Below are 57,671 nucleotides of genomic sequence, written 5' to 3'. Positions count from 1 at the left end.
GCCGCCGAAGGACCAAAGGATCTTGAGGTTCGGGTGCTTCTGCTTCAGCTTGCGCAGCTGGTTGAAGGTGCCGCGCAGCGACTGGTCCCAGGTGTCGGCCTTGCCGTCGACGGACTCGGCGGCGGTGTACGCCCGGTCGGTCGCGGCGTAGGCGTCGCCCATCGCGCACTTGCCGCCGGTGACGTTGCCGAAGGCGTAGTTGATGTGGGTGAGCCTGGCCGCCGAGCCCGACGTCTCGATGTTCTTGACGTAGTACTTGCGGTCGTAGGTGCCCCATTCGGTGAAGTAGCCGATGACCTTGGAGCCGGCCTTGGTGCCGGGAGCGGCCTTCGCCTCGGCGGCGACGTCCTGAGCCGAGGTCGCCGCGGTGGCGGAGGTGCCCGCGCCGGCCAGCAGACCGGCGCCGAGGACAGCGCAACAGGCCGCGGACACGATGGCCCGGAAGCGGGAGCGGTGGGGGGTGTGCATCCGGTGTCTCCTCGTGGGGGAGAAGGAACGCGCGACGCGCGCCGATTGGCATGAACGCGCTGATTCGGTGGAGCGAAACAGTAGGAGGACTAGACCAGTTGGGTCAATGGTGCGGACCAATTTCGCCCTCTCGGGCCCACTCGGGTATTTCTTGAAGTAAGCGGTCGTTAACTGGTGACGGGATGCCTCCGATCGGGCATACTCACAGCGCAGAGCCGCTGGTCAGCAGCTTCCGAGACCCGGGACTGCAAGCATCGGCCAGGCACCAGAACGACCCGGCGGCGCCGCCCTCACCCACGGGCCCGTCCGCCAGCGCCCGACAGGGAGGAGAGCGTCGCCATGCCCGACCGCGCCCCGCAGCCGGTGGACCGACAACTGCCCACGGAGGAGTCCCGGGACCTGATCGCGCTCGTCCGCGACATCGCGCAGCAGGAGATCGTCCCGAGCGCCGCCGAGGAGGAGGACGCCGGCCGCTTCCCGCGCGAGCTGTTCACCCTGCTCTCGCGTTCCGGCCTGCTCGGTCTGCCGTACGACTCGGAGTACGGCGGGGGAGACCAGCCCTACGAGGTCTACCTCCAGGTCCTCGAAGAGCTCGCCGCGGCCCGCCTCACCGTCGGCCTCGGCGTCAGCGTGCACACCCTGGCCTCGTACGCGCTCGCCGCCTACGGAACCAAGGAGCAGCAGGTCGAACACCTGCCCGCGATGCTCGGCGGCGGCCTGCTCGGCGCCTACTGCCTCTCCGAGCCGCACTCCGGCTCGGACGCGGCCGCCCTGCGCACCAAGGCGGTGCGCGACGGCGACGACTGGGTGATCAGCGGCACCAAGGCCTGGATCACCCACGGAGGGGTCGCCGACTTCTACACGGTCATGGCGCGCACCGGCGAGGACGGCCCGCGCGGCATCACCGCGTTCCTGGTGCCGGGCGACGCGCCGGGGGTCGGCGCCGCGGCGCCCGAGAAGAAGATGGGCATGAAGGGATCACCCACGGCCCAGGTCCACTTCGACGGCGTCCGTGTCTCTGACGACCGGCGCATCGGCGAAGAGGGGCAGGGCTTCGCGATCGCCCTGTCCGCGCTCGACTCGGGGCGGCTCGGTATCGCGGCGTGCGCCGTCGGCGTGGCGCAGGCGGCGCTCGACGAGGCGCTGGTGTACGCGACGGAAAGGCGCCAGTTCGGAAAGCCGATCGCCGACTTCCAGGGCCTGCGCTTCATGCTCGCCGACATGGCGACGCAGATCGAGGCCGGGCGTGCGCTCTACCTGGCGGCGGCGCGCCTGCGGGACGCGGGCCGGCCGTTCGCCCGGCAGGCGGCCATGGCCAAGCTGTACTGCACCGACACGGCGATGCGGGTCACCACCGACGCCGTGCAGATCCTCGGCGGCTACGGCTACACCGCCGACTTCCCGGCCGAGCGCTACATGCGCGAGGCCAAGGTGCTCCAGATCGTCGAGGGCACCAACCAGATCCAGCGGATGGTCATCGCCCGCCATCTCGTGGGTCCAGAGGAACGCTGAACTGGTCGAGTCCCCGCCAGGGGGCCGCGAGCCGCATCCACTCCGGGTCGTGACGGCCCGGCAGGGTGCGGCCGCGCTCGGCCCAGGCCCGCATCAGGTCGCGGTAGATCGGCGGGTCCTGATAGCGCGGCGCGGTCGGCCGAACCGATTCTGCGGGCGGTGGGACGTACAGGAGGCGCTGACGCCCGGTCGCTGAGGAGATGGGGGTCATGCCAGGGCAACGCGGCTGAGGCCGGCCAGGTCACCGGCAGCCGGAATCGGGCGTGCGTTCACGGACGCCCGATTCCGTGTGTCCTCCCGGGCCGGCCGCGGCGCGCCGCTGTCACTTCGTCAGGGCACACCGAACCGCACCACGGCGGACTGCGGGCCGTGGTGCGGCGCAGCTACTGGAGTGGAGCGAACGGGCCGGGAAGACCCGCGCTCAGGCCGCCTGGCGGCGCATGACGGGGATCCTGATGGGGCGTGAGCCCGGCCCGCCGACGTGCGAGAAGGGCTGGGTCCGCCAGTCGAGCCCCTGCGGAAGCGTCAACAGCAGGGCGGTGTCCTGCTCCTGAGGCTCGACGGACTCGTCCGCGGCGCGGGCGTCCGCGGCCCGGCGGCCCGTCCCGGCGCAGACCGTAAGCCCGAACGGGTTCCACGGCGATGCACACAGCGCGTGCTCCGGCAGTACCTCCTCGTCCGCCAGGAGGGCGATGGGCTGCGCGCAGTCCGGGCAGACGACCCGGAACATCTCGAAGGTGTCGTAGCCGTCGAGCTCGTCGTCGAAGGTGTCGGGTTCGACGCCCTCCGGCTCGGGCTCGACGACGAGCTGCTGCCGCTTGGGTGCGGTGCGACCAGGGCGCTTAAGACTCTGCATTGGGTTCTCCCCCTCGGGCTGGGCCGTTCAGGCACTGCGGCCTCGACCACAGCAAGCACTTCCCGTCCCCCCTGGGCGGTAACCACGAGAACATCACGGAGACTGTTCGAGCCCTGTGGCGTTCGTCACATGCCGCGCGCAGGTGCTCACGGCGGCGGTTTTGTCCCCCGGACGACCGACCGTCTTCTTCCGGCCACATCACGAACCGGGCATGACCAGGGCTCCTCAGGTATCCGAGGAGATCAGCCGCCCTGTAGGTTCTTGCGCCATGGAGGAGCTGGACCGACAGATCGTGCAGCTGCTCGTCAAGGACGGGCGGATGAGCTACACAGACCTGGGCAAGGCCACGGGTCTGTCCACGTCGGCCGTGCACCAGCGGGTGCGGCGGCTGGAGCAGCGTGGCGTCATCCGCGGCTATGCCGCGGTCGTCGACCCGGAGGCGGTCGGGCTGCCCATGACGGCGTTCATCTCGGTGAAACCGTTCGATCCCAGTGCGCCGGACGACATAGCGGACCGGCTGGCCGGCGTGCCGGAGATCGAGGCGTGTCACAGCGTCGCGGGCGATGAGAACTACATCCTCAAGGTGCGGGTCGCCACCCCGCACGAGCTGGAAGAACTGCTGGCGCGTGTGCGGTCGTTGGCGGGGGTCTCGACCCGGACGACGGTGGTGCTGTCCACGCCTTACGAGGCGCGGCCGCCGCGGATCTGACCGCCGGTTTCCGGGTGCGGGTCCCGCGGGGTCGCGCGCGGTTTCCCGCGCCCGTTACGGGGCGCTGAACGGCGCCTGTGAAACTGTTCTCCATGAGTGAGTCCAGCACCCCGCCGAAGACCGTTCTGCTCCGTCGTGGAGAGGTCCACAGTCCCGCCGATCCTTTCGCCACGGCGATGGTCGTGGAGCGGGGGCAGGTGGCCTGGGTCGGTTCGGAGGGGGCCGCGGACGCGTTCACCGACGGGGTCGACGAGGTGGTCGACCTCGACGGGGCGCTGGTCACTCCGGCGTTCACGGACTCGCATGTGCACACCACGGCCACCGGCCTCGCGCTCACCGGCCTCGACCTGTCCACCGCCCCGTCGCTCGAAGCGGCTCTGGCCCTCGTACGCGACTTCGCCGCCGCCCGGCCCGACGACCGGGTGCTGCTCGGGCACGGCTGGGACGCCGCCCGCTGGCCCGGCGGCCGGCCCCCGACGCGTGCCGAGCTGGACGAAGCCGCCGGTCACCGGCCCCTCTACCTCAGCCGGATCGACGTCCACTCGGCGGTCGTCACCACGGCCCTGCTCGACCTGGTCCCCGAGGCGGTCACGCGCGAGGACGGACCGCTCACCGCCGACGCCCACCACGCCGTACGGGCCGCCGCGTTCGCAGCCGTGACGCCGCAGCAGCGCGCCGACGCCCAGCGTGCCGCCCTCGCGCACGCCGTCTCGCTCGGCATCGGCACCGTCCACGAGTGCGGCGGCCCGGAGATCTCCTCCGAGGACGACTTCACCGGCCTGCTGCGCCTCGCCGCCGAGGAGCCCGGCCCACGCGTCGTCGGCTACTGGGCCGAGCAGGACGTCGCCAAGGCACGGGAACTCGGCGCGATCGGCGCCGCGGGCGACCTCTTCGTCGACGGCGCCCTCGGCTCGCACACCGCCTGTCTGCACCAGCCGTACGCGGACGCCGGCCACACCGGCAGGGCCTACCTGGACGCCGCCGCGGTCGCCGCACACGTCGTGGCCTGCACCGAGGCAGGTCTCCAGGCCGGCTTCCACGCCATCGGCGACGCGGCGGTGGACGCCGTGGCCGAGGGCGTGCGGGCCGCCGCCGAGAAGCTCGGCCTCGCCCGGGTCCGGGCCGCCCGCCACCGCGTCGAGCACGCCGAGATGCTCACTCCCGAGACCGTCGCCGCCTTCGCCGAACTCGGCCTCACCGCCTCCGTCCAGCCCGCGTTCGACGCCCTGTGGGGCGGCGAGGACGGCATGTACGCCCAGCGCCTGGGGGCTGAGCGGGCGCGTACCCTGAACCCCTTCGCGGCCCTGCTGCGCGCCGGTGTGCCGCTGGCCTTCGGCTCCGACAGCCCGGTCACCCCGCTCGATCCGTGGGGCACGGTCCGGGCTGCCGCGTTCCACCGCACGCCGGAGCACCGTGTCTCCGTGCGGGCGGCTTTCACGGCGCACACGCGGGGCGGCTGGCGAGCCGTCGGGCGGGACGACGCGGGCGTCCTGGTGCCGGGCGCACCCGCCGACTACGCGGTGTGGCGCACGGGCGAACTGGTGGTCCAGGCCCCCGACGACCGGGTCGCCCGCTGGTCGACGGATCCCCGCTCCGGCACCCCGGGGCTGCCCGACCTGACCCCGGGCCGCGACCTGCCCGTCTGTCTGCGCACCGTGGTGGGCGGACGCACGGTCTTCGTACGGCCGGGCGAGTGATCTACGGGGGTGGCGCGCACGAGATCGCGCGCCGCACCCCCGGCGCGCGACCTGCGCATCCTCTGCCCTGACCAGGGCTTTGCCGCACAATACGCAGGTCAAACGGCTGTTGACAGGCGGCCGCAGGGGGCCGGTAGGTTCGGCCCAGTCCACCACCGGACGCCCGACCGGGAACGTCCGCGCACTCGCCGCAGCGCCGCCGGGTCAGGGACGGTGTGCCGCACCGGGCACCGTCACTGGGAGCCAGGCTCAGGCCGGCGCGGCGCCGAGGGAACGTTCCGGCCGGTCGGGGAGGTGTGACCCGGGTGGGGCCCGGACGCTCAGTAGACAACGGCTTTCGGTCGATCCGCAGCCAGCGGGTCCCAGGTCGGCCCGAAGGGCGCCGGGCCCCCATCCGCCGTACGCTCGCACCCGAAGGCGCATTCTTACCCGCGTCTCGCCGATTCGACACCACCATTCGAACGTCCTGTCACGTCATCGCAGGCCGGGAGCACTATGGTGGGTCCTTGCGTACGGACTTGAAGGGGCATCAGTGAACGACGGCGACGGAACCCTCGCGGCAAGAGCCCAGGGGAGGAAGTTCGGCCCGCTCGGCATGGCCTTGGTGATCATCCCGACCTACAACGAGGCGGAGAACATCAAGAGCATCGTCGGCCGGGTGCGCGAGGCCGTCCCCGAGGCGCACGTACTCGTGGCCGACGACAACAGCCCGGACGGCACGGGCAAGCTGGCCGACGAGCTGGCCGTCGACGACGACCACGTCCACGTCCTGCACCGCAAGGGCAAGGAGGGGCTCGGCGCCGCCTACCTCGCGGGCTTCCGCTGGGGCCTGGAGCGCGATTACGGCGTGCTGGTCGAGATGGACGCCGACGGCTCCCACCAGCCCGAGGAACTGCCCCGTCTGCTCACCGCCCTCAAGAGCGCCGACCTGGTGCTCGGCTCGCGATGGGTGCCGGGCGGCCGGGTGGTGAACTGGCCCAGGTCCCGCGAGGTGATCTCCCGCGGCGGCAGCCTCTACTCCCGGCTGGCGCTCGACCTGCCGCTGCGCGACATCACGGGCGGCTACCGTGCCTTTCGCCGCGAGACCCTCGAGGGCCTCGGTCTCGACGAGGTCGCCTCGCAGGGCTACTGCTTCCAGGTCGACCTCGCCCGCCGGGCGGTCAAGGCCGGCTACCACGTGGTCGAGGTGCCCATCACGTTCGTGGAGCGCGAACTGGGCGATTCCAAGATGAGCCGCGACATCCTCGTCGAGGCGCTGTGGCGGGTCACGGCATGGGGCGTCGGGGAGCGGGTCGGCAAGGTCACGGGGCGCGGCGGCAGGCCGTCGAAACCGTAGCGGCCGCCCGGAGCGCTCTCCGATGCGCGGCACCGCCGCCGCGCGCTGAAGCCGGACGCGAACCCAGAGCGCTTTCCGGTTCACGGCGCCACCGCCGCGCGCTGCCGGGCGCTGAAGCCGGGCGCGAACCAGGAGCGCTCGCCGGCTCGCGGCGCCACCGCCGCGCCGCCGCGCGCCGAAGCCGGATGCGAGCCCCGCGACCGGGCCGGCGCGACCTCATCGGCGATCTGTCCGCGCTCATCCGGGCCGCGGCTCACAGAAACAGCTGATCGAGCGCTTATCCCGCGCTGAGCCGGGGCCAGGCACACTGGAGTCATGACGACTGGCGCTCAGACCCCCAGCCATCCCGCCCGGCCTCGGCGCTCCCGGCTGCGCACGTTCCTGCCGTTGGGCATCGCCGCGTGGCTCGTGCTGGAGATCTGGCTGCTCACCATGATCGCGGGGGCGTCGAGCGGGCTGGTGGTCCTCCTCGTCCTGCTCGCGGGCTTCGTCCTCGGCGCGGTCGTGATCAAGCGGGCCGGCCGGCGGGCCTTCCGTAACCTCTCCGAGGCGCTGCAACAGCAGCAGAGCGGTGTGATGCCCGAGGCGGCCCGGCCGAACAGCGAGGGCAACGGCCTGACGATGCTGGGCGGGCTGCTGCTGATGATCCCCGGCGTGGTGTCGGACGCGGTGGGGCTGCTCCTGCTGCTGCCCCCGGTCCAGAAGGCCGTGAGCCGCTCCGCGGAGCGCACCTTCGAGCGCAAGCTCCGCGAGGCCGACCCGGGCACCCTGGGCGGCGCCTTCCAGCAGGCCCGGATGTACCGGCCCGACGGCAAGGTCGTCCAGGGCGAGGTCATCAGGGACGAGCCGGGCGACGCCCCGCCGGAACCGCGCCCGCCGCTCACGCACTGAGAGCGCACGACGTCGCGTGCCCGGGGCGGGAAGCGCAGACAGAAAACCGCGGGCGCCGTACGTGAAGTACGGCGCCCGCGGTCATTGACGCGCTGTAATCTCGGCCAGGCCCCGAAGGGACTTATGCCGACTTGCGGCTGTCTCGGGGATGAATCGCGATGTTCATCGCACCGGAGCGCAGAACCGCCAGGCGCTCCTCGAGGACCTCTTCGAGTTCCTCACGGGTGCGCCGCTCCATCAGCATGTCCCAATGCGTACGCGCGGGCTTGCCCTTCTTCTCTTCAGGGATATCGCCGTCCACGAGGAGTGCCTGGGCCCCACAGACCTTGCACTCCCACTCCGGCGGGATCTCCGCCTCGACCGAGAAGGGCATCTCGAAGCGGTGCCCCTTCTCGCATGCGTACTCCACGGCCTGGCGCGGGGCCAGGTCGATGCCGCGGTCCGTCTCGTAGCTGGTCACCACGAGGCGCGTGCCGCGAAGAGCTCGCTCACTCATGAATCGTGCCTCCCGGGCTTGTCGCCCACAGGACAGGTGTCGCTGTCGTCGTCATCCGGTCAACGTCCGGTCGGCGGTAAAGATTCCCGTTCCGAGTCCCGTTCCGGGTCATGCGTCGCCGTCGTAGCCGCCCTTGTTGTACCCACCAGCGCCCGGTTTGTCACATCTGCTGGCAGATGTAACCTAGCGTTTCGGCATCTTTGACGCGCAGTAACGGTACGCCTGGCAGGCCAAACGCGTACACTACAGCCCTTTCGCTTCGAGTGCTAAATCCTGTCAGGAACCGGATTCCCCGCTTCGGCGATCGCACGCCGAACCGGAACCCGGGCGAGCAAGGCGAACCCGATGACGAAGAACCCCACCAGCGAGACGATCGCGTCCCGGTAGCTCCCGGTCAGCTGGTAGGTGACGCCGAACAGCAGCGGCCCCAGCCAGCTCATCCCGCGGTCGCTCATCTCGTACGCCGAGAAGTACTCGGCCTCCTTCCCGGGCGGCACGAGATGGGAGAACAGGGACCGGGACAGCGCCTGGCTGCCGCCGAGGACCAGGCCGATCCCGGCGGCCAGGACGAAGAACCACACCGGCGCCCCGGCCGGCAGGAAGTATCCGGCCGCCAGTGTCAGCGTCCACGCGACCAGCGAGCCGAGGATGGTGCGCTTGGCCCCGTGGGTCCGGGCCAGCCGCCCCATCGCCAGCGCGCCCGCCACCGCCAGCACCTGTACCAGCAGGACGGCGCCGATGAGCGTGGACTGCCCGAGGCCCAGCTCCTTCGAGCCGTAGACCGAGGCCTGCGAGATCACCGTCTGGACGCCGTCGTTGTAGACGAGGTACGCGAGCAGGAAGGCGAGGGTCAGCGGGTGGCGGCGCATGTCGCGGACGGTCGCCGCGAGCTGCCGGAAGCCCGGGAGGGCCGCCCCTCGCGCGGCCGGCCTGCGGTCGCGCAGCCGCCGGAGCGGGATGAGGGCGAACGCACCCCACCACAGGCCGGCCGACGCCAGGCAGATGCGGACCGCCGTGCTCTCCGAGACGCCGAAGCCGTCGTGCCCGGTGTAGAGGACCAGGTTGACGACGAGGACCAGCGAACCCGCCGCGTAGCCGAAGGCCCAGCCGCGGGAGGACACCGCGTCCCGTTGCTCGGGCGGGGCGATCTGCGGCAGATAGGAGTTGTAGAGCATCATCGCCACGGACTGCGCCGCGTTCGCGACGACCAGCAGCACCCCGCCGAGCAGATAGCGGTCGCCGTCCAGGAAGAACATGGCCGTCGTCGCCGTGGCCCCCAGGTAAGCGGCGGCCGCGAGGAGCGGCTTCTTGCGGCCCGTGCGGTCGGCGGCGGCACCCACCAGGGGCATCGCCAGCACGGCCACGATCACCGACAGGGACACCGAGTAGGCGAAGAAGGACCCGGCGCGCACCGGGATGCCGAGCGGATGGACGTACCCCTCGGCGTCGGCCGCCGACTCGGCGACCGACGTCAGGTACGGGCCGAGGAACACGGTGAGCACGCTCGTCGAGTAGACGGAGCACGCCCAGTCGTAGAAGTACCAGCCGCGCTGTTCGCGTCTGAGCTCCGCGGCCCCGTCGGCCGACGGTGTACGCACGGTGTCGGCGCCCACCCGTGCCCTCGCTTCCCCGTGAACGCGCCCAGGCGTGGGCCCGCGTCTCAGACCCAGACGCCGCGGTCCTCCATGACCTTGCGCAACGTGTCGATGTGATCGGTCATGATGCCATCCACACCCAGATCCAGGAGCCGGTGCATACGCTCGGGATCGTTGACGGTCCACACGTGCACCTGGAGCCCACGCGCATGGGCGGCGTGCAGGAAGCGGTGGTCCACGACCTGGATGCCGGACTGGGCCTCGGGCACCTGGGCGGCGACCGCCGAGCGGCGCACCGCCGCCGGCAGGCCCCAGGAACGCAGCCGCAGGTTGAGGACGCCCCGTGTGCCGTACGACGTGGCCAGCCGCGGGCCGGCCAGCCGCTGGGCGCGCACCACACGCGCCTCGGAGAACGAGCCGAGGCAGATCCGGTCCCAGGAGTCCGTCCGGCCGGCCAGGTCCAGGAAGGGCAGCAGGGCGGCCTCCGCCTTGACGTCGACGTTCCACCGCACATCGGGAAAGGTCTCCAGGAGCTCCTCGAAGAGGGGCACCGGTTCCTCGCCCGCCACGCGCGCGTGCCGTACCTCCTGCCACGGCAGGTCGGCGATCCGGCCCGCGCCGTCCGTCACCCGGTCGAGGGTCGCGTCGTGGAAGGCCACGAGAACGCCGTCCCGGGTGGCGTGGACATCGGTCTCGATGTACCGGTAGCCCGCCTCGACGGCGCACCGGAACTGCCGCACCGTGTTCTCCAGGCCGTCCGCGGCCCCACCCCGGTGGGCGAAGGCGATCGGGCCGGGATGGTCGAGATAGGGGTGGCGTATCCGCGGGGTCACGGACGCAGTATCGCTCCTTGTGGTTGACCGGTGGCAACGACCGTGCTGCCGCCGGATGCCGAGGGGACGGCGAACACCCGCAGGAACAGCTGGGCCAGCGGGCCGATCGACACCGCGTACAGGAGGGTGCCGACGCCGACGGTGCCGCCCAGGGCGAAGCCGGTCGCCACGACCGTGAGCTCGATGCCCGTGCGCACCAAGCGGATCGAGATCCCGGTGACCCGGTGCAGCCCCGTCATCAGCCCGTCGCGCGGGCCCGGGCCGAAGCGCGCAGCGATGTACAGGCCGGTCGCCGCGCCGTTCAGGACGATCCCCGCCGCCGTCAGCGCGATGCGCAGCACCAGGCCGTGCGCGTCGGGCACCAGGGTCAGCGTCGCGTCCATCGCCATGCCGATGACCAGCACGTTGGAGATCGTGCCCAGCCCCGGCCGCTGGCGCAGCGGGATCCACGCGAGCAGCACCGCGGCGCCCAGGACGGTCAGCACCACTCCGATCGACAGCCCCGTGCGCTCGGCGATGCCCTGATGCAGCACGTTCCACGGCTCGAGGCCGAGCCCCGACCGGACGAGCAGCGCCGAACTCGCGCCGTAGAGGGCGAGACCCGCGTAGAGCTGGATGAGCCGCCGGCCGAGACGGCGCTGCGTGGACATGAGGTGCCCCCCTGTGGTGGTAGTGGACTGATGCATGACACCCTGTGGCTTGGATGGAAAGTCCATCCATGGCCAATCCGGGGAAGGTGGACTGATTCCGATGGCGCAGTGGACCTCGGCCGTGGGTGCGGCGCAGCTCGCCCGGCTGCTCAACTCCCAGCAGGACCGCCCGGCAGGGCCCGGCACCCGCCGGCCGCCCGCCTATCGCGCGCTCGCGGACGGCATCCGGCTGCTGGTGCTCGAAGGCCGCGTCCCGGTGGCCGCCCGGCTGCCCGCCGAACGGGAACTCGCCCTGTCCCTGTCCGTGAGCCGTACCACGGTCGCCGCCGCGTACGAGGCACTGCGCAGCGAGGGCTTCCTGGAGTCGCGGCGGGGCGCCGGGAGCTGGACCGCGGTGCCGGCCGGGAACCCCCTGCCGGCGAGGGGGCTGGAGCCGCTGCCTCCGGAGGCCCTCGGCTCGCTGATCGACCTCGGCTGTGCCGCGCTGCCCGCGCCCGAACCGTGGCTGACCCGGGCCGTGCAGGGCGCCCTGGAGGAACTGCCGCCCTACGCGCACACGCACGGTGACTATCCCGCCGGGCTGCCCGCGCTGCGGTCGATGATCGCCGAGCGGTACACCGCGCGCGGGATCCCGACGATGCCCGAGCAGATCATGGTCACCACCGGGGCGATGGGCGCCATAGACGCGATCTGCCATCTCTTCGCCGGACGGGGCGAGCGCGTCGCCGTCGAGTCGCCCTCGTACGCCAACATCCTCCAGCTCATGCGGGAGGCCGGAGCCCGGCTCGTGCCCGTGGCCATGGCCGAGGGGCTCACCGGGTGGGACATGGACCGCTGGCGGCAGGTGCTGCGCGATGCCGCGCCACGCCTCGCCTACGTCGTCGCCGACTTCCACAACCCGACCGGGGCACTCGCCGACGACGACCAGCGGCGCCGGCTGGTGGACGCGGCACGGTCCGCGGGGACCGTGCTGATCGCCGACGAGACGATGAGCGAGCTGTGGCTGGATCCGGACGTGCGGATGCCGAGGCCGGTGTGCGCGTTCGACCCGGCCGGGTCCACGGTGATCACGGTGGGGTCGGCCAGCAAGGCGTTCTGGGCCGGGATGCGCATCGGGTGGGTACGGGCCGCGCCGGACGTGGTCCGCAGCCTGGTCGCCGCGCGGGCCTACGCGGATCTCGGTACTCCTGTGCTGGAGCAGCTGGCCGTCAACTGGCTGTTCGGGACGGGCGGTTGGGAGCGGGCCGTGGCGGCGCGGCGGGAGCAGGCGCGGCAGAACCGGGACGAACTGGTGGAGGCGGTGCGCCGGGAGCTGCCCGGGTGGGAGTTCGAGGTGCCGCGCGGCGGGCTGACGCTGTGGGTGCGGACCGGGGGACTTTCCGGGTCGCGGCTCGCGGAGGCGGGGGAGCGGGTCGGGGTCCGGGTGCCGTCCGGGCCGCGGTTCGGGGTGGACGGGGCCTTCGAGGGGTACGTGCGGTTGCCGTTCACCGTGGGGGGAGCGGTGGCCGAGGAGGCCGCCGCGCGGTTGGCCGCGGCGGCGAGGATCGTGGAGTCCGGTGGGGTCAGCGGTACGGAGGCGCCGCGTACGTTCGTCGCCTAGTGCTCGGCGGTTGCGGCTTCTAGCGCTCGGCGGTGGTCGGCTTCGTCAGTACCGGGACCGGCTCGGCTTCCGTCAGCTCCGGGACCGGCTCCGGCTCCGGCTCGGCTGCCGTCGGCTCCGGCACCGTCTCTCCGTCCGCCGGTGTCGTGCGGGGCGGCAGGAGGTCCACTACCGCCTGGCGGTGGGCTTCGGTCGTCGCGTCGTCGTACGGGTGCGGAGTGGCCGGGACCTGGAGGCGGTGGACCGGGCCCGCGCCCAGGCGGGCGTAGCCGCGGCCGGGTGGGACCTCGTCGACGGGCGTGGTGTGCGGGGGCGCGCCCAGGACGGACTCGAGCTGCTCGGCCGTCGCCGGACCGAGGACGACGCGGGCACGGGTGTGGTGCCGCACCGGTTCGCTGAGCATCTCCATGCAGTCCAGCTGGTCGGCCACCACCACCGTCACGTTCACCGGGCGGCCGTGCCGCAGGGGGACCTGGAGGAGGGACTGGGGGTCCTTGCGGTCGTCCGCCGCCGCCAGATGGGTGAACGCCGTCGGACGGTCCAGGAGGATCCAGAGCGGACGCCTGGTGTCGTCCGGCGGCGGGTGCCCCGCCTGGTGGGCACGGTTGGCGGCGATGAGGCGCCGCTCGGTCTCGTGCGCGGCCCACTCCAGGCTCGCCATGACCCCGGCGAGCCCGCACTCGACGGCCAGGACGCCGTCCCGCCCGGTCAGGCAGGCGTACTCGCCGGTGCCGCCGCCGTCGACGATCACCACGTCGCCGTGCCGGAGGGCCTGCAGAGCGAGGGACCGCAGCAGGGAGGACGTACCGCTGCCCGGCTGGCCGAGGGCGAGCAGATGGGGCTCCGTGGAGCGCAGGCCCGTGCGCCAGACGACCGGGGGTACGTCCCGTTGCCGTTCGCCGCAGGTCACGGGGAGTGTGCGCCGGACCCGGGTCAGGTCGGTGAAGCCGAGGACGATCTCGCCGGGGGCGGTGACGAAACGCTGGGCGACGATATCGACGGCGAGCGGCGGGAGCACGTCGACCGTCAACTCGTTGCCTTCCTCGTCCCACGTGAAGTGGTATTCGCGGCCACGGCCGGACTTGGCGGCCAGGAGGTGCTCGATCTTGGCGCGGGCCTCTGCCTCCCCGTCGGCGAAGTACGCCGGGTACCGCACCACCAGGTGTGAGATCCGGCTGCCGCCGTCGAAGCCGTAGGTGGGGAAGACCTTGTCCCACGCGCCGCCGTGCGCGTAGAGCGGCTCGGGGTCCTCGGCGGTGGAGAAGTAGGGCACGAGTGCCTCGTACAGCGACGCCAGGCGCTGGGCCTGCGACTCGTCGGGTCCCTCGGGTGCCGATGCGGCACGGTCCCGGCCCTGCCAGGCCGCCGCCGCCATCAGGGTGATGGCGGCCAGCAGCGGTCCGTACGGAGCCAGCGCCACGACCAGGATCACGGAGGCCATGAGGAACAGCAGCGCCCCCCGCTTCTCCGTGGGGGTCTCGGCCCATCTGCGCCGCCCGGCCGCTGCCAGCCGGCGCAGCCCCCGCGTGATCGTGATCAGCGGGTGGAGGACGTCGGTGGCGCTGTCGGCGGCCGTCCGGGCCAGCTCCCGGCTCCGGGCGAGCTGTGCGCTGCCGTTGCTCAGAATGCGGGGGAGGGGGCGCCGGGCCACTGCTGCCTCCAGTGAGTACGTACGGGCGGGGTGCGTACGGGGAGCGGGGTCGTCAGAACTTGATTCCTCCCAGGAGGCTCGCCAGGCTCTCGCCGCCCGCCTTGATGCTCGGGGCGATGGCCGTACTGGCCAGATAGAAGCCGAAGAGCATCGTGACCACGGCGTGTGACGCCTTGAGGCCGTCCTTGCGGAAGAAGATGAAGACGACGATGCCGAGCAGGACCACGCCTGAGATGGAGAGAATCATGTGGGTTCTCCTGGTTCGCGGGGACAGTCACCATGAGTACTTCCAGGCTCACAGGATGTATCCATACGATAAAAGGTGCAACTGGGTTAAATTCGGACCATTTCCCCTCGGTTGACGGAGTGGCCCCTGGCCCGGTTGCACCGGGTCGTGGTGTTCGCCGGTCCTGTGATGATCTTTACCTCGGGCACATCGGGTCATGTGCCGCGCGAGCCAGTACCCTGGCGATTCACTCGTACGGCTGCGTCACGCGCGGGCGTACGCACCCGACGTGAAGCCCAGGAGAGGCGGTCCGGCCGATGACCGAAGTCCCCGACCCCGAGGTCGTGGAGCTGGCGACCAAGATCTTCGATCTGGCCCGGCGGGGACAGACCGAGGCGCTCGTGGCGTACGTCGACGCGGGCGTTCCGGCCAACCTCACCAACGACCGCGGCGACTCGCTCGTGATGCTCGCCGCCTACCACGGCCACTCCGACGCGGTGCGCGCCCTGCTCGCCCGCGGCGCGGAGGCCGACCGGGTGAACGACCGGGGCCAGACCCCGCTCGCGGGGGCGGTCTTCAAGGGTGAGACGGACGTGGTCAAGGCTCTCGTGGAGGGCGGCGCCGATCCGGCCGCCGGCACGCCCTCGGCCGTCGACACCGCCCGGATGTTCGGCCGGACGGAATTGCTCGAACTGTTCGGCGATCGCTGAGCCGAACGGTCTGACCTGGAACGACAACGAAAACGGGGGAGGCGGTAAAGGGCCGCCGAAATTTCGGTCGCGGTAGACGGAAGTGCCGAGTCATCATGACGACGTGGTTCACGGACGTGATGGTTGGGCAGGTGTTGCCGCACCGCGCGGACCGTGACGCGGTCCGCAAGGGCCACCGACGAGAGGCAGAGGAAGATGGTCTACAGCAAGCAGGAAACGGCGGGCGCCCCGACGTGTTGTCACGCGGCCAGGTAGTACACGTCCCCGGTTGCGTCGACGCTTGATGTGAGGCTGTTTCCCATGTTCGATCCGGTCATAGCGCCCAGCGGTACGCTGCTCGGCCTGCTTCAGCGGGGCCGCGGCGACGGCACGCTGCACGCGCTCACCGCCCCGCGCGCCGAGGCGCTCGCGGCGTTGAACCACTGTGTGCTGCGCGATCCCCGCCACGACTGGCAGGTGGAGAACCGCTCCCTCTACTACGCCCGCCTCTACCTCGACCTCAACGGCGATCTGGACGCGGTCGAGGCCCATCTCTTCGGCGCCGAGGACGTCCTCGACAGCGACGAGTCACGCACCGGGCTCGCCCTCGCCGTCCTCGGGCACCTCGCCTCCTACGGCAGGCGGGACGCGCTCGAACTACTGCGCAGATACGCCGCCCACGGCTCCAACTGGGCCTGGGCCCTCGACGAACTCGCCCTCCGGGACGACGACGCGGGCCTGCGCGCCCTCGCCGCGCCCGTCCTCGCGCGGTTCCCGGCCGATCCGGAGGGCGAGGCCGAGCTGGCCGCCGCCGTCCGGGACGCCTTCGAGCCCCGGCCGTGGCGGCTGTGGGCCGAGGACCCGCGCGAATCCGTCGCCACGCGCGTGCGTGCCGCCCACGAGGCGGGTTCGTTCGACCGCTGGCAGCGGCAGATGCGGCCGACGGGCCCCCGCCCGGGATGGAGCGTGCAGGCCGTCTTCGAATGGGCCCAACAGGGCCTCGACCGGGGCGCCGCACTCCATGTCCCGGCCGCCCGCTGTCTCACCGCGGTGGCGGGGCCCGAGGACCGGGCCGAGATCGTCCAGGCCGCGAAGGACGGCGGCGACGGCGCCCGGTGCACTGCGCTGCGCTACCTCGCCGACGGCGCCGATCCCGGCGCCCTCGACCTGATCGAGGGCGCCGTGGCCACCGGCTCGACGGTCGTCGTGGACGCCGCCGTCGACGCCTTCGAACGCATGCGCTCGCTCGCCGCCGTGGACCGGGCGCGCGGCTGGGCCCGGCGGCCCGACCCGCTGGGCGCCGCCGCGGGACGCGTCCTCGCCTGCCGGGGCGGCGCGCGGGACCGCGACCTGGTCCTCACGGCCCTGCGTGAGGCCGTGCGGGGTGAAGGACCCGACGCGCCGACGCTGTGGACCCTCGTCGACGGCACCGGACGGCTCGGCATCGCCTGCGCCGCACCCGTGCTCCGGCACGTCTACCGCGAGACCGCCTCATCCCATCTGCGCGGCCGGGCCGCCCGCGCCCTCGCCGCCACCGACCCCTCCTTCGCCACCGGATTCGCCGTCGAGTGCCTGTGGGACTGCGAGGAGACCACCCGCGAACTCGCCGCCCGGCACGCCGAGACCGGAGACGCCCGCGTCGTCGAGCGACTGCGCCGGCTCGCCGCGGACCCGGCCGAGGAAGCCGAGGTCCAGACGGCCGTACGCAGCAGGATCGGCCCTGAGGAGACCGCTGTGTGACCCCCTCCGCGCCGGATCGGCGGGGCGGAATCAGGCCGCCCGGGTGAACGAGGGGTGACTCGCGGGTCAGGAGGGCATGGACACCGCCTGACCTGCGCGGGTGCACCTCAGAACGCTCATAGGACGTTCCTCGTCCGGAAAGATCCACGTTGACGCGGCCACGTCCAGCACGGCGACAACACCGGTATGCGTGTCGTCATCGTGACCGAATCCTTTCCCCCCGACGTGAACGGCGTGGCCCACTGCGCGCTCCAGACCGCCCGGCACCTCGTCGATCGCGGTCACGCCCCCGTCGTCGTCGCCCCGGCCCCCGCTCCGGGGCACAAGCCCGACGCTTCCGCGCCGTGCCCCGTCGTCCACGTCCCCTCCCTCCCGCTCCCCGGCTACCCCCAGGTCCGCGTCGCCCTCCCCAGTCGGCGTCTGGCCGCCACCCTCGTCGAGCACCGTGCCGACGTCGTCCACCTCGCCAGCCCCTTCGTCCTCGGGGTGCGCGGCATGGCCGCCGCCGCCCGCCTCGGCATCCCCGCCGTCGCCGTCTACCAGACCGACCTGGCCGGATACGCCCGTACGTACATGGGCGCCGGGGAGGCCGCGGCCTGGCGGCGCATCCGCTCCGTCCACGGCGCGGCCGACCTGACCCTCGCCCCGTCCACCGCCGCCCTGCGCGACCTGGAGACGCACGGTGTGCCGCGGGTCGAGCTGTGGCCGCGTGGCGTGGACACCGCACGGTTCCGGCCCGACCGCCGCGACGAGGCGTTGCGGCGGGAACTCGCCCCGAACGGCGAACTGATCGTCGGCTACGTCGGCCGGCTCGCCCCCGAGAAGCAGGTCGAACTCCTCGCCGGTGTCTGCGGCCTGGACGGCGTCCGCGTCGTGATCGTCGGCGACGGCCCGAGCCGGCCCGGCCTGGAGCACGCCCTGCCCGGCGCGGTCTTCCTCGGCCGGCGCACCGGTGACGATCTCGCCCGCGTCTTCGCCTCGCTGGACGTCTTCGCGCACACGGGCCCCTTCGAGACCTTCTGCCAGACGGTGCAGGAGGCCATGGCCAGTGGCCTGCCCGTCGTGGCGCCCGCCGCCGGCGGACCGCTGGACCTGGTCGCCCACGGACACACCGGGCTGCTCGTACCGCCGCGCGACGCCTCCGCCGTACGCGTCGCGGTGCGGGCCCTGGCGGCGGACCCCGGGCTGCGGGCCGCCTTCGGCGCCGCCGGGCGGGCCACGGTGGAGGGCCGCACCTGGGCCGCCGTGGGGGACCGGCTGATCGGGCACTACGCGAACGTGCTCGCCGGGCGCCGGACGGCGGTGGCGGCATGAACCAGGGCAACCGGAACAGCCGGTCGCTGCGGATCGTCCGGCTGGCGAACTTCGTCGCGCCCGCCTCCGGCGGTCTGCGCACCGCCCTGCGCGAACTCGGCAAAGGCTACAAGGCGGCGGGGCACGAGCCCGTCCTCGTGGTCCCCGGCGAGCGTCTCGGTGACCGCCAGACCGAACAGGGGCGGGTGATCACCCTCCCCGGACCGCTGCTGCCCGGCACCGGCGGTTACCGCGTGCTCGCCGACAAGCGGCGGGTGGCCCGGCTGCTGGAGGAGCTCGCGCCGGACCGCCTGGAGGTGTCCGACCGCACGACCCTCAGGTGGACCGGCAAGTGGGCGCGGCGCGCCCGGGTCCCGGCCGTGATGGTCTCCCACGAGACCGCCGACGGCGTCCTGCGCACCTGGGGCCTGCCCGAGGGGGCCGCCCGGCGCACCGCCGACGCCCTCAACGTCCGGACGGCCCACACCTACGCGCGCGTGGTGTGCACCACCGAGTTCGCCGAGCGGGAGTTCGTGCGCATCGGGGCGCGCAACGTCGTCCGGGCCCCGCTGGGCGTCGACCTGGTGCAGCGGCACCCGTCGCTGCGTGATCCGGAGCTGCGGGCGCGGCACGCGCACGTGGACGAGACGCTGCTGGTGCTGTGCTCACGGCTGTCCGTCGAGAAGCGGCCCGGCACGGCGCTCGACGCCCTGGAGGCGCTGCGGCGGCGGGGGCGGCGAGCGGTGCTGGTGGTGGCCGGGGACGGACCGCTGCGCGCCCGGCTCGAACAACGGGCGCGCGAGAGCGGGCTGCCGGTCAGCTTCCTGGGCCACGTCTCCGACCGCGGTCTGCTCGGCGCGCTCCAGGCGTCCGCCGATGTTGCCCTGGCACCGGGGCCCGCCGAGACCTTCGGGCTCGCCGCGCTGGAGGCCATGGCGTGCGGCACGCCCGTCGTCGCGAGCGCGTCGTCCGCGCTGCCGGAGGTGATCGGCTCCGCCGGAGCCGTCGCGGCCGACCACGGGGAGGCCTTCGCGGACGCCGTGGACGTGCTGCTGGAACGCCCGGAAGCGGACCGGCGCGACACCGCACGCGGGCGTGCGGCGTGCTTCGGGTGGAACGCGGCGGTCGACGCGTTCCTCGCCGCCCACGACGCGGCCGTCCCCGTACGTCCGTACGTGCCCGGGGGCGTGGCATGAGACGGCCGCGGTTCGAGGGGCCTTCTGACACCGCGGGGCCGCCGCGGTTCGTGGCCCTCGGCGACTCGCTGACCGAGGGCGTGGGGGACCCGCTCGGGGACGGGTGGCGCGGCTGGGCCGCGCTGCTCGCCGAGGGGATCGCCACAGAACCCGTCCGGTTCACCAACCTCGCCGTGAGCGGGGCGCAGACCCGGGACGTGCTGGAGCGGCAGCTGCCCGCCGGGCTGGCGCTGCGGCCCGACCTCGTGTCCGTCGTCGTCGGTGTCAACGACACCCTGCGCTGCACCTTCGACATCCAGGCCGTCGCCACCCGGCTCGACCAGGTGTACGCGGCGTTCACCGAGCAGGGCGCGGTCGTGCTCACCGCGTGCCTGCCCGACCCGGGCACGATGCTCGGCCTGCCGGCGGCCCTGGCCCATCCGCTGGCGCGGCGGCAGCGGGCCGTGAACGCGGTGGTCCACGCGCTGTCCGACCGGTACGGAGCCCTGCACCTGCACGCGTGCGAGGGCGACTGGATCACCGACCGTGCCCTGTGGAGCGCGGACCGGCTGCACCCCGGAGAGCGCGGACACCGGCAACTGGCCCTGCGATTCCACCGGCTGCTCACCGAGCACGGCCTCGCGACGGGGCCGGCACCCTCGCCCGAGCCGGAGTTCCCCGTCCCGACGAGGTCGGCGAGCCTGTGGTGGCTGGCCACCGCTGGCGCCGGCTGGGTGGCACGCCGGTGCACCGACCTGCTGCCCCAGCTCCTGACCCTCGCCGCCGACGAGCTCCGGCACCGCGCCCGGGGGACCAGCGCCCGACTCGATCTGCGGGCCTCGACGGCGGTGTCGGCCGCGCTGGCGGCCCTGTCGGTGGCGGAGCAGCCGGACGCGGCCTGACCGGCTCCGCGGGTGCGGAACAGCTCGACCGGAGCGGCCGGTTCAGCGGCGGCGCACCGCCACGAAGCGGACCGGTGTGCCGGGAACCGCCTGGGCGGCGGCCGGAAGGTCGGCGGCGTGCACCACCGCGATCACCGGGTAGCCCCCGGTGGTCGGGTGGTCGGCCAGGAACACCACCGGCCTGCCGTCGGGCGGGACCTGGACCGCGCCCAGCACCATGCCCTCGCTGTGGAGTTCCCCGGGCCGGGCCCGCTCCAGGGCGGGGCCCTCCGTACGCAGCCCGATGCGGTTGCTCGCGGGGGAGACCCGGTAGGCGCGCGAGACGAAGGTCCGCACGGCTCCCGGCGTGAACCAGTCGTCGCGCGGGCCGAGCGTCACCCGCAGGACCAGTTCGGCCGGCGGCGCCGGCTGCGGGGCCACGTCCACGCGCGCGTGCACGCCCGTCGGCCGGCCCAGGGGCAGCACCGTGCCGTCCGTGAGCGGGGCGGGGCCGAGCCCCGACAGCAGGTCCGTCGAGCGGCTGCCGAGTACCGGCTCGACAGCGATGCCGCCGCAGACGCCCACGTAGGAGCGCACCCCGGAGACGGCGGGGCCGACGTCCAGCAGCGCACCGGCCGGCACCCGCACCGGCGCGCCCCAGGGGACCGCCCGGCCGTCCACCGCGACCCGGCAGGGAGCGCCTGTCACGGCCACCGTGACCGTCGAGCGGGGGCGCACGGCACAGCCGTTGAGGGTCGTCTCCAGCACCGCCGCCCCGGGGGGATTGCCGGCGAGCCGGTTGGCGAGGTCCGCCGTCGGCCGGTCCAGCGCTCCGGAGCGGGGCACGCCGAGGTGGGCGTGCCCGGGGCGGCCGAGGTCCTGAACGGTGGTCAGGGCTCCGGCCCGTACGACGGCCAGCGCGTGGTCCGTCATGAGTGCCCCCCTGGCCGGGCCGGGACGAACCGCACGCACATGCCCGGCGAGAGCAGTGCGGCGGGCACGCGCGCGTGGTCCCACAGGACGGCGTCCGTCGTGCCGATCAGCTGCCAGCCGCCCGGCGACGAGCGTGGGTAGACGCCCGTGTACGGGCCCGCCAGCGCCACCGAGCCGGCCGGGACGGCCGTGCGCGGGGTGGCCCGGCGCGGGACGTCGTAGCGCGACGGCAGGCCGGTGAGGTAGCCGAAGCCCGGCGCGAAGCCGCAGAAGGCGACCCGGAACTCCGTCTCCGCGTGGATACGGACGACCTCCCCCTCCGGCACACCCCAGAGCGCGGCGACGTCGGCCAGGTCCGGGCCGTCGTAGCGCACCGGGATCTCGACCACCTCACGCGCGCGTGGGGGAGCGGGCGGCAGTTCGGCCGCGGTCAGTTCGGCGGCCAGCCGGGCCGGGGCGTCGAGGCCGTCGAGGAGGACCGTGCGGGCCGCGGGGACGATCTCTCGGGCCGACAGCGAGCCCTCCGCGCGGCGCCGCAGCAACTCGGCGTGGAGCGCCTGGGCCTCGTCGTCCGAGGCGACCTCGACGAGCAGGGCGTCCGCGCCGACCGGCAGGACCTTCATACGAAGGCCTCCACCCGGACCCCCGACGCCTCCAGCCGCTCCCGCACCCGGCGCGCCAGTTCCACCGCGCCGGGTGTGTCGCCGTGCAGGCACAGGGAACGCGCCCGTACCTCGATCCGTGTCCCCGAGTGGGAGACGACCTCGCCCAAGCCGGCCAGGCTCAAGGACCGCTCGACCACCGTGTCCGGGTCGGTGACCACGGCGCCCTCCGCAGTGCGCGGCACGAGCGTCCCCGCGTCGGTGTACGCCCGGTCGGCGAACGCCTCGGTGACGACCGGCAGTCCGGCCTTGCCGGCCAGCTCCAGCAGGCGCGAGCCGGGGAGGCCGAGCACGGGCAGCGCGGCGTCCGCGAGGAGCACGCCGTCGACGACCGCGGCGGCCTGCTCCTCGTCGCGCACGACCCGGTTGTAGAGCGCGCCGTGCGGTTTGACATAGGCCACCCGGGAGCCCGCCGCGCGGGCGAAGACCTCCAGGGCGCCGATCTGGTAGGCCACTTCGGCCGCCAGTTCGGCGGGCGGCACGTCCATCGCGCGCCGCCCGAACCCGGCGAGGTCCCGGTAGGACACCTGGGCGCCGATCCGCACGCCGCGCTCGGCCGCCAGCTCGCACACCCGGCGCATGGTGGCCGCGTCCCCGGCGTGGAAGCCGCACGCCACGTTGGCGCTGGTGACCACGGACAGCAGCCGTTCGTCGTCGGTGAGGCGCCAGCGGCCGAAGCCCTCGCCCAGGTCGGCGTTCAGGTCGATCGAGGTCATCACCTTGTCGGTCTCCTGTCAGGCCACGCGGTACTGCTCGTCGCGGGCGTCGGTGAGGAACATCTGCCCCGGGGCGTGGGTGAGGGCGAACGGCGGACGCGAGGCCATCACGGCCGCCTGCGGAGTCACTCCGCACGCCCAGAACACCGGGATGTCGTCGGGCTCGGCGTCCACCGGATCGCCGAAGTCGGGCCGGCCGAGGTCGTCGATGCCCAGCCCGGCGGGATCGCCGCAGTGCACGGGGCTGCCGTGCACCGCAGGCATGAGGCTGCTCTCCCGGATCGCCGGCGCCAGATGCCCGGGCGGCACCGGCCGCATGGACACCACCAGCGGCCCGTGCAGCCGCCCCGCCGGACGGCACTGCCGGCTCGTCACGTACATCGAGACGTTCCGGCCCTGCTCGACGTGGCGGATGGGCACGCCCGCCTCGCTCAGCGCCCACTCGAAGGTGAAGCTGCACCCGATCAGGAACGACACCAGATCGTCCCGCCAGTGGGCGCGCACATCCGTCGGCTCGTCCACCAGCTCACCGTCCCGCCACACCCGGTAGCGCGGCAGGTCGGTACGCAGATCCGCGCCCTCGGCGAGCACGGTGGTCCACGATCCGGCGTCCGTCACGTCGAGGACCGGGCACGGCTTGGGGTTGCGCTGGCAGAACAGCAGCATGTCGTAGGCCCAGTCGGCGGGCACCGAGATCAGGTTGACCTGGGTGTGGCCGGCCGCGACTCCGGCCGTGGGGCCCGTCAGCCCCTCCCGGAAGCGGGCGCGGGCCTCTTCCGGGCGCCACGCGTGCGCGTTCTCGTCGGCCAGGACCACGGGACGGTCCTCGGTCCCGGTGCTCACGGGGTTCACACGAGCTCCTTCCCGCGCGTCTCCGGCAGCCCGAGCAGCGCCAGCGCCGCGAGGCCGTAGCCGATCGCGCCGAAGACGAGCGCACCGCCCACACCCCAGCTGTCGGCCAGGAAACCGACCATCGTCGGGAACACGGCGCCCACCGCGCGCCCGGTGTTGTACGTGAAGCCCTGCCCCGTGCCGCGCACCGCCGTCGGGTACAGCTCGCTCAGGTAGGAGCCGAAGCCGCTGAAGATCGCCGACATGCAGAACCCGAGCGGGAATCCGAGCACCAGGAGCAGGGTGTTGGCGCCGCTCGGGATGTTCGCGTACGCCAGGATGCAGATCGCCGAGAGCAGCGCGAAGAGCCAGATGTTGCGCCGCCGGCCCAGCTTGTCCGTGAGGTAGCCGCCGGTCAGGTAGCCGAGGAAGGCGCCCGATATCAGGAACGTCAGATAGCCGCCGGTGCCGACGACCGACAGGTCGCGCTCGGACTTCAGGTAGGTCGGCACCCAGGTGGCCAGCGTGTAGTAGCCGCCCTGGACGCCGGTCGAGAGCAGTCCCGCGAAGAGGGTGATGCGCAGCAGGCCGGGCTTGAAGATGGCGGTGAAGGAGCCCTTCTCCGCGCTCTGTTCGCGAGCTGCGGCGGCCTCGGGCGCGTCGTGCACACTGCGCCGCAGCCAGATGACGAGCAGCGCGGGCAGCGCGCCGGTCCAGAACATGATGCGCCAGGCCAGATCGTCGCCGGCCAGCGAGAAGACCATCGTGTAGACGATCACGGCCAGGCCCCAGCCCACGGCCCAGGAGCTCTGGATCGCGCCGAGCGTGCGCCCCCGGTTCCTGGCGCTCGCGTACTCGGCGACCAGGATCGCGCCGACCGCCCACTCGCCGCCGAAACCGAGCCCCTGGAGGGCGCGGAAGACCAGCAGGGTCTCGTAGTTGGGTGCGAAGCCGCAGGCGACGGTGAAGACCGCGTACGTGACCACCGTGAGCATCAGCGCCTTCACACGGCCGATGCGGTCCGCGAGGACGCCCGCGAGGGCGCCGCCGATCGCGGAGACCACCAGGGTGACCGTCGTGAAGAGACCGGTCTGGCCGCTGTTCAGGCCGAAGTACGCCGACAGCGCCACCATGCTCAGCGGCAGCGTGAAGTAGTCGTACGAGTCCAGGGCATAGCCGCCGAAGGCACCGGCGAACGCGCGGCGGCCGCGTGGGCCCAGGGCGCGCAGCCAGCCGAACGCGCCGTCATCGGCGGTGCGTTCGTCCGCCGAGGGGCGCGTGTCATCGGTCAGGGCCTGTGGTGGAGGGGTCGTGCTCATGGGCACCTCGCAGAGGGAGGACGGAGGGTGCTTCTGGCTGAGCCGTGGGTGCTCTGGGGACCGAGCCGTAGCGGCTGTGGGGATGAGCCGTACCGGCTCTGGGGGCGAGCCGTGCCCAGCACCGTAGAGGATTGTTCAACGATTCCTCAATACCCATGTTGGTTCTTCTTGTGATCTGCGATTGAATTCCGGCATGGCAGAGCAGCTGAAGGACCTCGCCGACGACCGGGCTCTCCTGGGGCGCACCAGCACCGCCGAACGGGTCTCGGACATCCTCAGGAGCCGGATCGCCGAGGGCTACTTCCCGCCCGGCACCCGCCTGTCGGAGGACAGCATCGGGGGCGCGCTCGGCGTCTCCCGCAACACGCTGCGCGAGGCGTTCCGGCTGCTCACGCACGAACGCCTGCTCGTCCACGAGCTGAACCGGGGCGTCTTCGTCCGGGTCCTCACCGTGGAGGACGTCGAGGACATCTACCGCACCCGGCGGCTCGTCGAGTGTGCCGTGGTCCGCGGTCTCGGCGAGGCGCCGTACGGTCTCGACGGGCTCGCCGGCGCGGTCGCCGAGGGGCGGCAGGCGGCCCGGGAAGGCGACTGGAAGGGTGTGGGCACGGCCAACATCCACTTCCACCGGGAACTGGTCGCCCTGGCCGCGAGCGAGCGCACGGACGAGTTGATGCGGAGCGTCTTCGCCGAACTGCGCCTCGCCTTCCATGTCGTGGACGAGCCGCAGCGGTTGCACGAGCCGTACATTGCGCGAAATGTCGCGATTCTCCAGGCTCTTGAGGCGGGGAACCGTGAGAAGGCCGAGAGCCTGCTCGCGGGGTACCTCGACGACTCGCTGAAGCGGGTCGTGGAGGTCTACCGGCGCCGGGTCGGCGAGGACGGCTGAGGACCGCGGCTCAGAGGGGCGTACCGCGTCGTTTGGGTGGTTGTCAGACCCAGGACCTAGTCTGTGCACCGTGACTTCGCCTGCATCGACGGACAGCGTTCCGCCCCAGCTCAGCGCGGGGCCGCGCCCCGCGCCGGGGCCGGCCGCCGACGAGGGCCTGGCGCGGCGCCTGCGCGCGCTCGCCTGCACCGCGCCGCTGCACGACCTCGACGTGCGCAAGGCCAACCTCGCCGGCGAGTACTCGGTGTACGGCATGGCGGAGGTCGCCCTCGCGGCCATCGACCTGGTCACCCTGAACATGGACTTCGACACGGGCGCGGACCACGACCAGATCGTCGCCCGCCTCGTCCCGCGCATCGCCGCCCAGGCACCGCAGCGGCCCGCCCCCGAGCACGAGCGGGTGGCCCGCTGGGTCCTGGAGAACCTGATCAACGTCGGCAGCGTCGACCGCGGCTTCCGCGCGGTGTACGGCACCTTCGGGGCGGACGGCACCTATGTGCGCCGCGACTACGACTTCAAGCTGATCGAGGAGGTCCCCGGCCCGGGCGGCACGGTCTACCTCCGTACGACGGACGAAGCGGTCAACGTCCTCGTCGGAGCCCTCGACACGGATGTCACCAGCGCGCAGATCGCCGCCGAGGTCAAGCTGGAGGTGCTGATCAGCCGCGGCCGGCTCGCCGACGCCCAGCTCGCCGCCGAACAGGCCCGCTACCGCACCGTGCAGTACTCGGAGACCCTGCGCCGGGCCCTGGACGCGACCCGGCGCAACGTGCGCGCGGTGGACTGGCTCAGCACCGTGCCCGACATGATCGCCGAGGCGCTGGAGCACGTCGCCGACCGCTACCGCCACGAGAACGCGATCCTCACCAACATCCGCAAGGCCCGCGACGAGTCCGAGGACCCCGAGCAGAAGCGCCGCGCCGCCGAACTCGTCGACATCGTCAAGGACTGCATCCGCCGGCACACCCAGTTGCAGTCCCGGCTGCTCGAGGCCGGGCCGCTGTTCCGCGCCGAGCAGGACCGGCAGGCCTTCGCCACTCCGACGACCACCTCGGGGATCGACCTGTACGGCCATCTCGTCGCCCCCGTCCTGCCACTGCCGCTCGAGCAGGCCGTCCGCGTCACGGACGCCTTCTTCGGGTGTGGCACCGGTCTGCGCACACCGGTGTCCGTCCGGGTCGGGGACCTCGTCGACCTCCTGCTCACGCCCCCCGTGGAGCGGGAGCACCTGGGCGCGGAGATGCCCGAACCGGACCTCATCGCCACGCCCGACGACAGCCGGTTCAGCGAGGAGCAGATGGCGGCGGCGCAGGAGCTGCTCGACCTGCCGGCGGACGCCCCGCGGCGGTTGTCGGGACTGCTCGCGGACGCCCGCCGCCAGGATCCCGAACTGCCCTACCTGGTGGCGTTGCTGGCGGTGCACGCGGCCAGTCCGCCGGTCGGCACGGCCTATCGCCAGGGCGAGCAGAAACTGCTGTTCGCCGTGGACGACGGGACCGAGCTCGACGATCCGGAGTTCGGCGGGGCCGACCTCATCGTCGGGACGGCACTGCTGGACGCGGCGGGGATGGCGGCGGACAGGACGGAGGCCGCCTGATGCTTCCGCCGATGGGCGGCTGCGACCCCGTCGTGGCCGGCCGCGAAGTGCCCCGCGCCCCTGAGGGCGCTGCCCGCAACCTCGTCTACAAGGTCAAGGAGTCCAAGTCGTGAGCGAGCACGTCGAGTGGAGTGAGCCGGAGGGCCCGGCCCCTGCGGCCACCGCCGCCGTCACTCCCGCCGACGCCGCCGACGCGGCGCGGCTCGTCTCCTTCGGCCTGCAGCCCAAGCTGCAGCCCGCCCGCGACCAGGAGTACGCCGACCTGCTGCGGCGCTACCGAGAGGACCCGCCGTTCGCGCGGCTCGCCGACGCCGTGGCCACCGGACTGGGGCTGATCGTGCTGGAGGTGTCCCCGCGCGCCGGCATGGCCGTGACCGCCGCCGAGGACTCCGTCTTCGCCGTCCGCATGGGCGACTACGCGCGTCGCACGTCCGCCGACGGCGGTGACCGGTTCCTCCACGGGCTCGCCCACCTCGCCGTTGCCGCCATGGCATTCCCCCGCCCCGAGGACCTCGCCGACGACGGCTACATCGGCCGCGTCACGGTCAACGGCGTCGACGCCTTCGTACGCCAGGCGTGCCGCCGCCTGGAGGAGCGCGCCGAGGAACAGGGCGAGAACACCGACCCCGCGACCGGCGCGCCCGGCCTGGAGGCCGCCTGGCGGATCTGGGTGCGGCGCAGCTCGACGGGCGCGACCAAGGACGCGCGCCGGCTCGCTGGTTCCACCACCGGCATCGTCGCCAAGGCCGTCGCCTTCCTCACCGACTCCGGATTCCTCCAGCGCACCGGCGACGACAACGGCGGCACGTACCGCACGACCGCCCGGTACCAGCTCCAGGTACGGGACATGGCCGGCGGCGCCGCCATGGCCGAGCTGCTGGAGCTGGGCGTCGTCGCGGTCACCGACGGAACGCCGACGCTGTTGCCCGCCGAGGAGAGCGACGACCTGGATCTGGTCGCCGACGCCGGGCTGCCGTTCCACTCCTCCTGAACCATCCCTTTGTCTGAGAAGCCTCACGAGAGTCCGCCATGTACGAGCTGTCCCGGGTCCGCCTCTACTCCATCGGGCCCGCCGGTGCGCGCTACGCCGACACCGTGCTTGATATGCGCGGGGTGGGCGAGCCCGTGCCCGACCCCGCCCCCATGCAGGCGGAGTTCTTCGAGGAGGAGCCCGTCGGCCCGCCGCGCCGGCCCGCGCCCGCGGGCGTGCTCTTCCTGGAGAACGGCGGCGGCAAGTCGGTGCTGCTCAAGCTGATCTTCTCCGTGATGCTGCCGGGACACCGGAACACGCTCGGCGGCGCGAGCTCCGGCGTGCTGCGCAAGTTCCTGCTCGCCGACGACTGCGGCCACGTGGCGCTGGAGTGGCAGCACGTGCAGACCGGCGAGTGCGTGGTCGTCGGCAAGGTGAGCGAGTGGCGCGGGCGGCAGGTCTCCAACGACCCGCGGAAGTTCGCCGAGGCCTGGTACTCCTTCCGGCCCGGGCCCGGACTGAGCCTCGACAACCTCCCCGTGGCCGAGGCCACGGCCGTACGGGCCCCGGTCGAGGGACAGTCGGGCGCGCGCGGGCGGCGCCGCACCATGAAGGGCTTCCGCGACGCCCTCACCGAGGCAGGCAAGACGTACCCCCACCTGGAGGTGCACTGGGAGGAGATCCACGACCGCTGGATCGAGCACCTCGGCGACCTCGGCCTCGACCCCGAACTCTTCCGCTACCAGCGGGAGATGAACGCCGACGAGGGTGAGGCCGCCGGTCTCTTCGCGGTCAAGAAGGACGCCGACTTCACCGACCTGCTGCTGCGCGCCGTCACCGACACGCGGGACACCGACGGACTCGCCGACCTGGTCAGCGGCTTCGGCAACAAGCTGGGCCGGCGCGCCGAACTGATCGCCGAACGCGACTTCACCGCCGGGTCCGTGGACCTGCTCGGACGGATCGTCGAGGCCGCCGAGGCCCGCACCCGCGCGCGTGACATCCACACCGGTGCCGAGCGCCGTACCCGGACCCTGGCGCGCAGGCTGTCCGCGCGCGGCGTCCAGGAGCGCGCCAGGGCCGCCGACCTGGCCCAGCGGGTCACCGCCGCCGCGTACGCCGTCACGCACGCCGAGGCGGCACGCGAGCGCAGCGCCCTGATCTCCGCCGAACTCGCCTACCGGCACGCCTCGCTGGCCCTCGCCGCCGCCGAGAAGTCCGCCGCCGCGCAGAAGCGCGAACTCGCCGACGCCCGCACGCTGTACTCGGCCTGGCAGGCCGCCGAGGCCGTCCTGCGTCACCGTGCCGCCGCCGACCGCGTCGCCCGCGTGTCCGCCGCAATCCAGGAGGCGGAGCGGGACGCGGCCCCCGCACTGGCCGCCCGGTCCCAGGCCGCCGTCGACCTCGTCCGTGCCCTGCACGCGGCCGCGGAGAACGCCGAGAACCACGCCAACGAGGAGGAGGAGCGCTCCGCCGCCCTCCAGGAGGTCAGCGACGCGGCCTACGGCGACTCCACCGCCGCCGCCACCCAGGCCCAGCGCGCCCGCAGTGAGGTCGGGCACCTCAAGCAGCGCCTCGCCGAGGTCGAGCAGGAGACCGCCGAGGCGGTACGGGCCGGCTGGCTCGACGACAGCGCGCCGGACGCCGACCCGGCCCGCGCGGCGCTCGCCGCCAGCGACGCCGAGAAGACCGCCGTCGCGGCCTGGGACTCGGCCCGCGAGGCGTCCCGCCGGGCCACCGAGCACGCACGGGAAGCCGCCGCCACCGAGACCCGCGCCGAACTGACCGCCGCCCGTGCGGCGGACGCGGCGACGGCGGCCGAGCGGTCGTACCAGGCCGAGCGGCGCACCGCCGAAACACTGGCGGGGGAGGAGCGGCTGGCGGAACTGCTCAGCCTGACGCCGGAAACCCGCCCGGGCATCCCGCAGCCCCGCCACGGCACGGACCACGAGCCGTCCGGCCCGCCCGCTCCCGACGAGCAGGGGCTCAGCCCCGAGGAACTCGACCGCTTCGCCGACGACCTGCGCGACCTGCTCGACGACGCCGTCGGCTCCGCCGAACGGCAGCTGTTCGACCTGCGTACGGCCGCCGCCGACGACTCCCGGATCCTCGGCGCGCTCGGCGACGGCGGGCTGCTGCCGCCCGGCCCGGACGTGCTGGCCACCGTCGAGTTCCTCGGTGAGCACGGCATCCCCGCGCTGCCCGGCTGGCGCTACCTCGCCCAGGCCGTCGACCCGGCCGACCACGCCCGCGTGCTGGCCGCCCGGCCCGAACTCGTCGACGGCGTGATCATCACCGACCCGGACTCCCACGCACGCGCCCGGGAAGCGCTGGGCGACGCGGCGCTGCTGCCGCGTTCCGCCGTGGCGGTCGGCACGGCGGCCGCCCTGCTCGCCCCGGCCCCCGCTCCGGACAGTGACAGCGGCGACGTGTTCCTCGTGCCGCCGAACCCGGCCATGCACGACGAGCACGCCGCCGACGAGGAGCGCCAGACGCTGCGCGCCCGGGCGACCGAGCGGGACGAGGAGATCCGCGCGCTCGCCGCACGGCTCGGCAAGGACCGGGAGCTGGCCGCCCGGCTCGCCTCCTGGCGCACCGGCTGCCCGGCCGGCCGGCTCGCGGAACTGGGCCGGGCGGCCCACGACACCCGCGTGTTCGCCGAGGAGTCGGAGGCCGAGCTGACCGAGGCGCGCACCGCGCGGGCGGAGGCCGACGAGGTCGCCGCCGAGGCCGCGCGGGTCCGGGACGAGCGGCAGGAGGCCGCCCAGAAGGCCCGCCGCTCCGCGGACGCTCTCGCCGGGCTCGCCTTCCGGCTGCGCGAGCGGGCCGGCTGGCAGGTCAAGGTGCGCGAACTGGCCGACGAGGCCGCCGAGTCCGAGGCCGCCGCCCAGGCCTGCCTGGAGCGCGCCCGGGCCGCCGACGAGGACAGACGAGCCGCCCAGCGTGCCGCCGACGACGCCCGCCGCACCGCCCGCGCGCTGCGCGCCGAGCGGTCCGAGATCGCGGGCGCTCCCGACGACGTGCCCGAGGACGACGCCAAGACCCCCAAGGCCTCCCTGCCCGCCCTGCGCGAGGCCTACCGGGCCGCGTCCCAGGTGTACGAGAAGGTCGGTGTGGGCGCGGACCTGAGGGCCGAGCAGGCCCGCGCGGAGAGCGACGAGAGCGCGGCCCGCGCGGAGCTGGACCGGCTGAGCAACAAGGTCCGTACGCGCGCCGAGCAGCTCCTCGAATCCCCCGACGGCTCCGACGGCCCCAGCCGCCAGGCCGCCGCCGCCCGCGCCGAAGAGCTGGTCCAGCTCCTGGAGACCCGTATGTCGAACGCGAGCGAGCAGCTCGGGCGACTGCGCGGTGAGGCCGAACGGCACGCGCCGGAGGACGGTGACACGCACACCGAACTCCCGGAGGACCTGCGGCCCCGAGACGCCGAGCACGCGCAGACCCTGCTGCGCACCGCCACGGCCGAACTCGCCTCACACACCGAGGCGCTGAACCAGGCACGGGACGCGCACGCCGAACTCCTCGCCGCCCACCGCGCCGCCGAGGACGCGGCGAGCGGCTTCGACGAGATCGCGGCCATGCTCCGCGACCTGCTGCGCGAGCACGTCGCGGACGAGGAGCAGGAGCAGCCCGAGCCGTACCCCGGCAGCCCGGAGGAGGCCCGGCAGTCGGCCGCCGAGGCCCGCCGCTCGCTGCGCGGCTGCGCCGCCGACCTGTCCGCCGCCGAGGCAGCCGTCCGCGAGGCCAGCGACATCCTCGTCCGGCACGCCAACTCCACGCGCTACGAGCAGGTCCGCACCCCGGCACGGCAGCAGATCCGCGAACTGCCCGCCTCCGCACTGCCCGAGCACGCGCAGAAGTGGGCCGACGCCTTCGCGCCCCGGCTCCGCGTCCTGACGGACGAACTGGAGCAGCTGGAGCGCAACCGCGACTCGATCGTGGACCGCCTGCGCGGCCTCGTCGAGTCGGCCCTGGCCACCCTGCGCTCCGCCCAGCGGCTCTCCCGGCTCCCGGAGGGCCTCGGGGAGTGGTCGGGGCAGGAGTTCCTGCGCATCCGCTTCGAGGAGCCCGACCAGGTCACGCTCACCGAGCGGCTCGGCGAGGTCATCGACGAGGCGACCCGTGCCGCCGTCAAGAAGAACTCCGACCTGCGGCGCGACGGCATGTCCCTGCTGCTGCGGGGCGTCGCCGCGGCCCTGCAGCCCAAGGGCGTCGCCGTCGAGATCCTCAAGCCCGACGCGGTGCTGCGCGCCGAGCGCGTCCCCGTGGGGCAGATGGGCGACGTCTTCTCCGGCGGCCAGCTCCTCACCGCGGCCATCGCCCTGTACTGCACGATGGCCGCGCTGCGGAGCAACGACCGGGGCCGCGACAAGCACCGGCACGCCGGCACGCTCTTCCTCGACAACCCCATCGGCCGCGCCAACGCCACCTATCTGCTGGAACTCCAGCGCGCGGTGTCGGACGCCCTGGGTGTCCAGCTCCTGTACACCACCGGCCTGTTCGACACCACCGCGCTGGCGGAGTTCCCCCTCGTCATCCGCATGCGCAACGACGCCGACCTGAGGGCGGGCCTCAAGTACATCAGCGTCGAGGAACACCTCCGCCCGGGCCTGCCGCAGCAGCCCCAGACGGGAGAGGCGGTGCACAGCGAGATCACAGCGACCAGGATGTTCAAGCGTCCGCAGTGAGCCCGCCCAGCGGCACGGGTGAGGTCAGGCGTCCTCACGCGCGGCGAGCGGCGGTTCGGCGGCATCCGAACGGTGCTCGGCGAGCACGCCGGTCCTGTGCCGCTGGACGAACCAGTAGTACGCGAAGCCGCCGCCGGCGATGACGGCGACGAACAGCACCGCGCCCCAGCGCAGGTACCAGTGGTAGGGGGCCGTGGCGTTGTAGACCGCTGCCCGCGGCCAGATCAGGTTCAGCGTCATGGCCCCGCCCCACAGCACGGCCACGATGTTGACCGGAAGCCCCCAGCGGCCCAGCGAGAACCGGCCCCCGCCCGCGGGCTGCCACCTGCCGCGCAGCCGGGCCACCAGCATCGGCACCGTGACCCCCAGATAGGCGAGGTAGATCATGATGATGCCGATGCTGGTGACCACGGTGAAGATCTGCGGCTGACGGATGTTGACCACCAGGATCGCCAGCGCGAGGACCCCGATGATCACGGTCGGCAGCACCGGCGTCTGGAACCGCGGATGGCACCTGGCCAGCCGTGAGGAGGCGGGCAGATTGTTGTCGCGGGCCATCGCGAACGCCAGCCGGACCGCCGCCGTGTGGACCGCCAGCGCGCACACCGTCACCGCGATCAGCACGCACCACAGCATCGCCTTGCCGGCCGTCGGCCCGAGCACGTCCAGCACGATGTACTGCAGGCCGTCCGTGGACAGCTTCTCGCCCTTCAGGCTGGACACGCTCATCAGGGCGAGAAGCAGGATCAGGCCGCCGAGAACGAACGAGGCGACGATGGCCCGGATGATCGCGCGTGGCGCGTTCCGCGTCGGGTCCAGGGACTCCTCGCCGAGCGAGGCCGCCGTGTCGAAGCCGTACATGACGTAGGCGGAGGCCAGCGAGGCCACCAGGAAAGCGCCCAGGTACCCGTTGCCGTATGCCGCGCCGGTGCCGTGCGTCTCCGTGACGACCTGCGGGCCGCGCGTGACATGGACCGCGAACAGGACGATGAGCACGACGGTGGCGATCAACTCGATGAAGACGCCCGCCGTGTTGATGGTGGCCATCAGCTTCACACCGAAGGCGTTCACCAGCGTGGTGAACAGGATCAGCACCGCGGCCAGGACGACCGCGTTGGTCGCCACGTCGTACGTACCCGTGCCGTCCCCCACGAACTGGAAGAACGACGAGATCTGCGGCAACGTCAGCTGGTAGGCCAGCGCCACCGCGGATATGGACACGATCGATGCGATCAGCATCATCCAGCCGGCCAGCCAGCCCAGGTGCGGATTGCCGATCTTCTTCGACCAGTTGTAGACGGATCCCGCGACGGGATACCGGGCCGCGAGCTCCGCGAAGCACAGGGCGACCATGAACTGGCCGACGAAGACCATGGGCCATGACCACCAGTAGGCGGGGCCGCCGCTGCCGTAGCCGAAGTAGAACAGCTGGAAGGTGCCGGTCAGGATCGAGATGTAGCTGATCCCGGCGGCGAAGGTGTGGAAGTTGCCGAGGGTGCGTTTCAGTTCGGGTCTGTAGCCGAACTCTGTGAGCTCGGCGTCGTCCTGGCCGTGCTGGTCTGCGGGTTGCGCGGTTCCACTCATGGCCCAACCCTGTGGTGTGGGACGGGTGTTGCGCCAGAGGCGGAACCCTGACCCGGTTCAGTCCTGGCTCACGGGTGGGACAGCTGCCCGGCTCCGCCCCGTCGGCGTATTCGCTCCTGCGCCCGCTCAGCGGCACGCGCCTGCCGCCGGGACCGGCGTCGCTCGCGGCGCAGCGCCCGTGCTGTGCTGCTCGGCATCGACACCACGCCGTGACGCTGGGACCAGACCTGACGCGTCACCCACACGTCGAGCGCTCCCCAGGTGGCCACGATCGTGCTGACCACACTGCTGATCACCATGGGGAACGCCAGCCAGGACCCGGCCATCGTGCACAGGAACGCCACCATGGCCTGGAGCAGCGTCAGAGCGATGAGCAGGACCGCGCGAACGGCCGCCCTCCGTACCGGATCCGGCAACCGGCGCCGCCGCGCGGGCTCCTCGACCCACAGTGGCCGGTGGACCGCCGCCTCGCCGGCAGGAATGTCGCGATCACTCGCTTCGATGAACCGATGTGCCGTCGCATGCGCCTCACCAGCCTCGGACGTCCTGCGCCGTTCCGCCGTGCCCATCACTGTGTCACTCCCCACCGCCAGCAGACCGCTCGCCCGCATCCGAAGACCCGTGTTCCCCAGTGGCTGCCCGGCTTGCGTTGCTTTACGCCGCCCAGTTGCGGGATGCGGCTCCTGTGGCCGATTCCGCCCCCATTTCCCGTAGTGAAGGACGAACAACCCGCCATGAAGATTCCCGGAGACCGAAAAATTTCAGCCAACCAACCAGACGCATCGCAGGGTCGGTCCGTGCATCGACCATCGGTTTCGGGGAGACAACTCCCATAATGCCCGGACAACTCACCATGCCTCGTGGGTGGCTCGGAAGTTCAGCTTCCGGACCGGTCTTCGAGTTCCCTGTGGGTCGGTAGTAGGCTCGCGCCGTTTGTTGACGCACATGTGTACCCCCGGTAGCCGGGGGCCCGAGCTGGGGGAGGCCATGCGCTTTCGCGGGAAGTCCATCCGCCGGAAGATCGTGGCGCTGCTTCTCGTGCCGCTGGTGTCCCTCACCGCGATCTGGGCCTTCGCCACGGTCCTCACGGGACGCGAGGCGGGCGACCTGTTCAACGTGTCGTCCGTGGTGGAGAAGATCGGCTACCCCATCGAGGACACCGTCCGGGTCCTCCAGGAGGAACGCCGCCAGACCCTCGTCTACCTCGCCGACCCACGTGCCTCCGACGGGCTCGCCGCGCTCCGGCGCAGCCGGACCGCCACCGACGAAGCCGTCGGCAGCATCCGCGAGAACGCCCAGAACCCCGATGTGCGCGACGCCATGGGGGCCGGCACCGACGAGCGCCTGACCGCGGTCCTGGACGCCTTCGACGGCATCGAGTCGCTGCGCCGAAGCGTCGAGGACGGCACCGTCAACCGCTCCCAGGCACTCGACCTCTACAACCGGCTGGTCGACCCCTGCTACGTCCTGCTGGCCAACCTGCACGTGGTCGACAACGTGGAACTGGACAAGCAGTACCGCGCGCTGGTCAATCTCGCCCGCGCCCGCGAACTGCTCTCCCGCGAGGACGCCCTCCTCGGCTCCGCCCTGATCGTCGGTGAGATCTCGCACTCCGAAGAGCGTGACATCTCCGACCTCGTGGCCCAGCGCACCCTGATGTACGACGTCAACCTGCCGCTGCTCCCCGTGTCCGAGCGCGACCGCTACGAGAGCTTCTGGAAGAACGCCTCCTCCGCGCCGCTGCGCGTGGCCGAGGAAGCGGCCGTCGCCTCCGGGGCCGGCACACCCCGCGGCGTCACGGCCAAGAGCTGGGACAGCGCCGCCGGCAACGTGCTCGACGAGCTCGGCACCCTCAACGACCAGGCCAACGACCGCTATCAGGACCGCGTCCACCCGGTGGCCATCGGCGTCATCGCCAAGGCGGTCATCGCCGGCGCCCTCGGCCTGATCGCGCTCCTGGTCTCCCTCTTCCTGTCCGTGCGCGTCGGCCGCACCCTGATCCGCGACCTGCGGCAGCTGCGCCTGGAGGCCCACGAGGCGTCCGGAGTGCGGCTGCCCAGTGTGATGCGCCGTCTCTCGGCGGGCGAGCAGGTCGACATCGAGACCGAGGTCCCGCGCCTGGAGTACGACAAGAACGAGATGGGCGAGGTCGGCCAGGCCCTCAACACCCTCCAGCGCGCCGCCGTCGAAGCCGCCGTCAAACAGGCCGAGCTGCGCGCCGGTGTCTCCGAGGTCTTCGTCAACCTCGCGCGCCGCAGCCAGGTCCTGCTCCACAAGCAGCTCACCCTGCTCGACGCCATGGAGCGCAGGACCGAGGACACCGAGGAACTCGCCGACCTGTTCCGTCTCGACCATCTGACCACCCGTATGCGCCGGCACGCCGAGGGCCTCGTGATCCTCTCCGGCGCCGCGCCCTCGCGGCAGTGGCGCAAGCCCGTCCAGCTCATGGACGTGGTCCGTGCCGCCGTCGCCGAGGTGGAGGACTACGAGCGCATCGAGGTCCGCCGCCTTCCGCGTATCGCCGTCACCGGCCCGGCCGTCGCGGACGTCACGCACCTCGTGGCCGAACTCCTCGAGAACGCCACGGTCTTCTCGCCCCCGCACACCGCGGTCCAGGTCGTGGGCGAGCGGGTCGCCAACGGCTTCACCCTGGAGATCCACGACCGTGGCCTCGGAATGGCCGCCGAAGCGCTCCTGGACGCCAACCTCCGGCTCGCCGAGACCCCGGAGTTCGAACTGTCCGACACCGACCGGCTCGGCCTGTTCGTGGTCAGCCGTCTCGCCCAGCGACAGAATGTCCGCGTCTCCCTCCAGCCCTCCCCGTACGGCGGTACCACCGCCGTCGTCTTCATCCCCGACGCGCTGCTCACGGACGACATCCCGGACACCAACGGCATCGGTTTCCGCCTCGACCGCCCCCAGCTGGCCGCGGAGAGCGAGCCGCAGGACACCCGCCGCGCCGCGCTGGCCCAGGGGCCCGCACAGCGGCCCGGGCTGCCGGCCTCCCTCCTGGACGGACCGGTCGAGCTGGAGGCCCCCGTCGACCTGGACGCCATCCGCGACTTCCCCGGTGCCCTCGGAGACGAGGACGGCGAGCACGGCGGCCTGTTCCGGCCTCGCGCCTCCCTCACCGGTGCCCCGGACGAGACGGACGGCCGCCGCGATCCGCACCAGCAGAGCGACGCCCGCAGCGCAGCGGACCGGACCAACACCGCCGACGAGCTGGGCGCACCGGGCCGGCTGCCCCGCCGCCACACCCCCAAGCTGGTCAGCTCCCACGGGCGCCCGGTCACCGAACAGCACACCCGGCGGGGGAGGACGGACGAGGAGACCACCCACGGCACCGGCCGAGCGGAGTCCGGGGGCCCGCCTCCGCTTCCGTCCCGTCGCCGGAGCGAGGACTCCGGGACCGGCCGGACCCCGAGCCGGTCCGGGCCGGAGCCCAGCTCCGCGCTTCCGGAGCGGCGCCGCACCGAGGGCTCCTCGGCCGGCAACCGGCCGGGCGAGACAGGGGGCGCGCCGCCACCCCTGCCGGCCCGCCGCCGGGGGACGGAGTCCGCTCGCCGGGGCATCGGCGCCGTCGGCCGCGACGACGACCTCACCGCTTCCCCGGCCCCGGCCGACGGCTCCGCCGGGTCGCAACCGCCCACGCTTCCCCAGCGGACACGCCGTGCCGAGATCGCCTCGAGCGGCCTGGACGGTCCCGGCCGCCCCGGCGCCACGTCGGGGACACCCGGCGGGCCCACACGCCAGGGGACCGGCTCGGAGACCGGCCCGGCCTCCGGCACCGCGAACCCGGGGACCGGCTCCGCCCCGCTGCCCCGGCGCGTCCGCCAGGCCAACCTGGCCCCGCAGCTGAAACGCGGGCCCGAGCCGCGCACGGAGGACAGAACCGAGCCCGCCGAACGCGACGCCGACGAAGTACGCAGCCGCATGGCCTCGCTCCAGCGCGGCTGGCAGCGCGGCCGCGAGGAGAACGCCGCGGGCGACGCCGCCCACAGCGGCACAGCACCACAACGAACGACAAAGGGGGACGGTCGATGACCGCACCGAAGGCGACCGGCCACACCACCGACAAGGGCCAGCTGAACTGGCTCCTCGACGACCTGGTGGATCGCGTCGCGAGCATCCGCAAGGCCCTCGTGCTCTCCGGCGACGGTTTGGCGACGGGTTTCTCCAGGGACCTGACCCGGGAGGACAGCGAGCACCTGGCCGCCGTGGCCTCCGGTTTCCACAGCCTCGCCAAGGGCGTGGGACGCCATTTCGAGGCCGGTAACGTCCGCCAGACCGTCGTCGAGCTCGACGACGCGTTCCTGTTCGTGACGGCCGCCGGCGACGGCAGCTGCCTCGCCGTCCTCTCGGACGCCGACTCGGACGTCGGCCAGGTCGCCTACGAGATGACGCTCCTCGTGAAGCGGGTGGGCGTGCATCTGGGCGCCGCTCCGCGCACCGATCTGCCCGCAGGCGGGTAGTGGGATGACATGAGCGCTGACGGTCAGGGAAGAAGCCACTGGTTCGACGACGAGGCCGGACCGGTCGTCCGTCCGTACGCCATGACCCGCGGCCGCACCAGCAGTCAGGGCCAGCACCGACTGGACCTGATCGCGGTCGTGGTCACGGAACCGCACGCGGACGATCCGGAAGCGGACCACATGCTCTCCCCGGAGCACGTGGACATCGTCGAACTGTGTCGTGACATCCCGCAGTCGGTCGCCGAACTCGCAGCGGAACTCGACCTGCCGATCGGGGTGGTACGGGTCCTCGTCGGAGATCTCGTGGACGCCGAATTCGTCCATGTGAACCGGCCCGTACCCCCTGCCGAGCTGCCGGACGAGAGTATTCTGCGCGACGTGATCAACGGCCTCCGGGCGCTGTGAGCAGCGCGGAAGCGGGGTACTGACGTGACAGGCTGGCAGTTCTGGGTCGACCGAGGCGGCACCTTCACCGACATCGTCGCGCGTCGCCCGGACGGCCGGCTGCTCACGCACAAGCTCCTTTCGGACAACCCGGCACGCTACGCGGATGCGGCGGTCGAGGGCGTCCGCTCCCTGCTGGCCGGCTCCGACGCTCCCGTCGAAACCGTGCGCATGGGAACCACGGTCGCCACCAACGCCCTCCTGGAGCGCAAGGGCGAGCGCACCCTGCTGCTCATCACCCGCGGCTTCCGCGACGCCCTGCGCATCGCCTACCAGAACCGTCCGGGCATCTTCGCCCGCCGCATCGACCTGCCCGAGCTGCTGTACGAACGGGTCGTCGAGGTCGACGAGCGCATCGCGGCGGACGGCACCGTCCTGCGCGCGCCCGACCCGGACGCCCTCGCGGGGCCTCTCCAGGAGGCTTACGACGACGGGATCCGGGCCGTCGCCGTGGTCTGCATGCACAGCCACCTCCACCCCGCCCACGAACAGGCAGTCGGGGAACTCGCCGCCCGCATCGGCTTCCCGCAGATCTCGCTCTCCAGCGAGGCCAGCCCCCTGATGAAGCTCGTCCCCCGCGGGGACACCGCCGTCGTCGACGCCTACCTCTCGCCCGTCCTGCGCCGCTACGTCCGGCACGTCGCCGACGCACTCGAGGGCGTACGGCTGATGTTCATGCAGTCCAACGGCGGCCTCACCGAGGCCGGGCAGTTCCGCGGGAAGGACGCCATCCTGTCCGGGCCGGCCGGCGGCATCGTCGGCATGGCCCGGATGTCGCAGCTCGCCGGGTTCGACCGCGTCATCGGCTTCGACATGGGGGGCACCTCCACCGACGTCTCCCACTTCGCGGGCGAGTCCGAACGCGTCTTCACCAGCCGGATCGCCGGCGTCAGGCTGCGCGCCCCCATGCTCGACATCCACACCGTCGCCGCCGGCGGCGGCTCGGTCCTGCACTTCGACGGCTCCCGCTACCGCGTAGGGCCGGACTCCGCGGGCGCGGACCCGGGGCCCGCCTGCTACCGCGGGGGCGGACCGCTCGCCGTCACGGACGCCAACGTCATGCTCGGCCGCATCCAGCCCGACCACTTCCCGAGGGTGTTCGGCCCCGACGGCGACGAGCCCCTCGACGACGCACTCGTCCGGGACCGCTTCACCGCCCTCGCGCGCGAGATCCGCGAGCAGACCGGCGACGACCGCACGCCCGAACAGGTCGCCGAGGGCTACCTGCGCATCGCCGTCGCCAACATCGCGTCCGCGGTCAAGCGGATCTCCGTCCAGAAGGGCCACGACGTCACCCGCTACGCCCTCACCACCTTCGGCGGCGCCGGCGGACAGCACGCCTGCATGGTCGCCGACTCCCTCGGCATCCGCACCGTCCTCGTACCCCCCATGGCCGGTGTGCTCTCCGCACTCGGTATCGGGCTCGCCGACACCACGGCCATGCGTGAGCAGTCCGTCGAGGCGCCCCTGGAGCCCGCGTCGATGCCCGGCGTGCGCAAGACCGCCGAAGACCTCGAAGCCGCGGCACGCGCCGAACTCCGTGCCGAGGACGTCCCCGAGGAGCACATCGAGGTCACCCGTCGCGCGGAGCTCCGCTACGACGGCACCGACACCACCCTCACCGTCGAGCTGACCGAGCCCGACACCATGCGGCAGGCCTTCGAAGAACGTCATCGCGCCACGTACTCCTTCACGCTCGACCGCCCGATCGTCGTCGAAGCCCTCTCCGTCGAAGCCACCGGCATCACCGAACCCCCCGATCTCTCCGCTCTCGCCCCTCACGCGGCCGCCGCCGACGGCCGCTCCGGGCACGGCTCCGCCGCGCCGCCGACCGTCCGCCTCCACACCGGCGGCACCTGGCGCGACGTGCCCCTCCACCACCGCGAGGGCCTTCCCCCCGGCGACAGCGTCACCGGCCCGGCGATCATCGCCGAAGCCGGCGCCACGACCGTCGTCGACGACGGCTGGCGAGCCGCGGCGACCCACGACGGGCATCTGGTCATGGAACGCGTCGCGATTACGCAGAGTTCCGAACTCGACACGAAAGTCGACCCGGTCCTGCTTGAGGTCTTCAACAACCTCTTCATGTCCATCGCCGAGCAGATGGGCGCCCGCCTCGAATCCACCGCCCAGTCCGTCAACATCAAGGAGCGCCTGGACTTCTCGTGCGCGCTGTTCGACCCGGACGGAAACCTGGTGGCCAACGCCCCGCACATCCCCGTCCACCTGGGCTCGATGGGCACGAGCGTCAAGGAGGTCATCCGGCGCCGCGGCTCCCGCATGCGGCCGGGCGACACCTACGCCGTCAACGACCCGTACCACGGCGGCACCCACCTGCCCGACGTCACCGTGATCACCCCGGTCTTCGACACGACGCCTCCGGACGACCGCTCGGTCAACACGGAGAGTGACCCCGAGATCCTCTTCTACGTCGCCTCACGCGGCCACCACGCCGAGATCGGCGGCATCGCCCCCGGCTCGATGCCCGCCGGCAGCCGCACCATCGAGGAGGAGGGCGTTCTCTTCGACAACTGGCTGCTCGCCGAGAACGGCCGGTTCCGCGAGGACGAGACCCTCCGCCTCCTCACCGAGGCGCGATACCCCTCCCGCAACCCGAGGACCAACCTCGCCGACCTGCGCGCCCAGATCGCCGCCAACCGGAAGGGCGTCGACGAGGTCGGCCGCATGATCGAGGACTTCGGCCTCGATGTCGTCCAGGCCTACATGAAGCACGTCCAGGACAATGCCGAGGAGGCCGTGCGCCGCGTCATCGGCGCCCTCGACGACGGCGACTACGCCTACGAGACGGACTCGGGCGCCGTCATCCGCGTACAAGTGCGGGTGGACCGCGAGAACCGGGCCGCGACCATCGACTTCACCGGCACGTCGGCGCAGCTGCCCACCAACTTCAACGCCCCCTTCTCGGTCGTCAACGCGGCCGTCCTGTACGTCTTCCGTACCCTCGTCGCCGACGACATCCCCCTCAACGACGGCTGCCTGCGACCCCTGAAGATCGTCGTGCCGCCCGGCTCCCTGCTCGCCCCCGAGCCGCCGGCCGCCGTCGTCGCGGGCAACGTGGAGACCTCACAGGCCGTCACCGGCGCGCTCTACGCCGCGCTCGGCATCCAGGCCGAGGGCTCGGGGACCATGAACAACGTCACCTTCGGCAACGAACGCCACCAGTACTACGAGACCGTGGCCTCGGGTTCCGGCGCGGGCGACGGCTTCCCCGGCGCACCCGTCGTCCAGACCCACATGACCAACTCGCGCCTCACCGACCCCGAGGTCCTGGAGTGGCGACTGCCCGTGCACCTCGAGGAGTTCGCGGTCCGGCACGGCAGCGGCGGTTCCGGGCGGTGGCGGGGCGGGGACGGTGCCGTGCGCCGCATCCGGTTCCTGGAACCCATGACCGTCTCCACGCTGTCCCAGCACCGTCGTGTCCCCCCGTACGGCATGGCGGGCGGCGAGCCGGGCGCGCTCGGCGCCAACCGCGTGGAGCACGCCGACGGCACGGTGACCGAACTCGGCGGCAGCGACTCCGCCGACGTGGTCACCGGCGACGTACTCGTCATCGAAACCCCTGGCGGCGGAGGCTACGGCCCACCGTCGCCCGACCCCCATCAAGCAGGAGAAGAGATCGATGATCTTCGGGCGTTCTGAGCGCGGCAAGCCTCCGGTCGAGCCCGTCACGCTCAAGATCCTGGTGGCCGGCGGCTTCGGCGTGGGCAAGACCACGCTCGTCGGCGCGGTCAGCGAGATCAGGCCGCTGCGCACCGAGGAACTGCTCACCGAGGCCGGGCGCCCGGTCGACGACACCAGCGGTGTGGAAGGCAAGCACACCACGACCGTGGCCATGGACTTCGGCCGTATCACGCTCCGCGAGGACCTGGTGCTGTACCTCTTCGGCACGCCCGGACAGGAGCGGTTCTGGTTCATGTGGGACGAGCTCTCCGAGGGCGCGCTCGGTGCCGTCGTGCTCGCCGACACCCGCCGTCTGGAGGACTGCTTCGCCGCCGTCGACTACTTCGAGCGACGGTCGATCCCGTTCCTCGTCGGTGTCAACTGCTTCGAGGGAGCGCCGCGCTACCCGGTCGAGGACGTCCGTCAGGCCCTCGACCTGGACGAGGGCGTACCGCTGATGATGTGCGACGCCCGCGACCGCGAGTCGGTCAAGGAGGCACTCATCGGCGTCGTCCAGCACGCGATGGCGTACGCGGCCGACCGCCGGCAGACCGTGCACACCTGACACCGGCCGGACGGACGGACACGGCCCGTACCCCCGCCGACAGGGGTACGGGCCGCAGGCGGGAAACGACCGCCCACGCGCGCGTGGCTAGCTGCCGCCGTCCTCCTCCCAGCCGAAGCTCTTCTCCACGGCCTTGCGCCAGTTGTGGTACTCGCGGTCCCGCGCCGACGCGTCCATGGACGGGGTCCACTCGACGTCCTTCTGCCAGTGCGCCTTGAGCTCGTCCGTGTCGTTCCACACACCGGTGGCCAGACCGGCCGCGTACGCGGCGCCCAGGCACGTCGTCTCGGAGACCTTCGGCCGCACCACCGGCACGTCGAGAACGTCCGCCTGGTGCTGCATGAGCAGGTTGTTCTTCGTCATGCCGCCGTCGACCTTCAGGGTGGTGATGTGCACCCCGGAGTCCTGGTACATGGCGTCGACGACCTCACGGGTCTGCCAGCTCGTCGCCTCCAGCACCGCGCGCGCGAGGTGCGCCTTGGTGACGTACCGGGTCAGGCCGGTGACCACGCCACGGGCGTCGGCACGCCAGTACGGCGCGAACAGGCCCGAGAACGCCGGCACGATGTACGCGCCGCCGTTGTCCTCGACGCTCGCCGCGAGGGACTCGATCTCGTCGGCCGTCCGGATGATGCCGAGCTGGTCCCGGAACCACTGGACCAGCGCACCCGTGATGGCGATCGCGCCCTCCAGGCAGTACACCGGCGCCTCAGTGCCGATCTTGTACCCCATCGTCGTCAGCAGTCCGCTCTTCGACGGCACCGGGCGGTCGCCCGTGTTGAGCAGCAGGAAGCTTCCCGTGCCGTACGTGTTCTTGGCGGTGCCCACGTCATAGCAGGCCTGCCCGAACACGGCGGCCTGCTGGTCGCCCAGTGCGGAGGCCACGGGCACGCCGGCGAGCTGGCCCACAGCCGTGCCGTACACCTCGGAGGAGGACCGGATCTCCGGCAGCATCGCCTCGGGGATGTTCATCGCCGAGAGGATCGAGGGGTCCCACTGGAGGGTTCCCAGGTTCATCAGCATGGTGCGCCCGGCGTTGGTCACGTCGGTGACGTGCTGCCCGCCGTCCGTGCCGCCGGTGAGGTTCCAGATCAGCCAGGAGTCCATCGTTCCGAAGGCGATCTCACCGCGCTCGGCACGCGCGCGGAGGTCCGGGACGTTGTCGAGCAGCCAGGCCGCCTTGGGCCCCGAGAAGTAGGTCGCCAGCGGCAGACCCGTCTGCTCGCGGAAACGGTCCTGCCCCTCCGAGCCGGCCAGCTGGTTGCACAGCGCCGCCGTCCGTGTGTCCTGCCACACGATGGCGTTGTGCACCGGCTTGCCGGTCGTCCGGTCCCACAGGAGGGTCGTCTCGCGCTGGTTGGTGATGCCCATCGCGCTCAGCTGGTCGGCCCGCAGACCGGCTTTGGCGAGCGCCCCCGCGACCACCGCCTGCACCTTGGACCAGATCTCCGTGGCGTCGTGCTCCACCCAACCGGGCTTCGGGAAGATCTGGCGGTGCTCGCGCTGGTCCACGGCGACGATCGCGCCGTCCTGATTGAAGACGATGCAGCGGCTCGACGTCGTGCCCTGGTCGATCGCTGCGACGTACTTCTCGGCGTTGTCCGTCATGGCTACCCCTTGGGCTGGTTCAGAAGGCTGCGTTGTCGATGACGCCACCCGGCAGCGCCGATCAGTGGGCCGGTGACGGCGGCACACGCACCGGCACCGAGCAGGATCAGGATCGTCGTGCCGATCACCTCGCCGACGACGATGTCTCCGTTACTCATGCCGCTCCTGGGCCGTGGCCCGGGACGATTCGCCCCGGTCCTCACGTACAGGGTGCGTTTCTCATGGTCACGTCAGCGGACAGGAGACACCGAGCCCCGCCCGGCTTCCGTGACGAGCGTGCCGTCGCGGCCGAACCACCCGCGGGGGAAGGAGCCTTGGCGCCGGCGCGGCTACGCGCCGAGGTGCCGGAATACGCCGAAAGTGTTCACCGGCACCCGAGGGGCGTCAAGGTCGCCGACCGCAACGGTTGACGGCCATGTGGCGGCTGCCGGGCGGTTGCCGGGCCGGGTGGCCGGTTGCACGGCCCTGACGGCGCCCGGTCGGGTGGTGTTCGGATCTGGTCGGGCCCCCGCGCGGGCTCGGTGACCCACGCGAGGCTTTGCTGGTGGTGTCCGGCCTTCGCTGAGCTCCGTCGCCGGCGACGGACCAGCCACACCTCACTCGCTTGCTAGCCACCAGCATCCACCTGACCAGGCGGTTCCTCAACCGCACAGGGGAGGACCCGCCCCTGGCCCCGCATCGAGGCCTCCGATGGCGGAGCACCGCCACGCCCGGACGCCGCCTCCGCCCGGCCCGTGGCCCCCTACGGTGCCCCCCTCACGACCGGCCCGGACCGCTGTCGCGCCCGGGCGCCGCCCGACAGCGCCACCGGCCTCGTACGGAACTTCTCAGGCCCCGCTCCTCTCCGCCGCCCCAGAGCCCGCCTGTGCCGGTGCCGGCTCGCGGCCGCGGCGGGTCTCGTGCCCGGGCAGGCCCGCACGGCCCAGCACCCAACTGGCACCGCGCAACGCCTTCGCCGCCTTCTTCAGCGGCGCGAGGCAGCCCGCCGCCTGACGGTGGTCGCGGACGCTGCCCGGCGCGCACAGCACCGTGGCGAGCGACAGCGTGACCGGCCGGCCGCCCGCCGACCAGGGGACGTCCAGTACGGCGGAGGCGAGCGGATCGAGACCCTCCGGATCGGCGAGCACCAGGAAGTCGTCCCCGCCGATGTGCCCCACGCGCGTTCCGTCCGTCGCGGCCTGCCGCAACGCGTGCCCCACCGTCCGGATCAGCTCGTCCCCCGCCGCGAACCCCGCCTCGTCGTTGACCTGCTTGAAGTGGTCGACGTCCAGCCAGCTCAACGCGAACGCCCACCCGGCCGCGATCCGCCGGTCCACCTCTGCGGTGATCGCGTCCGAGCCGGGCAGACGGGTCAGCGGGTTGAGCCCCGCCGCCTCCTCGACCCGCGTCTCGGCCAGCGCCCGCACCAGGTCAGCGAGCCGTACGACACCCACACACCGCCCGTGCGCGTCCACGACGGCCACATCGTCCGACGTACGGTCTCGGCCACCGACCGCCACCACGTCCAGAACCTCCCAGGCGGTGGCGTCGACGCCCACCGTGCGCGGCGGGTCACCGAGCTTCGCGGCGGGCCGGTCGGCGTACAGGGCATGCCCGTAGCGCCCCGACATCGACAACAGGAAGCGGGACCGGTGCACCGAGCGGACCGGCACCCCGGCCCGGTCCACGAGCAGCACCCCGGACACGTCCGGCGACCCGGTCAGCAGGGCCCGCACCTGTCCCGCGGACGCGGCGGCGGGCAGCAACGCCGCCGGGCGCACGAACTCCCGCACCGAGGGCCCCGACCGGGGAACGGCCACAACACCGGGGGAGCGGGGCGGAACATAGACGTCCGCGGCGGGCAGCCGCGCCGGCGGCGCGAACAACTCGCCCTGCGCCAGCTGCGCCCCGGCCGCGAGCGCCGCCGCGCACTGCCCTTCGGTCTCCACGCCCTCGACCGCCAGGAGCGCCCCCAGCTCGTCGCAGAGCGTCCGCATCGACCGCACCACCGCCGGCCGTGCCAGCAGCGACGCGTCCAGCTTCATCAGGTCGGGCGCGAGGTCCGACAGCAGCCGCAAGGGCACGTCCCCGTCCCCGACACCGTCCGCGCAGACCCGGAAGCCCTGGCCGCGCAGCGCGGACACCGCCTCCAGCAAGCCCTGTTGCGGCACATGCGTGTACGGCGGGCAGACGTCGACCGTCACCTCCCAGGGAAGCCGCCCCGCCTCGCGCACGGCGTCATGGAGCGAAGGGATCCCGCCCAGGTCGGCGAGCGTGCCGGCGAACACGTTGACGAACAGCGGGAGCAGGGTCTCCTTGCGCACCGCCGCGCGGATGGCCGACACCGCCAGCCGGCTGTCGAGTCCCGGATCCCGGCGGGCCTCGGCCAGGACGTCGCCGGTCTCCGGGCGGGCGAGTATCTCCAGCCCCGCGACCACTCCGGTCGTGAGGTTGACCACCGGCTGAAAGGCGAAGCGGAGAGTGTCCGTCCAGGAGTGCACGGGAGCATGATGACTCCACGGGCGCACGCCCGGGCACAGGTTCATGAGTCGTTCACGCAGGATTCCGGCGCGATCACACAGCGTACGAACAGGCGCCGGCACGCCCCACTTCCCGCGGAGCTGACAGACCGTCATGAGCCTGTCGAAGTCAACCGGGTTCGGGCCCCCTTCCCCGCAACGACCGTCTCCTGATAGACGCAAGACCCATGACACGACTCACCACCGTGGCACGCGGTCTGATCACCGCGCTTGCCGCCCTGCTGGCAGCGACCGCCCCGACCGCCACCGCTCAGGCCAAAGCCGAACCCAAGGCGCCCGAGGACTTCGTGGCCCTCAGCAGCGTGGACCCGACGATCATCCAGGAGATGCGCTACTCCACCCCGCACAACTTCGTCGGCGAGCGCGTCGACGGCTACGCCCAGCCGATCTGCGTCCTCACCCGGCCCGCAGCCCAAGCCCTCCACAAGGCCCAGCGGAAACTGCTACGCCAGGGCTACACACTCAAGGTGTACGACTGCTACCGGCCGCAGCGCGCGGTGGACCACTTCGTCCGCTGGGCCGAGGACCTCGACGACCAGGAGATGAAGGGCGAGTTCTACCCGAACGTCGACAAGACCCGGCTGTTCACCGATGGCTACATCGCCGAGAAGTCCGGCCACAGCCGGGGATCGACCCTGGACCTCACTCTGGTGAAGCTGCCCGCGAAGCCGACCCGGCCGTACCGCCCCGGAGAGCCCCTCGTCCCCTGCTTCGCCCCCAAGGACCAGCGCTTCCCCGACAATACCGTCGACATGGGCACCGGCTTCGACTGCTTCGACACCCTCTCGCACACCCTCGACCCACGCATCCAGGGCCAACAGCGCGCCAACCGGCTGTTGCTCAAGAACACTCTCGAAGGCCTCGGCTTCGTGAACCTGGCGGAGGAGTGGTGGCACTACACCTTCAAGCCGGAGACCTACCCGGACACCTACTTCGACTTCCCCGTGTCCAGGAAGTCGCTCACCAGCCACCACTGACCCGCCCGCTCGCGACGCCCTCTCCGTGATCGGCTACAGTCCGCCGCGTGTCCGAAACTCAGCACTCCAGTTCCAACTCCGCGCCGGACTCCCACTGTTCGAGCTGCGGCACGCCCTACGGAGAGGGCGTCTCCGGCTGGCCCCGCACCTGCCCGGCATGCGGCGCCGTGGCCTACCGCAATCCGCTCCCGGTCGCGGTGGCCCTCCAGCCCGTCTACGACACCAAGGGCACCGCCCTGGTCGTCATCACCCGTACCGTCGCCCCCGCGCGCGGGGGCACCGCCCTGCCCGGCGGCTACATCGACGACCGCGAGGACTGGCGGCAGGCCGTCGTACGCGAGCTCAGGGAGGAGACCGGCATCGACGCGGCCGCTCGCGAGGTACGCCTCGTCGACGCGATGAGCTCCCCCGACGGACACCTGCTGCTCTTCGGCCTCCTCCCGGAACGCCCGGTCGAGGGCCTGCCGCCCTCCACCACCACGGACGAGACGGAGGGCTGGCACCTCCTGCGCAGGCCCGAAGAGCTCGCGTTCCCGCTGCACAGCGTGGCGGTACGGGCCTGGTTCGAGGGCCGGTACATCTGAGCTCAGCGCTTCCCGGCCCCGCGGACGCGCACCGGGTAGGGCGGCTCGACCGTGCCGTCCGCACCCTCCCGCTCGACGACCACGGTCGAGCCCCTCCACCGAGCGGCATAGCGCTCGATCTCCGGCTCGCCCCACCCCTCGCCCCCGTCCGGCACGACCAGCCCGCCCCCGGCCCGTCCCGGGGCGGGCGCCCACACCTCCAGCTCCAAGCCGCCGTCCTCCCCACGTACGGGAAGCACGGCACCCGCGCGTGCGAACACCGGGATCCGCGCCAGGGGCGCCTCGACGATCACCTGCCCCGGCCCCTCGTACGCCTGCTCCGTCACCGTGTCGTACCAGCGCCCGCGCGGCAGCTGCACGGCACGCCGGTCCGCACCCGGATCCAGCACCGGCGCCACCAGCAGGCCGTCACCCAGCAGGAAGGCGTCGTCGCAGTCACGCAGCGCCCGCTCCTCCGGCGCCGACCACCACAGGGGTCGCACGTACGGCGCTCCGGTCCGCCGGGCAAGATGCGCCAGGGTGACGAAGTACGGCAGCAGCCGCCGGCGTTCGACGAGCGCCACGCGCGCGTGCTCCAGCACCTCGGGACCGAACTCCCACGGCTCCCTGCGGCCCGCCCGCAGACTCGCGTGCGTGCGGAACAGCGGCAGCCACGCGCCCAACTGGAACCATCGCAGGTACAGCTCGGGTGACGGATCCCCGTCGAAGCCACCGACGTCCGGCCCCGAGTAGGGCACACCGCACAGCCCGAGCCCCATCACCAGCGCCAAGGACGCCCGCAGGCCCGGCCAGCCGGTCGCCACGTCCCCCGACCACGTCCCGCCGTAACGCTGCATGCCGGCCCACCCGGACCGGGAGAACAGGAACGGCCTCTCCCGGGGCGCGAGTCTGCGCAGCCCTTCGAAGCCCGCCCTGGCCATGCACAGGGCGTACACGTTGTGCGCCTCACGATGGTCACCGCCGCGGCCTTCCAAGGAGTGCCGCGCCGAACGCGGCAGGGTCGTCTCCCCGAAAGCGGTGAACGACGTCGGCTCGTTCATGTCGTGCCAGAAGCCCGAGAACCCGCGGGCGAGCCGCTCCCGGTAGAGGCCTCCCCACCACGCACGCGCGCCCGCGTGCGTGAAGTCGGGGAACACCGCCTCACCGGGCCAGGCGACGCCCTGCACGACCTCCCCCGACGCCTCCCGCACGAAAGCGTCCTCGGCCGTCCCGCCGTCGTACACGGGATTGCCGGGGAGGGCCTTGACGGCAGGATCCACGATCGACACCAGCCGGATGCCGTCCCGTCGCAGCTCCTCCGCCAGGACAGGCAGCTTCGGAAAACGGTCCTCGTCGACGGTGAACACCTGATGCCCGTCGAAGTGGTCGATGTCCAGGTGCACGGCGTCGAGCGGCAACCCGTGCTCCAGGTAACCCGCGACGATCCGCCGCACCTCCTGCTCGCTGCCGAACCCCCACCGCGCGTGGTGATGGCCCAGCGCCCATGCGGGCGGCAGTGCGGGCGCCCCGGTGAGCGACGCCCAGGCGAGCAGCACGCGCGCGGGGGTTCCCACCATCACCCAGCAGCGCAGTGGACCACCGTCCATCCGCAGCTCGCTCGTCCCGGCCCGGTCGTGCCCCGACCCCGCACCCTCCTCGCCCTCCCGCAGCGTCACGGCGCCGTCCCAGGAACTGTCGTGGAACACCAGATGCGCACCGCCGTCGGCCACCACCACCTGCACCGGCATCGTGATGTACAGCGGGTCGTCGCCCGGCGCGAAGGCACGCCCCGGGTCGGTGTTCCACAACCGGTACGTGCCGTCCCGGAGCCGGGGCCCCGAGGCCCGCCCGCCGAGCCCGAAGAACCGCGCGTCGGCCGCCACCTCCGACCGCTGCATCCACCGCGCCGGGCCGCCGCCGACCGGCTCCCACCAGCGCGGCGGCAGATCACGACGCAAGGTCACGCCACCGGGAGTACGCACCTCCACCGCACCGTGCCGCGAGACCACGACCGTCACCCGCTCGGCCACCACCCGCCAGCCGCCGTCCTTGTCCGGCTCCAGCACCGCCCGGGGGTCCGCCTCCGGACAGCGCCCTGCCAGCGCGTACGACGGCTCGGGCTCGGCCCCGTCCCAGCCCCAGAACACCGCTCCGTTCACGGCCACGAGAACCCGCAGCTCGGACCGGCCGAACCGGACGACCCCGCCCCCCGGGCCCGGCTCCACCTCCCGCACGGTCCCGGGCACCCGCGCACGCTCCGCCCCCCGCGCCGGAAGCCCGGTGGCGTCCGCCTGACGCCTGCGCCACGCTGCTCGTACGGTACGCACACCCTGCGCCGTCCCCACCGAAGCCACCGCTTTCACCGAACGCACCAGGTCACGACCGTTCATGCTGCTCACCCTGCCACTGACCACCCCACGCGCGGGTGCCGTTCAACTGCCGTTCACCCGTGCCGGAACCACATCTTCACGACACGGACTATGTGGGGCGCACCCTGGTGCCGAAGTCGATCACATGGCATTGTCCGTGCCAGCCGCGCCACGCGCACACCCCAGCCCGTGCGCGGAGGACGCACACGACGCGCACAGTCCGGGAGCCGACCATGCCGACCGATAGTCCCCAGCCGCTCTGGCAGCCCGACCCCGAGCGCATCGCCCGCGCACGGATCACCAGGTTCCAGGCCTGGGCCGCCCAGCACCACGGCGCCCCCGCCGAAGGCGGCTACGCGGCGCTGCAGCGCTGGTCCGTGGACGAGCTGGAGACCTTCTGGAAAGCCGTCACCCAGTGGTTCGACGTCCGATTCTCCACCCCCTACGCGCGCGTGCTGGGCGATCGGGCGATGCCGGGCGCCCAGTGGTTCCCCGGGGCGACCCTCAACTACGCCGAACACGCCCTGCGCGCAGCCGACACCCGCGCGGACGAACCGGCACTCCTCCACGTCGACGAGACGCATGAACCACGCCCCGTCACCTGGGCCGAGCTGCGCCGCCAGGTCGGCTCCCTGGCAGCCGAGCTGCGCGCCCTCGGCGTGCGCCCCGGAGACCGCGTCAGCGGCTACCTCCCCAACATCCCGCAGGCCGTGACCGCCCTCCTCGCCACCGCCGCCGTGGGCGCCGTCTGGACCTCCTGCGCGCCCGACTTCGGCGCCCGCAGCGTCCTCGACCGATTCCAGCAGGTCGAACCCGTCGTGCTCTTCACGGTCGACGGCTACCGCTACGGCGGTAAGGAGCACGACCGGCGCGAGACCGTCGCCGAGCTGCGCCGCGAACTGCCCACCCTGCGCGCCCTGGTCCACATCCCCCTCCTGGGCACCGAACCTCCCGAGGGCGCCCTGGACTGGTCGGCCCTCACATCCGCCGACACCACCCCCGTCTTCGAACAGGTGCCCTTCGACCATCCCCTGTGGGTGCTCTACTCCTCCGGCACCACCGGCCTGCCCAAGGCCATCGTCCAGTCCCAGGGCGGCATCCTGGTCGAACACCTCAAGCAGCTCGGCCTGCACTGCGACCTCGGACCCGAGGACCGCTTCTTCTGGTACACCTCGACCGGCTGGATGATGTGGAACTTCCTCGTCTCCGGCCTGCTCACCGGCACCACGGTCGTCCTCTACGACGGCAGCCCCGGCTATCCGGACACCGGCGCCCAGTGGCGCATCGCCGAACGCACCGGGGCCACCCTCTACGGCACCTCGGCCGCCTATGTCATGGCCTGCCGCAAGGCGGACGTGCACCCCTCCCGCGACTACGACCTCTCCTCCGTCCAGTGTGTCGCCACCACCGGCTCACCCCTGCCGCCCGACGGCTTCCGCTGGCTCCACGACGAGGTCCGCGACGACCTCTGGATCGCCTCCGTCAGCGGAGGCACCGACGTGTGCTCCTGCTTCGCCGGCGCCGTCCCGACCCTCCCGGTCCACATCGGCGAACTCCAGGCCGCCTGCCTCGGCACCGACCTGCAGTCCTGGGACCCGAGCGGGAACCCCCTGGTCGACGAGGTCGGCGAGCTCGTGGTCACCAACCCCATGCCGTCGATGCCCATCCACTTCTGGAACGACCCCGACGGCAGCCGCTACCGCGGCAGCTACTTCGACACCTACCCCGGCGTCTGGCGGCACGGCGACTGGATCACCGTCACCTCCCGCGGCTCCGTGATCATCCACGGCCGCTCCGACTCCACGCTCAACCGCCAGGGCGTACGGATGGGATCCGCCGACATCTACGAGGCCGTGGAACGCCTCCCCGAGATCAGGGAGTCCCTGGTCATCGGCATCGAACAGCCCGACGGCGGCTACTGGATGCCCCTCTTCGTGCACCTGACCCCGGGAGCCGCCCTCGACGAGGCGCTCCTCAACCGCATCAAGCAGACCATCCGCGAGCAACTGTCGCCCCGCCACATCCCCGACGAGATCATCGAAGTACCGGGCATCCCGCACACCCTCACCGGCAAGCGCATCGAGGTCCCGGTCAAACGCCTCCTCCAAGGCACCCCGATGGAGAAGGCGGTCAACCCGGGCTCCATCGACAACCTGGACCTGCTGACCTTCTACGAGGACCTGGCCCGCAAACGCGCCTGACCAACACTTCCCACTACTTCTCGTCACCGACGCCGATACCGCAGGTCACAGCAGTCACACAGCTGTGACCTGCGGCTTTTTTCGACGGAGACTCGTTGATCTGCTCTGCCCGCCCCCGTTGTCAGTGCCGTCGATTACTGTGAGTGAGCATTGATCGACCGTGCACAGGGGGAAACACATGGCGCACACCGACGGCCGGACCATGCGACGCGTCCTGCGACGCGAAATCGCCGGCACCATCGGCCTGCTCACCGACGAGCACGACTTCCGGGTCATGCGGCGCTACCGCAGCTTCACCTTCGACGACCACGAGGCCTATCTGAAGCACGTGGAAGGCCTCCTCAGGACACGGGCCCTGCAGGGCAGCCACACCACGATCGCCCTCTTCGACCCCGAGGAGTACGCCGAGTTCTGCACACGGAAGGACCTGGACCCCGACACCCCGTCGAGCCGCACACGCTTCACAGCGCAACTCGCGGTCACGGGCCCGACCCTTCCGTACGACGGCCGGCCCCTGGCAGACCTCCTCCCGGTCCTCGTCGACGAAGCAGTACGACAGGCCACCTGGGAGTACGCCACCACACTCCTCGCCCGCCTGGGCGCCTGCGGCTCCTGCGGCGAGGACATCGGCCGCGCCGCCTTCGGCCGTGCCTCGCACCTCCTGGTCCGCATCCTCGACACGGCCCCACACGGCGACCGCCACCTCGTCTGCAGCGTCACCGGACCGCCCGAGACCCTCATCGCCGCGCTCCACGCCACCGACACCGGCGACGCCCTCGACCTGGACGAGACCGAAGCCCTGGAGTTCACCACCGTCCTGGCCCTCGGCCTGGCCACCGAAAGCCCCGGCGGACTCGTCATCCGCGCCAGCGCACCGGGCGCCCCGGACCGCGTCTACGGCTGGCGCCTGCGCGGATACGGACTCGTCCCCCTCACCGCGGGCGAGGTCTTCGACGCCTACTGCACCGACGTCGAATCCGGCGACCTCATCTCGCCGGAGTCCAACGTCGACTACTGCGAACCGCCCGACCTCGGGGAGGACCAGCCCGCGCACGGGCACAACCACTGAAACGCGGGAGGGGCGCCCCACCTCAGTGGAGCGCCCCTCCCGGACAGCCGTGAGCCGACGGCCCCGGCCTACTCGCCCGACAACACCGCCTGCGCCGCGCTGCGCGCGTCCTCGGCACTGTCCGACGCCCGTGCCGCCGCGGCGGCACGCTCACACTGCGCCAGGGTGTACTTCGCCAGCGTGGCCCGGACATAGGGAATCGACGCCGCACCCATCGAAAGGGAGGTGACGCCCAGACCAGCCAGCACACACGCGAGCAGCGGGTCGGACGCGGCCTCACCGCAGACACCACAGCTCTTGCCCTCGGCCTTCGCCGCCTCGGCGGACAGCGCCACCAGGTCGAGCAGCGCGGGCTGCCACGGATCCTGCAGACGGGACACCGCGCCGACCTGCCGGTCGGCGGCGAAGGTGTACTGGGCGAGGTCGTTCGTACCCAGAGACAGGAACTCGACCTCCTGCAGGATCGAGCGGGCCCGCAGCGCGGCCGACGGGATCTCCACCATCGCGCCGAACTTGGCCCGCAGACCGGCCTCCCGGCACGCGTCCGCGAAGGCCCGGGCGTCGGTGCGGTCCGCCACCATCGGGGCCATGACCTCGAGGTAGACCGGCAGCCCCTCCGCGGCCTTCGCGAGCGCCGTCAGCTGGGTACGCAGGACATCCGGGTGGTCCAGCAGCGTCCGCAACCCGCGCACACCGAGCGCCGGGTTCGGCTCGTCACCCGGGGTGAGGAAGTCGAGCGGCTTGTCCGCACCCGCGTCCAGCACCCGCACCACGACACGCCCCTCGGGGAACGCCTCGAGCACCTGCCGGTACGCGGTGACCTGCTTCTCCTCGGACGGCGCCTGCTTACTGTCGTCGAGGAAGAGGAACTCGGTGCGGAACAGACCGACGCCCTCGGCACCGGCCTCGACCGCCGCGGTCACATCCGCCGGCCCACCGATGTTCGCGAGCAGCGGCACCTTGTGACCGTCCGCGGTGGCACCGGGCCCGGTCGCGGCGGCCAGCGCCGCCTTGCGCGCGGCGGCCGCGGCCTCAAGTTCGGCCTTCTTCTCGTTACTCGGGTCCACGAAGATCTCACCCGTGCTGCCGTCGACGGCGATCATGGCGCCCTCGGTGAGCTCACCGGCACCCGGCAGCGCCACCACGGCCGGGACACCGAGCGCCCGCGCCAGAATCGCGCTGTGGCTGGTCGGGCCGCCCTCTTCCGTGACGAAGCCGAGCACCAGCGTCGGGTCCAGCAGCGCGGTGTCGGCAGGCGCCAGGTCCCGGGCGACAAGGACGTAGGGCTCGTCGCTGTCGGGGACGCCGGGCATCGGCACCCCCAGCAGGCGGGCGACGATACGGTTCCGCACATCGTCGAGGTCCGCCACGCGACCGGCCAGGTACTCACCGGCACCCGCCAGCAGCTCGCGGTACGCGGCGAACGCGTCGTAGACCCCGCGCTCGGCCGTGCTCCCCACGGCGATCCGCCGTTCCACATCAGCTATCAGCTCGGGGTCCTGGGCCATCATGGCCTGCGCCTCGAGCACCGCCTGGGCTTCGCCCCCCGCCAGGTTGCCGCGCGCCATCAGATCGGCCGCGACAGCTTCCACAGCCTTGCGGGCGCGCCCCTGTTCACGCTCCGCCTCCTCAGCCGGGATCTGCTTCGCGGGCGGCTCCAGCACCGCCGTTCCCATATGCCGAACCTCGCCGATCGCCACACCGTGGCTCACACCGACGCCTCGCAGCGTTGTCTCCATCTCACCCGTCTCCGATAGTGCGGCAGCTCCCGCCGCCGCGTTGGTTGTCGTACTCGCCGTCATACGACGGCACTGACGTCACTTCCAGAGGAAGAGACTGTCGCCGGCCTTCACATCGCCGTTGTCGCGAAGATCGGAGAGCGCTTCGGCCGTGGCTTCCAACGCCACGACCGGGCAGACCGCGGACTTGCCGGCGGCCTCGACGGCGGCAGGGTTCCAGCGCACGATGCCCTGACCGCGCCGGACGGTGTCGCCCTTGTTCACGAGCAGCTCGAAACCCTCGCCGTTCAGCTGCACGGTGTCGATACCGAGGTGGGTGAGCACGCCGTGTCCGTTCTCGTCGACGACGACGAACGCGTGCGGGTGCAGGGAGACGATGACGCCGTCCACGGGAGAGACGGCCTCGGACGGCTCACGTACGGGGTCGATCGCTGTACCCGGGCCGACCATGGCCCCGGAGAAGACCGGATCCGGCACGGCTGCCAGTCCGATGGCGCGTCCTGCGAGCGGGGACGTCACGGTGGTCATGGGAAGCCTCCCAGGGGTGGAGATCGATATGGGCCGTCCCTGTCGTACCGGGCGGCACACTGTTCAGCAGCGTATGTCACGTGAAGTGCCGGTTCCGCGCAAGCACTCCGAAGTGGTCTAGACCATACCGCAAATCGATTTGCACCCACTCTGCGGCCGCGTGTACAGTCGTACTCCTGCCTGGGGCTGAGCGACACAACCTTGCGTCCTGGCCTGGCAGCACCCAACTTGTCAGATCCTATCTCGGGGTCACCTTCTGCATGCCTGCAGGACGGTGGTCAGAGAGTCGGAAAAACACTGATAGAGTTTGGAACACCGAAGGGAAGCGCCCGGAGGAAAGCCGCGAGAGAGTCTCTCGGGTGAGTACAAAGGAAGCGACCGTTCCTTGAGAACTCAACAGCGTGCCAAAAGTCAACGCCAGATATGTTGATACCCCGTCTCCGGCCATCACG

The 57,671-nt window shown here is 72.3% G+C and carries 44 protein-coding genes and 1 pseudogene (1 of these 45 running past the window's edge); 24 read left to right on the top strand and 21 right to left on the bottom strand.

Going from position 1 to position 57,671, the window contains the following annotated elements; all coding sequences use genetic code 11:
• Positions 1-468: the 5' end (the start) of a glycoside hydrolase family 18 protein gene (locus ABZ016_RS32125; RefSeq protein ID WP_356920208.1), read on the bottom strand. It extends 795 nt beyond the left edge of the window; only the first 468 of its 1,263 coding nucleotides appear in the window; it begins with the start codon at positions 466-468; its stop codon lies beyond the left edge, outside the window.
• Between the two features lie 339 nt (positions 469-807).
• Here ABZ016_RS32125 and ABZ016_RS32120 point away from each other — a divergent pair, with 339 nt between their 5' ends.
• Positions 808-1,980 carry an acyl-CoA dehydrogenase family protein gene (locus tag ABZ016_RS32120; RefSeq protein ID WP_356920207.1) on the top strand — a complete coding sequence of 391 codons (1,173 nt, stop codon included), beginning with the start codon at positions 808-810 and terminating at the stop codon, positions 1,978-1,980.
• Positions 1,981-2,401: 421 nt separating this feature from the next.
• Here the strand turns inward: ABZ016_RS32120 and ABZ016_RS32115 are convergent, their stop codons facing one another.
• Positions 2,402-2,836, bottom strand: a complete 435-nt coding sequence (locus tag ABZ016_RS32115; RefSeq protein ID WP_356920206.1) for a hypothetical protein — start codon at positions 2,834-2,836, stop codon at positions 2,402-2,404.
• 268 nt (positions 2,837-3,104) lie between these two features.
• On the opposite strand from ABZ016_RS32115, the gene ABZ016_RS32110 reads away from it, so the two are divergent.
• From ABZ016_RS32110 to fxsA, 4 genes are all read left to right on the top strand, one after another.
• Positions 3,105-3,545 (top strand): Lrp/AsnC family transcriptional regulator, encoded by a 441-nt coding sequence (locus ABZ016_RS32110; protein WP_006136660.1) that lies wholly within the window; start codon positions 3,105-3,107, stop codon positions 3,543-3,545.
• A 92-nt stretch (positions 3,546-3,637) separates the two neighbouring features.
• Positions 3,638-5,242, top strand: a complete 1,605-nt coding sequence (locus tag ABZ016_RS32105) for an amidohydrolase (protein WP_356920205.1) — start codon at positions 3,638-3,640, stop codon at positions 5,240-5,242.
• A 532-nt stretch (positions 5,243-5,774) separates the two neighbouring features.
• Positions 5,775-6,578 carry a polyprenol monophosphomannose synthase gene (locus tag ABZ016_RS32100; RefSeq protein WP_356920204.1) on the top strand — a complete coding sequence of 268 codons (804 nt, stop codon included), beginning with the start codon at positions 5,775-5,777 and terminating at the stop codon, positions 6,576-6,578.
• Positions 6,579-6,893: 315 nt separating this feature from the next.
• The gene (fxsA, locus tag ABZ016_RS32095; RefSeq protein WP_356920203.1) at positions 6,894-7,469 is read left to right on the top strand and encodes an FxsA family membrane protein; all 576 of its coding nucleotides are present in this window, start codon (positions 6,894-6,896) and stop codon (positions 7,467-7,469) included.
• Positions 7,470-7,590: 121 nt separating this feature from the next.
• On the opposite strand, the gene ABZ016_RS32090 is transcribed toward fxsA, so the two are convergent.
• The 4 genes from ABZ016_RS32090 to ABZ016_RS32075 all read right to left on the bottom strand — a co-directional run bounded on the left by ABZ016_RS32090 (position 7,591) and on the right by ABZ016_RS32075 (position 11,043).
• Positions 7,591-7,965, bottom strand: coding sequence for an RNA polymerase-binding protein RbpA (locus ABZ016_RS32090; RefSeq protein WP_356920202.1), 375 nt, complete (start codon positions 7,963-7,965; stop codon positions 7,591-7,593).
• 266 nt (positions 7,966-8,231) lie between these two features.
• Positions 8,232-9,578, bottom strand: a complete 1,347-nt coding sequence (locus ABZ016_RS32085) for an MFS transporter (protein WP_356920201.1) — start codon at positions 9,576-9,578, stop codon at positions 8,232-8,234.
• A gap of 47 nt (positions 9,579-9,625) precedes the next feature.
• Positions 9,626-10,393: a glycerophosphodiester phosphodiesterase gene (locus tag ABZ016_RS32080; protein WP_356920200.1), complete on the bottom strand. Its 768-nt coding sequence runs from the start codon at positions 10,391-10,393 to the stop codon at positions 9,626-9,628.
• Positions 10,390-11,043, bottom strand: coding sequence for a hypothetical protein (locus ABZ016_RS32075; protein ID WP_356920199.1), 654 nt, complete (start codon positions 11,041-11,043; stop codon positions 10,390-10,392). Before ABZ016_RS32075 ends, ABZ016_RS32080 begins: the two co-directional genes overlap by 4 nt.
• Positions 11,044-11,143: 100 nt before the next feature.
• On the opposite strand from ABZ016_RS32075, the gene ABZ016_RS32070 reads away from it, so the two are divergent.
• Entirely contained in the window at positions 11,144-12,643 is a 1,500-nt protein-coding gene (locus tag ABZ016_RS32070) for a PLP-dependent aminotransferase family protein (protein WP_356920198.1), read from the top strand.
• A 19-nt stretch (positions 12,644-12,662) separates the two neighbouring features.
• Here ABZ016_RS32070 and ABZ016_RS32065 read toward each other — a convergent pair whose 3' ends face one another.
• Entirely contained in the window at positions 12,663-14,294 is a 1,632-nt protein-coding gene (locus ABZ016_RS32065; RefSeq protein WP_356920197.1) for a hypothetical protein, read from the bottom strand.
• A gap of 52 nt (positions 14,295-14,346) precedes the next feature.
• A complete protein-coding gene (locus ABZ016_RS32060; protein ID WP_003988891.1) occupies positions 14,347-14,541 on the bottom strand; it encodes a hypothetical protein in 195 nt (64 codons plus the stop codon).
• A 296-nt stretch (positions 14,542-14,837) separates the two neighbouring features.
• Here ABZ016_RS32060 and ABZ016_RS32055 point away from each other — a divergent pair, with 296 nt between their 5' ends.
• The 5 genes from ABZ016_RS32055 (at position 14,838) to ABZ016_RS32035 (ending at position 20,319) form a co-directional block, all read left to right on the top strand.
• A complete protein-coding gene (locus ABZ016_RS32055) occupies positions 14,838-15,230 on the top strand; it encodes an ankyrin repeat domain-containing protein (protein WP_356920196.1) in 393 nt (130 codons plus the stop codon).
• 300 nt (positions 15,231-15,530) lie between these two features.
• On the top strand, positions 15,531-16,949 hold the full coding sequence (locus tag ABZ016_RS32050; RefSeq protein WP_356920195.1) for a HEAT repeat domain-containing protein: 1,419 nt from the start codon (positions 15,531-15,533) through the stop codon (positions 16,947-16,949).
• Between the two features lie 186 nt (positions 16,950-17,135).
• Positions 17,136-18,263 carry a glycosyltransferase family 1 protein gene (locus ABZ016_RS32045; protein WP_356920194.1) on the top strand — a complete coding sequence of 376 codons (1,128 nt, stop codon included), beginning with the start codon at positions 17,136-17,138 and terminating at the stop codon, positions 18,261-18,263.
• Positions 18,260-19,438: a glycosyltransferase gene (locus tag ABZ016_RS32040; RefSeq protein ID WP_356920193.1), complete on the top strand. Its 1,179-nt coding sequence runs from the start codon at positions 18,260-18,262 to the stop codon at positions 19,436-19,438. Before ABZ016_RS32045 ends, ABZ016_RS32040 begins: the two co-directional genes overlap by 4 nt.
• Positions 19,435-20,319, top strand: a complete 885-nt coding sequence (locus ABZ016_RS32035; protein WP_356920192.1) for an SGNH/GDSL hydrolase family protein — start codon at positions 19,435-19,437, stop codon at positions 20,317-20,319. Before ABZ016_RS32040 ends, ABZ016_RS32035 begins: the two co-directional genes overlap by 4 nt.
• 42 nt (positions 20,320-20,361) lie before the next feature.
• Here ABZ016_RS32035 and ABZ016_RS32030 read toward each other — a convergent pair whose 3' ends face one another.
• The 5 genes from ABZ016_RS32030 to ABZ016_RS32010 are packed head-to-tail and all read right to left on the bottom strand — an operon-like array spanning position 20,362 to position 24,759.
• The gene (locus ABZ016_RS32030) at positions 20,362-21,231 is read right to left on the bottom strand and encodes a biotin-dependent carboxyltransferase family protein (RefSeq protein ID WP_356920191.1); all 870 of its coding nucleotides are present in this window, start codon (positions 21,229-21,231) and stop codon (positions 20,362-20,364) included.
• Positions 21,228-21,854 (bottom strand): 5-oxoprolinase subunit PxpB, encoded by a 627-nt coding sequence (gene pxpB, locus ABZ016_RS32025; RefSeq protein ID WP_356920190.1) that lies wholly within the window; start codon positions 21,852-21,854, stop codon positions 21,228-21,230. Before pxpB ends, ABZ016_RS32030 begins: the two co-directional genes overlap by 4 nt.
• The gene (locus ABZ016_RS32020) at positions 21,851-22,609 is read right to left on the bottom strand and encodes a 5-oxoprolinase subunit PxpA (protein WP_356920189.1); all 759 of its coding nucleotides are present in this window, start codon (positions 22,607-22,609) and stop codon (positions 21,851-21,853) included. Before ABZ016_RS32020 ends, pxpB begins: the two co-directional genes overlap by 4 nt.
• Before the next feature lie 18 nt (positions 22,610-22,627).
• On the bottom strand, positions 22,628-23,452 hold the full coding sequence (locus tag ABZ016_RS32015) for a putative hydro-lyase (protein ID WP_356920251.1): 825 nt from the start codon (positions 23,450-23,452) through the stop codon (positions 22,628-22,630).
• Between the two features lie 5 nt (positions 23,453-23,457).
• Positions 23,458-24,759, bottom strand: coding sequence for an MFS transporter (locus ABZ016_RS32010; RefSeq protein WP_356920188.1), 1,302 nt, complete (start codon positions 24,757-24,759; stop codon positions 23,458-23,460).
• A 193-nt stretch (positions 24,760-24,952) separates the two neighbouring features.
• Here ABZ016_RS32010 and ABZ016_RS32005 point away from each other — a divergent pair, with 193 nt between their 5' ends.
• From ABZ016_RS32005 to ABZ016_RS31990, 4 genes are all read left to right on the top strand, one after another.
• The gene (locus tag ABZ016_RS32005) at positions 24,953-25,648 is read left to right on the top strand and encodes a GntR family transcriptional regulator (protein ID WP_356920187.1); all 696 of its coding nucleotides are present in this window, start codon (positions 24,953-24,955) and stop codon (positions 25,646-25,648) included.
• A gap of 70 nt (positions 25,649-25,718) precedes the next feature.
• Complete coding sequence (locus ABZ016_RS32000) at positions 25,719-27,245, top strand: hypothetical protein (RefSeq protein ID WP_356920186.1); 1,527 nt, start codon at positions 25,719-25,721, stop codon at positions 27,243-27,245.
• A gap of 109 nt (positions 27,246-27,354) precedes the next feature.
• The gene (locus tag ABZ016_RS31995; RefSeq protein ID WP_356920185.1) at positions 27,355-28,236 is read left to right on the top strand and encodes a hypothetical protein; all 882 of its coding nucleotides are present in this window, start codon (positions 27,355-27,357) and stop codon (positions 28,234-28,236) included.
• 38 nt (positions 28,237-28,274) lie between these two features.
• Positions 28,275-32,900: a hypothetical protein gene (locus ABZ016_RS31990; protein ID WP_356920184.1), complete on the top strand. Its 4,626-nt coding sequence runs from the start codon at positions 28,275-28,277 to the stop codon at positions 32,898-32,900.
• A 24-nt stretch (positions 32,901-32,924) separates the two neighbouring features.
• Here ABZ016_RS31990 and ABZ016_RS31985 read toward each other — a convergent pair whose 3' ends face one another.
• Positions 32,925-34,484 carry an amino acid permease gene (locus tag ABZ016_RS31985; protein WP_356920183.1) on the bottom strand — a complete coding sequence of 520 codons (1,560 nt, stop codon included), beginning with the start codon at positions 34,482-34,484 and terminating at the stop codon, positions 32,925-32,927.
• A 68-nt stretch (positions 34,485-34,552) separates the two neighbouring features.
• Entirely contained in the window at positions 34,553-35,053 is a 501-nt protein-coding gene (locus ABZ016_RS31980; protein WP_356920182.1) for a hypothetical protein, read from the bottom strand.
• A 418-nt stretch (positions 35,054-35,471) separates the two neighbouring features.
• Here ABZ016_RS31980 and ABZ016_RS31975 point away from each other — a divergent pair, with 418 nt between their 5' ends.
• The 5 genes from ABZ016_RS31975 to ABZ016_RS31955 are packed head-to-tail and all read left to right on the top strand — an operon-like array spanning position 35,472 to position 43,646.
• Positions 35,472-38,528, top strand: coding sequence for a nitrate- and nitrite sensing domain-containing protein (locus ABZ016_RS31975; protein ID WP_356920181.1), 3,057 nt, complete (start codon positions 35,472-35,474; stop codon positions 38,526-38,528).
• A complete protein-coding gene (locus ABZ016_RS31970) occupies positions 38,525-38,956 on the top strand; it encodes a roadblock/LC7 domain-containing protein (protein ID WP_356920180.1) in 432 nt (143 codons plus the stop codon). The genes ABZ016_RS31975 and ABZ016_RS31970 overlap by 4 nt, the downstream gene beginning before the upstream one ends.
• Before the next feature lie 9 nt (positions 38,957-38,965).
• The gene (locus tag ABZ016_RS31965; protein ID WP_356920179.1) at positions 38,966-39,361 is read left to right on the top strand and encodes a DUF742 domain-containing protein; all 396 of its coding nucleotides are present in this window, start codon (positions 38,966-38,968) and stop codon (positions 39,359-39,361) included.
• Positions 39,362-39,385: 24 nt separating this feature from the next.
• The gene (locus tag ABZ016_RS31960; protein ID WP_356920178.1) at positions 39,386-43,060 is read left to right on the top strand and encodes a hydantoinase B/oxoprolinase family protein; all 3,675 of its coding nucleotides are present in this window, start codon (positions 39,386-39,388) and stop codon (positions 43,058-43,060) included.
• Positions 43,041-43,646, top strand: coding sequence for an ATP/GTP-binding protein (locus tag ABZ016_RS31955; protein ID WP_356920177.1), 606 nt, complete (start codon positions 43,041-43,043; stop codon positions 43,644-43,646). Before ABZ016_RS31960 ends, ABZ016_RS31955 begins: the two co-directional genes overlap by 20 nt.
• A gap of 87 nt (positions 43,647-43,733) precedes the next feature.
• Here the strand turns inward: ABZ016_RS31955 and glpK are convergent, their stop codons facing one another.
• The 3 genes and pseudogenes from glpK to ABZ016_RS31940 form a co-directional block, all read right to left on the bottom strand.
• Positions 43,734-45,254 carry a glycerol kinase GlpK gene (glpK, locus tag ABZ016_RS31950; protein ID WP_356920176.1) on the bottom strand — a complete coding sequence of 507 codons (1,521 nt, stop codon included), beginning with the start codon at positions 45,252-45,254 and terminating at the stop codon, positions 43,734-43,736.
• A gap of 71 nt (positions 45,255-45,325) precedes the next feature.
• Positions 45,326-45,412 (bottom strand): annotated as a pseudogene (locus tag ABZ016_RS31945) (aquaporin family protein); the annotation flags it as partial.
• A gap of 669 nt (positions 45,413-46,081) precedes the next feature.
• Positions 46,082-47,734: a bifunctional diguanylate cyclase/phosphodiesterase gene (locus ABZ016_RS31940; RefSeq protein ID WP_356920175.1), complete on the bottom strand. Its 1,653-nt coding sequence runs from the start codon at positions 47,732-47,734 to the stop codon at positions 46,082-46,084.
• A 206-nt stretch (positions 47,735-47,940) separates the two neighbouring features.
• Here ABZ016_RS31940 and ABZ016_RS31935 point away from each other — a divergent pair, with 206 nt between their 5' ends.
• Together ABZ016_RS31935 and ABZ016_RS31930 are read left to right on the top strand one after the other, a co-directional pair.
• A complete protein-coding gene (locus tag ABZ016_RS31935) occupies positions 47,941-48,750 on the top strand; it encodes a M15 family metallopeptidase (protein ID WP_356920174.1) in 810 nt (269 codons plus the stop codon).
• Between the two features lie 47 nt (positions 48,751-48,797).
• A complete protein-coding gene (locus ABZ016_RS31930; protein ID WP_356920173.1) occupies positions 48,798-49,334 on the top strand; it encodes an NUDIX domain-containing protein in 537 nt (178 codons plus the stop codon).
• Positions 49,335-49,336: 2 nt separating this feature from the next.
• Here the strand turns inward: ABZ016_RS31930 and ABZ016_RS31925 are convergent, their stop codons facing one another.
• A complete protein-coding gene (locus ABZ016_RS31925) occupies positions 49,337-51,703 on the bottom strand; it encodes a glycoside hydrolase family 31 protein (protein ID WP_356920172.1) in 2,367 nt (788 codons plus the stop codon).
• 212 nt (positions 51,704-51,915) lie between these two features.
• On the opposite strand from ABZ016_RS31925, the gene ABZ016_RS31920 reads away from it, so the two are divergent.
• Entirely contained in the window at positions 51,916-53,883 is a 1,968-nt protein-coding gene (locus ABZ016_RS31920; RefSeq protein ID WP_356920171.1) for an acetoacetate--CoA ligase, read from the top strand.
• 178 nt (positions 53,884-54,061) lie between these two features.
• Positions 54,062-54,952, top strand: coding sequence for a hypothetical protein (locus ABZ016_RS31915; RefSeq protein ID WP_356920170.1), 891 nt, complete (start codon positions 54,062-54,064; stop codon positions 54,950-54,952).
• A gap of 68 nt (positions 54,953-55,020) precedes the next feature.
• Here ABZ016_RS31915 and ptsP read toward each other — a convergent pair whose 3' ends face one another.
• Complete coding sequence (ptsP, locus tag ABZ016_RS31910) at positions 55,021-56,691, bottom strand: phosphoenolpyruvate--protein phosphotransferase (RefSeq protein WP_356920169.1); 1,671 nt, start codon at positions 56,689-56,691, stop codon at positions 55,021-55,023.
• A 78-nt stretch (positions 56,692-56,769) separates the two neighbouring features.
• Positions 56,770-57,219 (bottom strand): PTS glucose transporter subunit IIA, encoded by a 450-nt coding sequence (locus tag ABZ016_RS31905; protein ID WP_003988859.1) that lies wholly within the window; start codon positions 57,217-57,219, stop codon positions 56,770-56,772.
• Between the last annotated feature and the right edge of the window lie 452 nt (positions 57,220-57,671).

Source organism: Streptomyces sp. NPDC006372 (genome assembly GCF_040612515.1).
GTDB lineage: Bacteria > Actinomycetota > Actinomycetes > Streptomycetales > Streptomycetaceae > Streptomyces.
This window is presented reverse-complemented; position numbering and strand designations above follow the sequence as displayed.

Excerpts from the sequence above, each read along its gene's own strand:
- ABZ016_RS31985 (WP_356920183.1), bottom strand. The coding sequence starts at position 34,484 with ATGAGTGGAACCGCGCAACCCGCAGACCAGCACGGCCAGGACGACGCC.
- ABZ016_RS32030 (WP_356920191.1), bottom strand. The coding sequence starts at position 21,231 with ATGACGGACCACGCGCTGGCCGTCGTACGGGCCGGAGCCCTGACCACC.
- ptsP (WP_356920169.1), bottom strand. The coding sequence starts at position 56,691 with ATGGAGACAACGCTGCGAGGCGTCGGTGTGAGCCACGGTGTGGCGATC.
- ABZ016_RS31990 (WP_356920184.1), top strand. The coding sequence starts at position 28,275 with ATGTACGAGCTGTCCCGGGTCCGCCTCTACTCCATCGGGCCCGCCGGT.
- ABZ016_RS32055 (WP_356920196.1), top strand. The coding sequence starts at position 14,838 with ATGACCGAAGTCCCCGACCCCGAGGTCGTGGAGCTGGCGACCAAGATC.
- ABZ016_RS31970 (WP_356920180.1), top strand. The coding sequence starts at position 38,525 with ATGACCGCACCGAAGGCGACCGGCCACACCACCGACAAGGGCCAGCTG.
- ABZ016_RS32110 (WP_006136660.1), top strand. The coding sequence starts at position 3,105 with ATGGAGGAGCTGGACCGACAGATCGTGCAGCTGCTCGTCAAGGACGGG.
- ABZ016_RS31915 (WP_356920170.1), top strand. The coding sequence starts at position 54,062 with ATGGCGCACACCGACGGCCGGACCATGCGACGCGTCCTGCGACGCGAA.
- ABZ016_RS32045 (WP_356920194.1), top strand. The coding sequence starts at position 17,136 with ATGCGTGTCGTCATCGTGACCGAATCCTTTCCCCCCGACGTGAACGGC.
- ABZ016_RS32050 (WP_356920195.1), top strand. The coding sequence starts at position 15,531 with ATGTTCGATCCGGTCATAGCGCCCAGCGGTACGCTGCTCGGCCTGCTT.
- glpK (WP_356920176.1), bottom strand. The coding sequence starts at position 45,254 with ATGACGGACAACGCCGAGAAGTACGTCGCAGCGATCGACCAGGGCACG.
- ABZ016_RS32090 (WP_356920202.1), bottom strand. The coding sequence starts at position 7,965 with ATGAGTGAGCGAGCTCTTCGCGGCACGCGCCTCGTGGTGACCAGCTAC.
- ABZ016_RS32020 (WP_356920189.1), bottom strand. The coding sequence starts at position 22,609 with ATGACCTCGATCGACCTGAACGCCGACCTGGGCGAGGGCTTCGGCCGC.
- ABZ016_RS32010 (WP_356920188.1), bottom strand. The coding sequence starts at position 24,759 with ATGAGCACGACCCCTCCACCACAGGCCCTGACCGATGACACGCGCCCC.
- ABZ016_RS32120 (WP_356920207.1), top strand. The coding sequence starts at position 808 with ATGCCCGACCGCGCCCCGCAGCCGGTGGACCGACAACTGCCCACGGAG.
- ABZ016_RS32005 (WP_356920187.1), top strand. The coding sequence starts at position 24,953 with ATGGCAGAGCAGCTGAAGGACCTCGCCGACGACCGGGCTCTCCTGGGG.
- ABZ016_RS31965 (WP_356920179.1), top strand. The coding sequence starts at position 38,966 with ATGAGCGCTGACGGTCAGGGAAGAAGCCACTGGTTCGACGACGAGGCC.
- ABZ016_RS32040 (WP_356920193.1), top strand. The coding sequence starts at position 18,260 with ATGAACCAGGGCAACCGGAACAGCCGGTCGCTGCGGATCGTCCGGCTG.
- ABZ016_RS31955 (WP_356920177.1), top strand. The coding sequence starts at position 43,041 with ATGATCTTCGGGCGTTCTGAGCGCGGCAAGCCTCCGGTCGAGCCCGTC.
- pxpB (WP_356920190.1), bottom strand. The coding sequence starts at position 21,854 with ATGAAGGTCCTGCCGGTCGGCGCGGACGCCCTGCTCGTCGAGGTCGCC.
- ABZ016_RS31920 (WP_356920171.1), top strand. The coding sequence starts at position 51,916 with ATGCCGACCGATAGTCCCCAGCCGCTCTGGCAGCCCGACCCCGAGCGC.
- ABZ016_RS31925 (WP_356920172.1), bottom strand. The coding sequence starts at position 51,703 with ATGAACGGTCGTGACCTGGTGCGTTCGGTGAAAGCGGTGGCTTCGGTG.
- ABZ016_RS32075 (WP_356920199.1), bottom strand. The coding sequence starts at position 11,043 with ATGTCCACGCAGCGCCGTCTCGGCCGGCGGCTCATCCAGCTCTACGCG.
- ABZ016_RS31975 (WP_356920181.1), top strand. The coding sequence starts at position 35,472 with ATGCGCTTTCGCGGGAAGTCCATCCGCCGGAAGATCGTGGCGCTGCTT.
- ABZ016_RS32060 (WP_003988891.1), bottom strand. The coding sequence starts at position 14,541 with ATGATTCTCTCCATCTCAGGCGTGGTCCTGCTCGGCATCGTCGTCTTC.
- ABZ016_RS32105 (WP_356920205.1), top strand. The coding sequence starts at position 3,638 with ATGAGTGAGTCCAGCACCCCGCCGAAGACCGTTCTGCTCCGTCGTGGA.
- ABZ016_RS32035 (WP_356920192.1), top strand. The coding sequence starts at position 19,435 with ATGAGACGGCCGCGGTTCGAGGGGCCTTCTGACACCGCGGGGCCGCCG.
- ABZ016_RS31980 (WP_356920182.1), bottom strand. The coding sequence starts at position 35,053 with ATGGGCACGGCGGAACGGCGCAGGACGTCCGAGGCTGGTGAGGCGCAT.
- ABZ016_RS31905 (WP_003988859.1), bottom strand. The coding sequence starts at position 57,219 with ATGACCACCGTGACGTCCCCGCTCGCAGGACGCGCCATCGGACTGGCA.
- fxsA (WP_356920203.1), top strand. The coding sequence starts at position 6,894 with ATGACGACTGGCGCTCAGACCCCCAGCCATCCCGCCCGGCCTCGGCGC.
- ABZ016_RS32070 (WP_356920198.1), top strand. The coding sequence starts at position 11,144 with ATGGCGCAGTGGACCTCGGCCGTGGGTGCGGCGCAGCTCGCCCGGCTG.
- ABZ016_RS31935 (WP_356920174.1), top strand. The coding sequence starts at position 47,941 with ATGACACGACTCACCACCGTGGCACGCGGTCTGATCACCGCGCTTGCC.
- ABZ016_RS32115 (WP_356920206.1), bottom strand. The coding sequence starts at position 2,836 with ATGCAGAGTCTTAAGCGCCCTGGTCGCACCGCACCCAAGCGGCAGCAG.